Source organism: Actinoplanes palleronii, assembly GCF_016862315.1.
GTDB lineage: Bacteria > Actinomycetota > Actinomycetes > Mycobacteriales > Micromonosporaceae > Actinoplanes > Actinoplanes palleronii.
Map to the genome: position 1 here is coordinate 1 of NZ_BOMS01000104.1, position 57671 is coordinate 57671.

47 protein-coding genes (1 of these 47 running past the window's edge) are annotated in these 57671 nt (G+C 71.8%); 29 read left to right on the forward strand and 18 right to left on the reverse strand.

The window, feature by feature from the left end; genetic code table 11:
• Nucleotides 1–1304: 1304 nt before the first annotated feature.
• Nucleotides 1305–4223, reverse strand: coding sequence for a helix-turn-helix transcriptional regulator (locus tag Apa02nite_RS32455; protein WP_203828437.1), 2919 nt, complete (start codon nucleotides 4221–4223; stop codon nucleotides 1305–1307).
• 181 nt (nucleotides 4224–4404) lie between these two features.
• Nucleotides 4405–5004 carry a hypothetical protein gene (locus Apa02nite_RS32460; RefSeq protein ID WP_203828438.1) on the reverse strand — a complete coding sequence of 200 codons (600 nt, stop codon included), beginning with the start codon at nucleotides 5002–5004 and terminating at the stop codon, nucleotides 4405–4407.
• A 169-nt stretch (nucleotides 5005–5173) separates the two neighbouring features.
• Between Apa02nite_RS32460 and Apa02nite_RS32465 the strand changes: the two genes are divergently transcribed.
• From Apa02nite_RS32465 to Apa02nite_RS32505, 9 genes are all read left to right on the forward strand, one after another.
• Nucleotides 5174–6481 carry an efflux RND transporter periplasmic adaptor subunit gene (locus Apa02nite_RS32465; protein WP_203828439.1) on the forward strand — a complete coding sequence of 436 codons (1308 nt, stop codon included), beginning with the start codon at nucleotides 5174–5176 and terminating at the stop codon, nucleotides 6479–6481.
• A gap of 75 nt (nucleotides 6482–6556) precedes the next feature.
• Nucleotides 6557–7276 carry a response regulator transcription factor gene (locus tag Apa02nite_RS32470; RefSeq protein ID WP_203828485.1) on the forward strand — a complete coding sequence of 240 codons (720 nt, stop codon included), beginning with the start codon at nucleotides 6557–6559 and terminating at the stop codon, nucleotides 7274–7276.
• 8 nt (nucleotides 7277–7284) lie between these two features.
• Entirely contained in the window at nucleotides 7285–8781 is a 1497-nt protein-coding gene (locus Apa02nite_RS32475; RefSeq protein ID WP_203828440.1) for a sensor histidine kinase, read from the forward strand.
• A 104-nt stretch (nucleotides 8782–8885) separates the two neighbouring features.
• Entirely contained in the window at nucleotides 8886–10094 is a 1209-nt protein-coding gene (locus Apa02nite_RS32480; RefSeq protein WP_203828441.1) for an efflux RND transporter periplasmic adaptor subunit, read from the forward strand.
• Nucleotides 10091–10915: an ABC transporter ATP-binding protein gene (locus Apa02nite_RS32485; RefSeq protein WP_373873072.1), complete on the forward strand. Its 825-nt coding sequence runs from the start codon at nucleotides 10091–10093 to the stop codon at nucleotides 10913–10915. The genes Apa02nite_RS32480 and Apa02nite_RS32485 overlap by 4 nt, the downstream gene beginning before the upstream one ends.
• Complete coding sequence (locus Apa02nite_RS32490) at nucleotides 10912–12117, forward strand: ABC transporter permease (protein ID WP_203828442.1); 1206 nt, start codon at nucleotides 10912–10914, stop codon at nucleotides 12115–12117. The genes Apa02nite_RS32485 and Apa02nite_RS32490 overlap by 4 nt, the downstream gene beginning before the upstream one ends.
• 19 nt (nucleotides 12118–12136) lie before the next feature.
• Complete coding sequence (locus Apa02nite_RS32495) at nucleotides 12137–12712, forward strand: hypothetical protein (RefSeq protein WP_203828443.1); 576 nt, start codon at nucleotides 12137–12139, stop codon at nucleotides 12710–12712.
• 88 nt (nucleotides 12713–12800) lie between these two features.
• Entirely contained in the window at nucleotides 12801–15572 is a 2772-nt protein-coding gene (locus tag Apa02nite_RS32500) for a helix-turn-helix transcriptional regulator (RefSeq protein ID WP_203828444.1), read from the forward strand.
• 188 nt (nucleotides 15573–15760) lie between these two features.
• The gene (locus tag Apa02nite_RS32505) at nucleotides 15761–15994 is read left to right on the forward strand and encodes a hypothetical protein (RefSeq protein WP_203828445.1); all 234 of its coding nucleotides are present in this window, start codon (nucleotides 15761–15763) and stop codon (nucleotides 15992–15994) included.
• Between the two features lie 127 nt (nucleotides 15995–16121).
• Here Apa02nite_RS32505 and Apa02nite_RS32510 read toward each other — a convergent pair whose 3' ends face one another.
• Entirely contained in the window at nucleotides 16122–17123 is a 1002-nt protein-coding gene (locus tag Apa02nite_RS32510) for a TerC family protein (protein WP_203828446.1), read from the reverse strand.
• A gap of 182 nt (nucleotides 17124–17305) precedes the next feature.
• Between Apa02nite_RS32510 and Apa02nite_RS32515 the strand changes: the two genes are divergently transcribed.
• Nucleotides 17306–17944 carry a hypothetical protein gene (locus tag Apa02nite_RS32515; RefSeq protein ID WP_203828447.1) on the forward strand — a complete coding sequence of 213 codons (639 nt, stop codon included), beginning with the start codon at nucleotides 17306–17308 and terminating at the stop codon, nucleotides 17942–17944.
• A gap of 719 nt (nucleotides 17945–18663) precedes the next feature.
• Here Apa02nite_RS32515 and Apa02nite_RS32520 read toward each other — a convergent pair.
• On the reverse strand, nucleotides 18664–19425 hold the full coding sequence (locus tag Apa02nite_RS32520) for a dioxygenase family protein (protein WP_067700482.1): 762 nt from the start codon (nucleotides 19423–19425) through the stop codon (nucleotides 18664–18666).
• Between the two features lie 429 nt (nucleotides 19426–19854).
• Between Apa02nite_RS32520 and Apa02nite_RS32525 the strand changes: the two genes are divergently transcribed.
• The 12 genes from Apa02nite_RS32525 (at nucleotide 19855) to Apa02nite_RS32580 (ending at nucleotide 32756) form a co-directional block, all read left to right on the forward strand.
• Nucleotides 19855–20505, forward strand: coding sequence for a GOLPH3/VPS74 family protein (locus Apa02nite_RS32525; protein ID WP_067700485.1), 651 nt, complete (start codon nucleotides 19855–19857; stop codon nucleotides 20503–20505).
• A gap of 54 nt (nucleotides 20506–20559) precedes the next feature.
• Nucleotides 20560–22083 (forward strand): APC family permease, encoded by a 1524-nt coding sequence (locus Apa02nite_RS32530; protein WP_203828448.1) that lies wholly within the window; start codon nucleotides 20560–20562, stop codon nucleotides 22081–22083.
• The gene (locus tag Apa02nite_RS32535) at nucleotides 22080–22682 is read left to right on the forward strand and encodes a GNAT family N-acetyltransferase (protein ID WP_203828449.1); all 603 of its coding nucleotides are present in this window, start codon (nucleotides 22080–22082) and stop codon (nucleotides 22680–22682) included. The genes Apa02nite_RS32530 and Apa02nite_RS32535 overlap by 4 nt, the downstream gene beginning before the upstream one ends.
• Before the next feature lie 209 nt (nucleotides 22683–22891).
• Nucleotides 22892–23833: a 5-dehydro-2-deoxygluconokinase gene (iolC, locus tag Apa02nite_RS32540; protein ID WP_203828450.1), complete on the forward strand. Its 942-nt coding sequence runs from the start codon at nucleotides 22892–22894 to the stop codon at nucleotides 23831–23833.
• Nucleotides 23826–24719: a 5-deoxy-glucuronate isomerase gene (gene iolB, locus Apa02nite_RS32545; protein ID WP_203828451.1), complete on the forward strand. Its 894-nt coding sequence runs from the start codon at nucleotides 23826–23828 to the stop codon at nucleotides 24717–24719. Before iolC ends, iolB begins: the two co-directional genes overlap by 8 nt.
• Entirely contained in the window at nucleotides 24716–26593 is a 1878-nt protein-coding gene (iolD, locus tag Apa02nite_RS32550; protein WP_067700498.1) for a 3D-(3,5/4)-trihydroxycyclohexane-1,2-dione acylhydrolase (decyclizing), read from the forward strand. Before iolB ends, iolD begins: the two co-directional genes overlap by 4 nt.
• 4 nt (nucleotides 26594–26597) lie before the next feature.
• Nucleotides 26598–28094 carry a CoA-acylating methylmalonate-semialdehyde dehydrogenase gene (locus Apa02nite_RS32555; protein ID WP_203828452.1) on the forward strand — a complete coding sequence of 499 codons (1497 nt, stop codon included), beginning with the start codon at nucleotides 26598–26600 and terminating at the stop codon, nucleotides 28092–28094.
• Between the two features lie 5 nt (nucleotides 28095–28099).
• Nucleotides 28100–28996 (forward strand): TIM barrel protein, encoded by an 897-nt coding sequence (locus Apa02nite_RS32560; RefSeq protein ID WP_203828453.1) that lies wholly within the window; start codon nucleotides 28100–28102, stop codon nucleotides 28994–28996.
• Nucleotides 28993–29973 (forward strand): substrate-binding domain-containing protein, encoded by a 981-nt coding sequence (locus tag Apa02nite_RS32565; RefSeq protein ID WP_203828454.1) that lies wholly within the window; start codon nucleotides 28993–28995, stop codon nucleotides 29971–29973. Before Apa02nite_RS32560 ends, Apa02nite_RS32565 begins: the two co-directional genes overlap by 4 nt.
• Nucleotides 29970–30968: an ABC transporter permease gene (locus Apa02nite_RS32570; protein WP_203828455.1), complete on the forward strand. Its 999-nt coding sequence runs from the start codon at nucleotides 29970–29972 to the stop codon at nucleotides 30966–30968. Before Apa02nite_RS32565 ends, Apa02nite_RS32570 begins: the two co-directional genes overlap by 4 nt.
• A gap of 1 nt (nucleotide 30969) precedes the next feature.
• Nucleotides 30970–31749: an ATP-binding cassette domain-containing protein gene (locus Apa02nite_RS32575; protein ID WP_067700511.1), complete on the forward strand. Its 780-nt coding sequence runs from the start codon at nucleotides 30970–30972 to the stop codon at nucleotides 31747–31749.
• The gene (locus Apa02nite_RS32580) at nucleotides 31746–32756 is read left to right on the forward strand and encodes a Gfo/Idh/MocA family protein (protein WP_203828456.1); all 1011 of its coding nucleotides are present in this window, start codon (nucleotides 31746–31748) and stop codon (nucleotides 32754–32756) included. The genes Apa02nite_RS32575 and Apa02nite_RS32580 overlap by 4 nt, the downstream gene beginning before the upstream one ends.
• Before the next feature lie 277 nt (nucleotides 32757–33033).
• Here the strand turns inward: Apa02nite_RS32580 and Apa02nite_RS32585 are convergent, their stop codons facing one another.
• The 4 genes from Apa02nite_RS32585 to Apa02nite_RS32600 form a co-directional block, all read right to left on the reverse strand.
• The gene (locus Apa02nite_RS32585; protein WP_203828457.1) at nucleotides 33034–33636 is read right to left on the reverse strand and encodes a class I SAM-dependent methyltransferase; all 603 of its coding nucleotides are present in this window, start codon (nucleotides 33634–33636) and stop codon (nucleotides 33034–33036) included.
• 27 nt (nucleotides 33637–33663) lie between these two features.
• On the reverse strand, nucleotides 33664–34359 hold the full coding sequence (locus Apa02nite_RS32590) for a TIGR03089 family protein (protein WP_203828458.1): 696 nt from the start codon (nucleotides 34357–34359) through the stop codon (nucleotides 33664–33666).
• A gap of 209 nt (nucleotides 34360–34568) precedes the next feature.
• Nucleotides 34569–34853: a peptidoglycan-binding protein gene (locus tag Apa02nite_RS32595; RefSeq protein WP_203828459.1), complete on the reverse strand. Its 285-nt coding sequence runs from the start codon at nucleotides 34851–34853 to the stop codon at nucleotides 34569–34571.
• 119 nt (nucleotides 34854–34972) lie between these two features.
• Nucleotides 34973–35341, reverse strand: a complete 369-nt coding sequence (locus tag Apa02nite_RS32600; protein WP_203828460.1) for a hypothetical protein — start codon at nucleotides 35339–35341, stop codon at nucleotides 34973–34975.
• A 140-nt stretch (nucleotides 35342–35481) separates the two neighbouring features.
• Here Apa02nite_RS32600 and Apa02nite_RS32605 point away from each other — a divergent pair, with 140 nt between their 5' ends.
• A complete protein-coding gene (locus tag Apa02nite_RS32605; RefSeq protein WP_203828461.1) occupies nucleotides 35482–36366 on the forward strand; it encodes a S1C family serine protease in 885 nt (294 codons plus the stop codon).
• Here Apa02nite_RS32605 and Apa02nite_RS32610 read toward each other — a convergent pair.
• From Apa02nite_RS32610 to Apa02nite_RS32630, 5 genes are all read right to left on the reverse strand, one after another.
• Entirely contained in the window at nucleotides 36335–37837 is a 1503-nt protein-coding gene (locus tag Apa02nite_RS32610; protein WP_239164721.1) for an FAD-dependent monooxygenase, read from the reverse strand. The two genes, Apa02nite_RS32605 and Apa02nite_RS32610, sit on opposite strands and share 32 nt — an antisense overlap.
• 213 nt (nucleotides 37838–38050) lie before the next feature.
• The gene (locus Apa02nite_RS32615) at nucleotides 38051–38665 is read right to left on the reverse strand and encodes a TetR/AcrR family transcriptional regulator (RefSeq protein ID WP_067700528.1); all 615 of its coding nucleotides are present in this window, start codon (nucleotides 38663–38665) and stop codon (nucleotides 38051–38053) included.
• Nucleotides 38666–38733: 68 nt separating this feature from the next.
• Nucleotides 38734–42222 (reverse strand): ATP-binding cassette domain-containing protein, encoded by a 3489-nt coding sequence (locus Apa02nite_RS32620; protein ID WP_203828462.1) that lies wholly within the window; start codon nucleotides 42220–42222, stop codon nucleotides 38734–38736.
• Between the two features lie 212 nt (nucleotides 42223–42434).
• Nucleotides 42435–43619, reverse strand: coding sequence for a metallophosphoesterase (locus tag Apa02nite_RS32625; RefSeq protein ID WP_203828463.1), 1185 nt, complete (start codon nucleotides 43617–43619; stop codon nucleotides 42435–42437).
• A gap of 57 nt (nucleotides 43620–43676) precedes the next feature.
• Entirely contained in the window at nucleotides 43677–44333 is a 657-nt protein-coding gene (locus Apa02nite_RS32630) for a nucleoside/nucleotide kinase family protein (protein ID WP_203828464.1), read from the reverse strand.
• Between the two features lie 136 nt (nucleotides 44334–44469).
• Here Apa02nite_RS32630 and Apa02nite_RS32635 point away from each other — a divergent pair, with 136 nt between their 5' ends.
• Nucleotides 44470–45627 carry a ScyD/ScyE family protein gene (locus Apa02nite_RS32635; RefSeq protein ID WP_203828465.1) on the forward strand — a complete coding sequence of 386 codons (1158 nt, stop codon included), beginning with the start codon at nucleotides 44470–44472 and terminating at the stop codon, nucleotides 45625–45627.
• Here Apa02nite_RS32635 and Apa02nite_RS32640 read toward each other — a convergent pair.
• Complete coding sequence (locus Apa02nite_RS32640) at nucleotides 45624–46277, reverse strand: hypothetical protein (protein ID WP_067700548.1); 654 nt, start codon at nucleotides 46275–46277, stop codon at nucleotides 45624–45626. The genes Apa02nite_RS32635 and Apa02nite_RS32640 overlap by 4 nt on opposite strands.
• A gap of 229 nt (nucleotides 46278–46506) precedes the next feature.
• Here Apa02nite_RS32640 and Apa02nite_RS32645 point away from each other — a divergent pair, with 229 nt between their 5' ends.
• Both Apa02nite_RS32645 and Apa02nite_RS32650 read left to right on the forward strand, forming a co-directional pair.
• The gene (locus tag Apa02nite_RS32645) at nucleotides 46507–47295 is read left to right on the forward strand and encodes a polysaccharide deacetylase family protein (protein WP_203828466.1); all 789 of its coding nucleotides are present in this window, start codon (nucleotides 46507–46509) and stop codon (nucleotides 47293–47295) included.
• Complete coding sequence (locus tag Apa02nite_RS32650) at nucleotides 47292–48632, forward strand: right-handed parallel beta-helix repeat-containing protein (protein ID WP_203828467.1); 1341 nt, start codon at nucleotides 47292–47294, stop codon at nucleotides 48630–48632. The genes Apa02nite_RS32645 and Apa02nite_RS32650 overlap by 4 nt, the downstream gene beginning before the upstream one ends.
• Before the next feature lie 295 nt (nucleotides 48633–48927).
• Here the strand turns inward: Apa02nite_RS32650 and Apa02nite_RS32655 are convergent, their stop codons facing one another.
• Genes Apa02nite_RS32655 through Apa02nite_RS32670 form a run of 4 tightly spaced genes read right to left on the reverse strand, consistent with a single transcriptional unit; the run spans nucleotide 48928 to nucleotide 54560 of the window.
• Entirely contained in the window at nucleotides 48928–51243 is a 2316-nt protein-coding gene (locus Apa02nite_RS32655; RefSeq protein ID WP_203828468.1) for a hypothetical protein, read from the reverse strand.
• A 23-nt stretch (nucleotides 51244–51266) separates the two neighbouring features.
• Nucleotides 51267–52580: a glycosyltransferase family 2 protein gene (locus Apa02nite_RS32660; protein WP_239164722.1), complete on the reverse strand. Its 1314-nt coding sequence runs from the start codon at nucleotides 52578–52580 to the stop codon at nucleotides 51267–51269.
• Nucleotides 52577–53533 (reverse strand): glycosyltransferase family 2 protein, encoded by a 957-nt coding sequence (locus Apa02nite_RS32665; protein WP_203828469.1) that lies wholly within the window; start codon nucleotides 53531–53533, stop codon nucleotides 52577–52579. Before Apa02nite_RS32665 ends, Apa02nite_RS32660 begins: the two co-directional genes overlap by 4 nt.
• A 40-nt stretch (nucleotides 53534–53573) precedes the next feature.
• Entirely contained in the window at nucleotides 53574–54560 is a 987-nt protein-coding gene (locus tag Apa02nite_RS32670; protein ID WP_239164723.1) for a glycosyltransferase family 2 protein, read from the reverse strand.
• Between the two features lie 682 nt (nucleotides 54561–55242).
• Between Apa02nite_RS32670 and Apa02nite_RS32675 the strand changes: the two genes are divergently transcribed.
• The 3 genes from Apa02nite_RS32675 to Apa02nite_RS32685 form a co-directional block, all read left to right on the forward strand.
• Nucleotides 55243–56196: a sulfotransferase family protein gene (locus Apa02nite_RS32675; RefSeq protein ID WP_203828470.1), complete on the forward strand. Its 954-nt coding sequence runs from the start codon at nucleotides 55243–55245 to the stop codon at nucleotides 56194–56196.
• A 51-nt stretch (nucleotides 56197–56247) separates the two neighbouring features.
• On the forward strand, nucleotides 56248–57159 hold the full coding sequence (locus Apa02nite_RS32680) for a glycoside hydrolase family protein (protein ID WP_203828471.1): 912 nt from the start codon (nucleotides 56248–56250) through the stop codon (nucleotides 57157–57159).
• Nucleotides 57160–57484: 325 nt separating this feature from the next.
• Nucleotides 57485–57671 carry the start of a serine/threonine-protein kinase gene (locus Apa02nite_RS32685; protein ID WP_203828488.1) on the forward strand. 827 nt of this gene lie beyond the right edge of the window, so only the first 187 of its 1014 coding nucleotides appear in the window; it begins with the start codon at nucleotides 57485–57487; the stop codon falls past the right edge of the window.

Consider the following 57671-nt stretch of genomic DNA (forward strand, 5'->3'; position numbering starts at 1 on the left):
GGTCTGTCCGGGCCAGGGTGTGGTGGCGGTCTGTCCGGGCCAGGGTGTGGTGGCGGTCTGTCCGGGCCAGGGTGTGGTGGCGGTCGGGTCAGGCCGCGGTGTCGTGGCGGGTTGGGATGAGCGACGGCGTTGTGGTGGTCGGCTGAGCAACGGCTCAGTGAGGGCCGGCGGGAGCTGCGGTGTTGCGGAGGCCGGGCCGGGTCACGGTGTCCGGCTGGTCGTCAGGGGTGCCTCCCGGACCGGGAGACACCCCTGACGGCCAGCCGGGCGTCGACCGGCGGGACGGCGTGCCGCGCCTGGCAATGATGTCCGGAAATAGGGGACATCAGGCGTGCGGGCAACGCCTTTGGTCAGATGGGTCCTCGATGGCGTTCGTCCAACGTCAACCCCGTTCGCCGGGCGGGCGTTGCGGCGGCGTGGGGTGAGCAGATGGCCGGGGCCGGTGCCGGGTGCTGCCGTTGCCACCGGCCGCGGGTGTGAACGACGGCGGTCGCGGTGTGGGTTCCCGTTCCCGGCTGGTGCTCAGGGGTGCCTGCCCGTCCTCGAGACACCCCTGAACACCAGCCGGGAACGCGGAGCATGCGGGCGGTGCGGGCGGTGGGGCGGGTGCCGGCGGGTGAACGGTCGTGCGCTCCAGGCCGGGGTGCAACGATCCCGGCCGGGGTGAACACGGTGTCTGCTCGGCGTGAGTGCCGGGCACGATGATCGTCGGCTACCTGGTCCCCGATCCCCCTTGCGGGCGGCGCAGGGGTGCGCGATGCCCGATCGGCTGTGCCTGTCGCTGCTGGCGGGGCGGTGAGAGTCCGCATTGCCAGATCGCGTGCTCCTGCCGCCCACCTGGGGGCGGCATCCGCACGCACAACTCGACCGCGGACCGCCACCGCCCCCGAACCCGACCCACCGCGAACTCCTGCCGCCCCGCCGGTGCCGAGCGCGGATCGCTGCCGCCCCGCCGGTGCCGAGTGCGGATCGCTGCCGCCCCGCCGGCATCGATCACCCCACACCGATCCGGCGAAGCACCACGGAGCGACCGAACATCCCGGCCCGCGACGACGCCCCCGCCCAGCTGCACCCGACCACATCGGACACCGCACCGACGCCGCAGGGCCCTACCGGACCAAAACCGGCACAGCGGCATGGGGGCAAGTTCGGCTGGTGCTTGTGGTTGTCTCGGGGGTGTTGAGGCAGCCGTCAGTGCCAGCCGGGGGAGTTCGGCTGGGGGTGAGGGCCGTTATGAGTCCTACTTGACGGCCGCCAGGACCAGCTGGGCTTGCGCGGCTGGTGATGGGTGCTCGGAACAGGCGTCAGCGGGTGGTCAGGAGGTGGGCCATCTCGGTGCGCGAGCGGACGCCCAGGCGGGCGAAGACGTTGCGGAGGTGATGGTCGACCGTGCGGGGGCTGAGGTGCAGCTCCTGGGCCACCTCCCGGTTGGTGGCGCCCTCGGCGACCAGGGTCGCGATCCGCTGTTGCTGTGCGGTCAGAGCGCCGGTGCCGCGGATGGTCGTCTCCGGTCCGGGCCGTTCGCCGGCGGCACGCAGTTCTCGTACGCTCTGCGCCGCCCACGGATCCGCGCCGAGCAGCCGGAACGTCTCCGCCGCCCGCCGCAGATGCTCCCGCGCCGCCACGTGCCGGCGCTGGCGGCGCAGCAACCGGCCGTAGAGCAACTCGGTGTGTGCCCTCGGGAAGCCGCCCTCGCCGACCTGGTGCAACGCCGCGTGGAAGTGCGCCTCGGCCGCCTCGCCGTCCCGGGTTCGCAGCGCCCGGCACCGGTCGCGCAACGCCAGCCAACCGGCCTGCCCGGTGCGCCCGGCCCACTCGTCGAACGTGGACGCGGTCAGCATCAGCGACTCCCGCCCGGCTGTTTCCAGGCCGGCCGCCTCCAGCAGGTGCGGCACGACCGCGACCCGCAGCAGCACGGAACCCCGCCCGGGCGGACCGGCGACGATCGTGCCCAGCCGTTCCGCTGCCTCGCGGCGTCGCCCGTCGACCAGGTCCAGCAGGGCGAGGGCCCATTCGCACAGTGGCCGCGCCTGGTCGACGGTGCTGGCCGCCTGGATCCGGGCCTGCCCGTTCTCCCGGTCGCCGACCATCGCGGCGAGCACGGCGAGCAGTCCCAGATGGGTGCCGGCGAGAGTGTGTTGCCCGGTGCCCCGGGCCACCGCGGCCCCGTCCAGCGCCGCGGTCGTCGCCGCGTCGTAGTCGCCGGCGGCCATGCCGGCGAGCGCGGCCAGTTCCAGGGCGCGCGGCACCAGGCTGTGTGCCCCTTCCGATCTTGCCAGCAGCGCGGCCCGGCCGGCCGACGCGGTGGCCCGCCGGGCGTCGCCGACCAGGATCCCGGCGGTCGCGGCCCGGATCAGCGGCATCGGCTCGGCGACCCGCCCGGCCAGGTCGAGCTCCTGCCGGAACCGGGTGAACGCGGCACCCTCGTCCCCGGCGGCGATCTCGGCCAGCCCGGCGACGTGGTGATAGGCCATCGTCACCGCGGGCGCTTCGTCGCCGTGCTGCCCGGCCGTGACCCGCCGGGCCAGCGCCGCATACCGGTCCCGCTCCCCGGCCAGGCTGGCCGCCTCCCCGGCGAGCGACAGCGCGTCGAGGGCGGCCGGCGGGTCGGCGTCCCCGAGCTCCGCGGCGACGTCCATCAGGATCTCCCGCGACGCGGGCTCGCCCGGCCGCATCTCCGCCGCGAGCCCGCGCGCCCGCAACCGGGTCCGCGCTCCCGCCTCGCCCACCCGGGCCGCTGTCCGCGCCGGCCGGTCCGTGGTCCGGTCGGCGTCGGTCCGGTCGAGCTTCCGGGCCTGCTGATCGGTGGTCCGGGCATCCCGCGCCGGTGTCTGCGGGCCGGCTTCGGCGGCGTGTTGTTCGGCTCGGCGGAGCAGCTGGCCGGCCTCGTGCGGGCGGCCGGCCAGCCAGGCGCAGCGGGCCGCGTCGAGCAGGGCGGCGTTGCGGTCGGCGGGGGCCGGGGAGAGCTCCGCCGCGTACCGGAAGGCCTCTGCCGCGTCGGACGGCGCGGATGGCGCGGCAGCTCGGGTGAGTGCGGCGGCGAGCGCGGGGTCCGCTGTGGTCGCGGCCGCCGCGCGGTGCAGGAGGGCGTCGAGTTCGCGGCCGCGGGCGGCCGAGACCCGGGCGAGCGCGAGGTGGGCGGTCCGGCGCGCGTCCGCGGACATTTCCCGGTACGCGACAGCGCGCGCCAACGCTGATCCGAAGCGGACAGTGACACCGTCAACGGTGATCAGCCCGGCCCGCTCGGCGGGCAGCAGCCCACCCAGCCCGGCCCCGTCGGAGGCCGGCGCGGGGAGAGCTCCGGGGTCCGGCGCGGCGAGTGCCCCGGGGTCCGGCGCGGGGAGAGCTCCGGGGTCCGGCGCGGCGAGTGCCCCGGAGGCCGGCGCAGGGAGAGCTCCGGGATCCGGCGCGGGGAGAGCTCCGGGGTCCGGCGCAGGGGGAGTGGCGGGAGACGACGTGCGGAACGCCTCGGGAGCCCGCGCCGCGGCGGCGGTGAGCAGGTCGGGGAGGGGAGCCGGGGGATCGGCGGCGGCCAGCAGGAGCAGGTGGCGGGTGGCGGCGGGCAGCGCCTCAAGCTCCGCGCGCAGGCGGCTGAGCAGCGGACTCTCCGGCGGCAGCGTCACCGGGAGTGGGGCGTAACCCCGGCGCTGTTGCGCGGTGAGCGACCTGGCCAGATCGGTCAGGGCGGCCGGATTCCCGCCCGCCAGCGCGGTGACGGCGGTGGCCACGTCGGCGGTGACGTCCGGGGCGTGCGCGGTGATCAGGGCGCGGGCGGCGTCCGGCGGCAGGGGCGGGATACGGAGGGTGGGCAGGCCGCACCCGGTGAGGCTCGGTGGACCGGCGCCCAGGAACGCGATCCGGGTGCCGGCCAGGCGGCGCGCCGCGTAGGTGATCACTGCGAGGGACGGTGCGTCCAGCAGGTGAGCGTCGTCGAACACGCAGAGCAGCGGGCGGTGGGCGGCGATCGTACGCAAGAAGAGCAGGAGGGAATCGCCTGCGGTGACCACGTCGCCGGACGGGTGGGCCTGATCGGACAGGCGGCGGAGGGCGGCGAACCGGAACGTGCGTTCGGCGGCGTGCCCGGGAACGGCGAGGGTGGTGCCGTCCGCGGGGGCAGCGGCGGCGAGCAGGGTGCTGCGGCCGGAACCCGGCCCGCCACAGAGCAGGAGCGCTCCGCCCCGGCCGGCGGCGGCCGCCTCCAGCAACCGGGCAACTTCTTGCACTAAAGGTGCATGAAACATGTCGAGAGTGTTGCGTCCCGCCCACCGAATCGAAAGAAGAACGTCGATGTCGTGCACGGGGTGACATTTCCGGGGTGTTGCGGGGAGATGACACGACCGTGCCGGCATCGCCACGACGGGGGGACGAACGATGCCGGCACGGTGGCCTGTGGGGAGGGGCGGGTCAGGAGCTGGCGGCCGCGCTCGGCTGCAGCACCTTGCAGGTCTCGATCGCCTTCTTGGTGACGGCGTCGGTGGAGTCGATCTTGGTGGTGTCGGTGACGCCGTTGTCCTTCAGGCAGTTCGTGAACGCCGCGTTCGCGCCGTTGCCACCGCCGTTGCCGCGACCGGCGCCCATGCTCGGCCTCACCGAGGCGCAGGCCTCCTGGGCCTTGGTCCAGGTCGCGTCGTCGACGCCCTCCGGCTTCTGGAAGCCGCCACCGAAGCCACCGCCACCGCGCTGGCCGCCGAAACTGCCCGAGGGCCGGGGCTGGCCGGAGGGCCGGGCCTCGCCGCCGTTCGGCGCGCCGGACGGGCGGGTGCCGCCGTTGCCGCCGCCGCCGGGACCGCCGGACGGCATGGTCACGGTCACGCCGTTCTTCGCCAGACATTCCGTGTACGCGGCGAACGCGGTGTTGCCGCCGCCGTTCTGTCCGTCCGAGCCGCTCGTGGCGCTGCTCGTGTCGTCCTTGTCGCCGCACGCCGCGGTGAAGGCCACCGACACGAAAGCCACCGCCGCGCACGCCGCGACCCGGCGGGCCATCTTCGACTTGACTACCGGCACAAGCGTCTCCTCATTAGTCGGGCGGGTACGAGGGCATAGCGAACTAGGGCTTCCTATGCGGAAGATCGGACCAGGCTAGGAATTACCTTTGAGCGGCTCCGGCAGCTCCGAGGGAACTCCGAGGCAGGACCGAGCCCGCGGCGAGGACCACTGGTCAGACTCCTCGACCATGGGTGTTGCACTGGCCGGTCGCCGGCGATTGATCTGGTTCGGCGTGGCGGTCGTCGTGCTCGCGCTGCTCGCTTACGGCGTGATACGAGCGCTGACCGCGGACGGCGCCGAGACGACGAAGGCAGCCGAGACCGCCACCGTGGACAAGGGTGCGGTGACCACCGAGGTGGCCACGACCGGAACCCTGGCTCCGGCGCAGACGCGCAGCCTGTCGTTCGCGGTGGACGGCACGGTGGAGAGCGTCAAGGTCCGAGCCGGGACGACGGTCACCGCGGGCGAGGCGCTCGCGACGGTGAACGACGACGACGCGCAAGATGCGGTCGACGCGGCGCAGGACGCGCTGGACTCAGCGGAGGACACACTCGCCGACGCGAAGTCGGCGAGCACCACGACCAGCACGAGCAGCAGTTCCTGCGACGTGGCAGCGGCGTACCGATTGCCGACCTCCGCCGGCACGACGGTCTCGCCGTCGCCCTCGGCCTCGGCCACCGCTTCGCCGACGCCGTCCGCGACGAGGACCGCGACGGCCAAGCCCACCGCGACCGCGACGAAGACCGCGACGGCGAAGCCGACCGCGACCGCCACGAAAACCCGGGGTACCACTCCGGGCGGCGGAAGTGGCGGAAGTACGGGCGGGACCTGCGCCAGTTCCGGCTCCGGAAGCTCCGGCGGCGGGCAGCAGGGCGGCGGGCAGAGCAGCAGCGGCGACGCCATCCTCAGCGCGCAGCAGCGGGTCAACCAGGCCGAGGTGACCCTGGAGGAGGCCGAGGAGGCCCTCGAGGGCGCCACCATCACCGCGCCGATCGCCGGCCGGATCCTCTCGGTCAGCGGCAAGGTGGGCAGTCAGGTCAGCTCCGGCTCGACGTTCGTCACCCTGGCCGACGTCTACGACATGCAGATCAGCGCCGCCTTCCCGGAGGCCGACGCGGACCACCTGGCGGTCAAGCAGAAGGCGGTGATCACCCTGGCCGACAAGCCGGGCGAGGACTTTCAGGCCACCCTGGTGGTGGTCGACCCGGTCGGCACCAGCGACGGCACGCTGACCACGTTCGGCGTGGTGCTCTCCTTCGTCGACGCGCCGGAGGACCTGCTGGTCGGGCAGAGTGCCCAGGTCAAGGTGACCACCGGCAGCAAGACCGGCGTGCTGCGGGTGCCCACCACCGCGGTGCACGACGTCTCCGGCACCAGCGGCACGGTGCAGAAGGACGGCGGCGCGACGAAGGTGGTGATCGGCCTCCGCGGCGACCAGTACACTGAGATCGCCTCAGGCCTCACCGAGGGTGACGTGGTCTCCCGCTCCTGGTAAATAACAGCGGTCTCATAGCTGATTCAAAGAAAACGTTGATACTTCTTTGCGGTGCTTTCCGAAACCCGTTACCCAGTGACCGTCGGCGAGACGTCGGCGCGGGCCACCCGCGTCCTCGTCGTTGACGACGAGCCGAACATCTCCGCGCTGCTCAGCGCCACCCTGCGGCTCGTCGCCTTCGACGTGCGGGTCGCCGAGACCGGGCACTCGGCCCTGGTGGCGGTGAGCGACTTCGAGCCGGACCTGATCGTGCTCGACGTGATGCTGCCGGACCTGGACGGGTTCGAGGTGGCCCGGCGGCTGCGCGCCGCCGGGACCCGGACCCCGGTGCTGTTCCTCACCGCGCGTGACGCGGTCGAGGACCGGATCCTGGGGCTCTCGGCCGGTGCCGACGACTACGTCACCAAGCCGTTCAGTCTCGAGGAGGTCGTGCTACGGATCCGCGCCATCCTGCGGCGCAGTCAGCCGGAGGAACCGACACCGGACACCGGGGTGCTCCGGTACGCCGACCTGGAATTGGACGAGGACGCTCACGAGGTGCGCCGGGCGGGCCGTCTGATCGAGCTGTCGCCGACCGAGTTCAACCTGCTCCGATACCTGATGATCAACGCCGGTCGAGTGGTCAGCAAGGCGCAGATCCTGGACCGGGTGTGGAAGTACGACTTCGGTGGCGATGGCCGCATCGTCGAGTCGTACGTCTACTACCTCCGTCGCAAGATCGACAAGACCGATCCGCCGTTGATCCACACGGTGCGGGGCGTGGGATACGCCCTGCGAGTGCCCCGCGACGAGTGACGGGGTTGATGCCGCGCTGGCTGCCCTGGCGGCACTGGACGCTACGGTCCCGTCTCGTCCTGGTGGTCGGCATCCTCGCCGCGATCGCGCTGGTCGCGGCGAACGTGACGGGTGTCCTGCTGATCCGCTTCTACCTGCAGGACCGGATCGACAAGCAGCTCACCGGCATGGCGCGGCCGATGACGAACACGCAACCGGACCCGAACTTCGTACCCCGTGGTCGTTTCTTCCGGGTCGGCCCGGACCAGGTCACCTACCTGTACCGGGCGGACGGCACGCTGGACGCCGACCGCAGCTATCCGGCGGACGAGGGCCGTCCGGCGATTCCGTCCTTCCGCGAGCTCGCCGAAAAAGCGGCCGACGCGACGCCCTACACCGTGTCCAGCGCCGACGGCACCGACTGGCGCGTGGTCGCCCTCCCGATCGGGAACACCGGCGGGTACGCCCTGTTCGGCTCGTCCCTCGACGAGATGCAGCAGACCACCGACCAGCTGCTGCTCATCGACGCCGGCGTGATGCTGCTGATCCTGGCCCTGCTCGGGCTCGGCGCGGCCTACGTGGTCCGGCTCGGCCTGCGCCCGCTCACCGAGATGGAGACGGCGGCCGCGCAGATCTCCGGCGGCGACCTCTCCCAGCGGGTGCCCGGCGACGCGCACACCGAACCCGGTCGGCTCGGCCTGGCGCTCAACTCGATGCTCACCCGGATCGAGACCGAGGTGGACGCGCGGACCGCCTCCGAGCAGAAGCTGCGTCAGTTCGTCGCGGACGCCTCGCACGAGCTGCGCACCCCGCTCACCTCGATCCGCGGTTTCGCCGAGCTGTACCGGCGCGGCGGCGCACCGGCCGGCCCGGTGCTGGACGAGACGATGAGCCGGATCGAGGCCGAGGCCGCCCGGATGGGCGTGCTGGTCGAGGACCTGCTCCGGCTGGCCCGGATGGATCAGCAGCGCACCCTGGACCTGCGCCGGGTGGACCTGCTGGAGATCGCCGCGGACACCATCCGGGACGCGCACGCCCGTGTGCCCGGCCGGGCCGTGCTGCTCTCCGGGCTCAGCGACGACGAGGACACCTTCGCGCCCGGCACCGTGCTCGGCGACGACCACGGGCTGCGTCAGGTGGCCACCAACCTGGTCGCCAACGCGCTGAACCACACCCCGGCCGGCACCCGGGTCACGGTCCGGGTGGGGCAGACGGTGGCCACGTCACCGGACGACGCCGCGATCCGCTCCGGTTCCATCACCGTACGTGACGGTTTGCCGGTGGCGGTGCTCGAGGTCGAGGACGACGGGCCGGGGGTGCCGCCGGAGCACGCTCCGCGGATCTTCGAGCGGCTGTACCGGGCGGATGCCAGCCGTACCCGGGCCAAGGGCGGCGGATCCGGGCTGGGCCTGGCGATCGTGGCGGCCATCGTGCACGTGCACGGCGGCTGGATCGAGCTGCACGAGACACCCGGCGGCGGCGCCACGTTCCGCGTGCTGCTGCCGGCCGTCGGTGACGCGCCGTGAGATTCTAAGCTGGCTCCGAGGTTCCGCCGAATCTCCTCCAAGGCCGCGCCCCGAGAGTGTGCGGCATGAAGGTACGCTCTGCTATCCCCGCGGCGGAAAACTAAATGAAAATTCGCATTGGGAGCCGCCACCCCTCCCTGGTGGTCAACGCCGTGATCGGCGTCGTGCTCGTCGCCGGTGCCATCACGGTGTACGAGACATTTGCCGGTTCCGACGACGGGGGAACGGCTGCCGTGGCCTCCCAACGAACGGTGTCGGCCCAAACGGGCACGGTCACCAAGTCCGTGACCGCGGACGGCACGGTGGAGAGCGCGAGCACCGCGAGTGCCAGCTTCGAGACCAGCGGCACGGTCACCGCGATCAGCGTCAAGGTCGGTGACAAGGTCAAGAAGGGTCAGGTCCTGGCGAAGGTCGACCCGGCCGCCGCGAAGCGGACCCTGGCCGCCGCCGAGGCCGACCTGGACGCCGCCAACGACGCCCTGGACCGGGTACAGGACGCCGGCACGGACACCACCGACGCGGAGAACCAGGTCGAGACGGCCCAGCTCGCGGTCGACGACGCGGACGCGGGGGTGGACGGCACGGTGCTCAAGGCACCGATGGCCGGCACCGTCACCGCGGTCAGCGGCACGATCGGCACCTCCGCCTCCGGCACCGGCTCGTCCAGCTCCTCCTCCGGCGGCGGCTCGCAGGGCGGTGGCAGCAGCTCGACGTCCTCGACGTCCTCGACGTCCACCGGCTTCGTGGAGATCGCCGACCTGACCAAGATGCAGGTCGCCGCGGACTTCGCCGAGGCGGACGCCACCCAGCTCAAGGAGAAGCAGGTCGCCACGGTGACCTGGAACGCGCTCAGCGGAACCGAGCAGAGCGCCAAGGTCACCGCGATCGACCCGTCCGGCGCCACCTCGAACAGCGTGGTCACCTACGGCGTGACGCTGACCCTGGACAAGGTGCCGACCGGCGCCAAGGTCGGCCAGACCGTCTCGGTCGTGGTCACCACCGGCAGCAAGGAGAACGTCATCGCGGTCAACTCCGCGGCGATCACCACGGTCGGCAAGCGGCACACCGTGACCGTGGTCGCCAACGGCACCCAGGAGACCCGGTCGGTGGAGATCGGCCTGGCCGGCGACTCGACCACCGAGATCACCTCCGGGCTCACCGCCGGTGAGCAGGTCGTGGTCAAGACCACCTCGACCAGCTCCGGCACCACCGGTCAGCAGGGCGGCGCGGGCTTCGGCGCGGGCGGCGGCAACTTCGGCGGCGGGGGCAACCTCGGTGGCGGCGGCGGCGCGCCGGGCGGGGGCGGACGATGACCCGGCCGGTCCTCGAGGTCCGCGACCTCAAGAAGAGCTACGGCGAGGGTGAGGCCACCGTGCACGCCCTGCGCGGTGTCTCGATGACGGTGCACCGCGGCGACTACGTGGCGATCATGGGCTCGTCCGGCTCCGGCAAGTCGACCCTGATGAACATCCTGGGCGCGCTGGACATCCCGACCACCGGCACGTACCTGCTGGACGGGGTGGACGTCGGCAGCCTCTCCGACGCCCAGCTGGCCCTGGCCCGGAACCGCCTGATCGGGTTCATCTTCCAGTCGTTCAACCTGATCCCGCGGACCACGGCGGTGGCCAATGTGGAGCTGCCACTGGCGTACGCCGGGGTGAAACCGAAGGAACGGCGTCGCCGGGCGCTGGCGGCCCTGGACATCGTCGGCCTGGCCGACCGGGCCGGACACGAGCCGAACCAGCTCTCCGGTGGCCAGCAGCAGCGCGTCGCGGTGGCCCGGGCGCTGGTCACCGAGCCGGCCCTGCTGCTCGCCGACGAGCCCACCGGCAACCTGGACAGCAAGTCCACCGACGACGTGCTGCAGGTCTTCGACGACCTCAGCGCGGCCGGCAAGAACATCGTGATCATCACGCACGAGGACGAGGTGGGCGCCCGCGCCAAGCGGCTGATCCGCCTGGTCGACGGCTCGATCGTCACCGACGTGCGGCAGTCCCCGATCGAGCTGGCGCCGGTCGGTGCGGCCGCCGCGCACGCCAAGGTGCAGTCGGTGGCCGCCGGGCACCTCGCGGCCGGGCACGGCACCGTCGCCCGTGGCTCCGTCTACGCCGCGGGCGGACGGCACACCGCATGAGCTTCTTCGAAGTGGTGCGGTTCTCGCTGCGCGGGCTGTCCGCGAACAAACTGCGCTCGGCGCTGACCATGCTCGGCATCCTGATCGGTGTCGCCGCGGTGATCCTGCTGGTCGCGGTCGGCAACGGCTCGGCCAAGGCGATCAGCGACCGGATCGAGGCGCTGGGCACCAACACCATCACCGTGATGAGCACCGGCCGGGGCGGGTCGAGCAGTACCGCCCTGACCAAGAAGATGGCCGACGCGCTGATCGACCCCGAGCTGGCGCCGGACATCAAGTCGGTGTCGCCGGTGGTCAGCGCGTCGTCGGCGACCATGACGTACGAGGGCACCGACCACGCGGTCAGCACGTTCGTCGGCACCACGCCGGACTGGTTCGGCGCGTCCAGCACCCCGGTGGAGAAGGGCGCGTCGTTCACCGCTGACGACGTGACCCAGGGCCGCCGGGTGGTGGTGATCGGCCAGACCGTGGCCGAGGAACTGTTCCCCGGCATCGACCCGATCGACAAGCAGGTCACCGTGAGCGGGGCGCTGTTCACCGTGGTCGGGGTGCTGAAGGAGAAGAGCTCCACCGGATTCCAGGACCCGAACGACACCGCGATCGCCCCGCTCACCGCGGTGCAGCAGGTCCTCGCCGGGTACGGCTCGCTGACCTCGATCATCGTCGAGGCCAACGACCCCGACAAGGTGGACGCCGTGCAGAGCGAGGTGTCCACGATCCTCAATCAGCAGCTGAAGGTGGACTCGTCGTCCTCGTCGACCACGCCGTACCGGATCCAGAACGCGTCGTCGCTGCTGGAGACGCAGACCGAGACGGCGGACACGTTCACCACCCTGCTCGGGGCGGTGGCCGCGATCAGTCTGCTGGTCGGCGGGATCGGCATCACCAACATCATGCTGGTCACGGTGACCGAGCGGACCCGGGAGATCGGCATCCGCAAGGCGCTCGGCGCGCCCCGCCGGGTGATCCTCAACCAGTTCCTGATCGAGGCGACGCTGTTGAGCGTGCTCGGCGGCGGCCTCGGTGTCGCCGCCGCCCTGATCGGCAGTCAATTCGAGATCGTCGGCGTGAAACCGGTGATCGTGCCCAGCTCGGTCGGGCTCGCCTTCGGGGTGTCCGTCGCGATCGGGCTGTTCTTCGGCGGCCTGCCCGCCGCCCGCGCCGCCCGCCTGCGTCCGATCGACGCGCTGCGCTACGAGTGAGGACTCAACTGTGAACCGGATGAACGACGAGACCGCCCTGTTGCCGGCCGTGTCACCCCGGCCCGAGCCCGACGACGCCGACCACGACGGTCTGGCCGAGGAGCTCGCCAAGGTCGCGCCGAAGAAGTGGTGGAACAAGGGCACGGTCGGGCTGGGTGTCGGCCTGCTGCTGATGGGCGGCTTCCTCGGCGGGGTGTACTCACAGAAGCAGTGGGGCGCGTCGAGCACGACGGCGTCCGGCTTCCCCGGTGGCGGCACCGGCGGCCGTGGCAACTTCGCCGGCGGCGCCGGCTTCCCCGGTGCGAACGCCAGCGCGGCACCGGGCGGCGCCGCGGCGCAGGGCGAAACCGGGACCGCCGCAGCCGCGGCGGCCGGCACCACCGGCACGGTCAAGCTGGTCAACGGCAAGACCATCTACGTGCAGACCGCGGACGGCTCGGTGGTCACCGTGAAGACCGACGGCAGCACCTCGGTCTCGACCGCGAAGAAGGGCAAGCTCAGCGACGTCAAGGCCGGCGACGCGGTCACCGTCGAGGGCGCGACCGGCACGGATGGCACGGTCACCGCCACCTCGGTCACCGCCAAGGGCAAATGATCGTTCAGGTGTGACGAAGCTACCCATTGATGACCACGGCCTCCGCTCCCTAGGCTGACTCCAGCTCAGACCTAGGGGGTGGGCCGCGGTGCCACGCGACGCGCCCATACTGCACGGCCGGGCCGCGTTACTCGCGGAGATCGACGGCAGGCTCGCAGCCGGTGGCGGAGTGGCTCTCTACGGGCCACCCGGCATCGGGAAGACCGCGCTGCTCGACGCCGTAGCCGAGCAGGCCACGACCCGCGGTGAGCTGGTGCTGCGCCTGCGCCCGGCGCTGGGGGAGCGGACCCTGGCGTACGCCGGGGTCGCCGACCTGGTCCGGCAGGTCCCGCCGGAAGCGGTGGCGGCCCTCGCGCCCGCCTCCCGCAACGTGCTCGCCGGCCTGCGGCAGGGCCACCCGCCCCGCACCGGCGTGCCGGCCCTGGCCCGCCGCCTGGTGCTGCCGGCCCTGCTCGCGCACTGCGCCCGGAGCGTGCCGGTGCTGCTGGTCCTGGACGACGTGCAGTGGCTGGACCCGGAGTCGGCCGCCCTGATCGCGTTCGCGATGCGCCGCCGCCCCGGCCCCCGGGTCCGGACGGTCGCCGGTGAGCGCCGCCCCGACCACGCCGGTCACCGCCGCGCCGCCCGGCTCTGCCCGCCACCGGCCACCGAGATCGCCGTGCCGCCGCTCGCACCGGACGACCTGACCGCCATGCTCGAGGCCCGGGGCCTGCCGTGCCGGATGGCCAGCCGGTTGCACCGGGCCAGCGCCGGCAACCCGTTCCTGGCCCTGGCCCTGGGCAGCACCGGCGCCGACGGTCCGGCCTGGCGTCCGGCGCCGCTGCCGGAGATCGTCCGGGACCTGGCCCGGGAACGCCTGACCTGCCTCTCCGACGAGGTGAACGCGACCCTGCTGACCGCCGCGCTGGCCACCGAGCCGACGGTCACGCTGCTGCTGCGGGCCGGCCGGGACGACGCCGACCGGGAGTTGCACCAGGCCGTCTCCGCCGGGGTGGTCGAGGTGGCCGGTGAGGCGATCCGGTTCACCCCGCCGATGATCGCGCAGGTGCTCGTCGAGGAGACACCGGCCGGCGACCGCAGCCGGGCGCACGCCGCGCTCGCCGCGGCCGCGCTGGACGACGTCGAGGCGCTGCGGCACCGCGCGTTGCGCAGCGCCCGTCCGGAGGCGGCGGTGGCCCGGCGCCTGGCCGCGGTCGCCGATCAGTGCGCCGCCCGGGGTGCGGAGCGCACCGCGGCCGAGTTCTACCTGCTCGCGGCGGACCGCTGCCCGCACCACCTGGCCGCTGAACGCCTCGACTGGCTGGTCGCGGCGGCCCGTACCGCGCTCACCGGCGGCTCACCGGCGCTGGCCGGCCGGGCCGCCGAGGCGGTGATCGCGGCCGACGCGCCCGCCGGGCACCGGGTCCGGGCCCGGGTCGTGCTGATCGACCTGGCCGGGCAGGCGCTCGGCGAGATGGGCGAGATGTTCGCGGCCGCGCTGGCCGAGGCCGGCGACGACCCCGCGCTGCTCGCCCCGGTCCGGCTCCGGCTCACCTGGCAAGCCATGATCACCGGGGATCCGGACCGGGCCTTCGCCGAGGCGCGCAGCACCGCCGACATCGCGCATCGGGCCGGCGACGCGACCAGCGAGGCGATGGCGCTCAGCAGCCTCGCCCAGATCCAGCGGATGCGTGGCGAACCGCAGTGGCGCGACTCGCTCACCCGGGCGCTGGCCCTGCCCGCCTCGCCGGCACCGGACTGGCTGCACTACGGCCCGCACTACATGGCGGCCCGTTTCGCGCTGATCGACGACCGCCTCGACGAGGCGCGCGCCGAGCTGCTGCGGCTGCTCGCGGTCGCCGAGCACGACCGGATCGGCGAGGCCCGGGTCGAGGTGCTCCGCAGCCTCTCCGAGGTGGCGACGCGGGCGGGTCGCTGCCGGGAGGCTCTTCGGTACGCCCACCGCGCCGTCCAGGCCGCTCAGGAGGCCGGGCTCAGTCCCGGCCCGACGTGGTACACGGCGGCCGTCGCCGAGCTGGCCGGTGGCAGCCTGACCGCGGCAGCCGGTTTCGCCCAGCGCGGCATCCGGGCCTCCGAACAGGAGGGTGACAACCTCTACCTGCGCCGCAACCTGCACGCCCTGGGCCAGGCCGGTCTGCGCTCCGGCGACTCCCGGGCCGGGGTGGCCGCGCTGCGCCGCCTGCGTGACCTGGAGGCCGAGGCCGGCGGCTCGGACCCGATGATCGTCCGTTGGCACGCCGACCTGGCCGCCGGGCTGGCCGCGCTCGGCGAGCACGTCGAGGCCGCCGAGACCCTGGCCCGCGCCCGCAAGGCCGCCGAGCAGCTGGGCAGCACCCCGGCGCTGGCCGGCTACCTGGACCGGGCGACCGCGATAGTGCACTCGGAGAGCGGCCAGGCGGACTCCGCGGTCGAGCTGTCCACCGCCGCCGCGCACCTGTTCGAGCAGCTGCGGCAACCTGTCGAACAGGGGCACGCGCTGCTGGTGGCCGGGGGAGCGGAACGCCGCCGCCGCCGGTACGCCGCGGCCCGCCTGCTGATCGGCGCCGCGCTGGCGATCTTCCTGTCCGCCGACGCCCGGCCCTGGGCCGAGGAGACCGAGCGCGCCCTGGCCCGCACCGAGGGCAGCCTCGCCCCGGAGCAGGGCCTCACCTCGACCGAGCTGCGGATCGCCGCGATGGTCCGGGACGGTTCCAGCAACCGCGAGATCGCCACCCGGCTCTACCTGAGCGTGAAGACCGTCGAGGCCACCCTGACCCGGGTCTACCGCAAGCTCGGCGTCCGCTCCCGCACCCAGCTCTCGTCCCGGCTGCTGGCCGTCGAGGGCGTCCCGCCGGCCTCCGACACATCGACCGGTGCTTGAGATCACCCCGCGGTCCTGACCAGCACGTCGGCGACGCAGAGTGACCTGGGTTACCGCTATCCGGTGGCGGCGATCACTTTCATCTTCCAGGTTTTACCTGGTCGATTTGGGGATGTCGAACAGGCGCGGCACTGTTGTACCCGGAAGCGACGAGGCTTTCTCCGTCACTATCCGTCAAGGAGTGCCCGATGCCGTTCATCCGTGAAATCCGTACGTCGATCACTGGTCGTCTCGCCGCCCGCCGCGCGCACCGCCAGTTGAGCCAGGAGCTCGCCGCGTTCCGCACCGCTGCCGAACGCACCGAGCTGGACCTGATGCTGGGCCGGCACACCGCCGAGGAGACCCGCGAGATCCACGCCATCCTGAACCAGCAGGACGCCGGGCGCCGGTACCACGCCGCCGCCGGCACGCACCACATGTGAACACCGAGAACCCCGGGTCGTAGGGCCGACCCGGCGGGTTACCGCGTCCGGCCCGGACCGTCCCCAGGCCGTGACTGCTGACCCACCCTCGCCCCCGGTGCTCCCCGCGCCGGGGGCGGTTCACGTTCTACCGCTCCCGTTCGCTGTCGGGTTTCGCCCGCAGGCTCCCGGCGTGCGCTTTCTTGGACGGATCGCGGCTGGATGTGATCAGGCTGGCCACCGTGGTGATCACCAGGATGCCGACGATCACCGCGAGCGAGACCGGCGTGCCGACCTCCGGCACCGACGTGCTCAGCGCCTTGTGCGCCCAGTGCAGGATCAGCTTCACCCCGATGAACGCGAGGATCACGGCGAGGCCGGTGGACAGGTAGACGAGCCGGTCCAGCAGCCCCTTCACCAGGAAGAACAGCGCGCGCAGCCCGAGCAGCGCGAACGCGTTCGCGACGAAGACGATGTAGGCCTCTTCGGTCACCCCGAACACCGCGGGGATCGAGTCGAGCGCGAACAGGATGTCGGTGCTGCCGATCGCCAGCAGCACCAGGAACAACGGCGTGACCATCCGCCGCCCGTCCACCCGGGTGATCATCTTGCCGTCGATGTAGTCCTCGGTCACCGGCAGGAACCGCCGGCCCGCCTTGACCAGGGCATTGTCCTCGATGCTGGGGTCCTCGTCGCGATGCCGGTAGAGCTGCACCGCCGTGAAGATCAGGATCAGCCCGAAGATCAGGAACATGAACGAGAACAGGTTCAGCAGCGTCGCGCCGAGCACAATGAAGATCACCCGCAGCACCAGCGCGATGATGATCCCGAACGTGAGCACTTCCTGCTGGTACCGCTCCGGCACCGCGAAACTGCTCATGATGATGACGAAGACGAAGAGATTGTCGACCGACAGACTCTTCTCGACGATGTACCCGGCGAAATACTCGGCGCCGAAACCCCACCCGGCGACGCTCGCGAACACCAGACCGAAAGCGATCGCCACGCCGATATAGAAGATCGACCAACCGGCCGCCTCCCGGAATCCGACGACGTGCGGCCGTAACACCCCCAGAGTCAGATCGAGGGCGAGCAGAGCGACGATGACGCCGATCGTCAGGGTCCATCCGAGCGCGGTGACCTCAAGCATCCTCAAAGAATCCCCAGAGCCAGGGCAAAGAACACCAAGAACTCCCTGCAAGATCCCTGTAAATCGTCGAGGTCCGCTCCCCATTCGGTCCGACATTTTCCGGTACGCAGGGAGAGCCCCGCCCCGGTCGTGCGCCCGCGAGGGATACCCCACTCCCGGCCGCGGCCGCTTAATCTCTCCCCGTGGACACCGCCGGCAGGATCGCAGCGTGGCTCGTGGACGGGCCGTCCCGCTCCGGGGAGCCGGGGCTGTCCGAGACCGAGTTGCTGCGTGCGGAGCAGACCTTCGGCCTGACCTTTCCGCCGTTGCTGCGCGAGGTGCTGGGCCGGGTCCATCCGGTGCGGCGCTACGTCTCCCCGCAACCGTGGCACCCGCCGTCGTCACCGTCGTACCCGGATTGGCGGTTGCGGGATGTGGCCGGGACCCGCAGCCTGATCGCGATCCCGGCCGACGGTGTGGTCTTCGATGTCGAGGAGAACGACTTCTGGTGGCATGCCTGGGGTCCGCGCCCCGAGGGCGTGCCGGAGCGGCTGACGGTGGCCCGCCGGGAGGTGGCGTTGGTCCCGGAGCTGATCCCGCTCTTCGGGCACCTCTACGTCGCCGCCTCCGACGACTCACCGGTGTTCCGCATCATCCAGACGGACGTGCGGCTCTTCGCGCTCGCGCTCGCCGGCCTCGCCGATGTCACCGACGAGGGACCGGCTCCGGCGCTCGCGGAATGGCCGGTGGGCGTGGTCCCGTTCTGGAGCGACCTGCACGCGTATGCCGCACACCGCGACACCGAGAGTCCTTTCGCCCACCTGGCAACCGGCGGCTTCTGACCGGCCGCCCTCATCCACCGGCACGGCCGCCAGTCACCGACCGGCTGGCGCACACGGTTGTGTCCGGCGCCACGAGGCAGCCGCCAGGCGAGTGACCGGGTGCCGGCGAGTGCCCTCGCTCCGGGCCGGCGCGCGTGCCTGGCCTTGCGCTCCGGGCCGGGGCGCGAGTGACCCCGGCGGGGTGCGCACGGTGTCGGCCTGGGGGAATGCCGGGCCCGATGATCGCCGGCTGTTCGTTCCGGCCGCCTCGTGGGCGGCGAGGGTGCACGATGCCCGGTCGGAGATGTCCGCCGCCTCCGGGGAGGGCGGTCAGAGTCCGCAATGCCAGATCGCGTGCGTCTACCGCCCGCCCGGGGGCGGCAACCGCACGCACAACGCGATCGAGGACCGCCACCGCCCCCGATCCGGCCCACTGCGAGCCCCTGCCGCCCCACCGGCGCCGAGCGCGGGCTTCCGCCGCCCCGCCGGTATCGATCACCCGTCCGGCTGTCCAGCAACACTGAGCGATGGAGCGTCCCGGCCCGTGACGACGCCCCACTCACCTGGCCCGAACACATCGGACAGCACTCCAACGATGCAGGCCCACCGAGATCAAGACAGGTGGCGTTCGGCGGCGGTGTCCGGCGCCGCGAGGCGGCGGTCAGTGCCAGCTGTGGGCCGGTGGCTGGTGCTGAGGGGTGTGTCCGGCGGGTTGAGGCACCCCTCGGGGTCAGCCGGGGTCAGGTGGTGAGGAAGGAGCGCTTGGACAGGCCCATCCAGAAGCCGTCGATCGGCTGGTCGGGGGACTGCTCGGGGGTGCCGGACGCGCCCAGCGTCAGGAACATCGGGGCGAAGTGCTCGATGGTCGGGTGCGCATACGGCATCCCGGGCGCCACCGACCGGAAGTCGGCCAGCTCGTCGACCGCCCCGCGGGCCAGCGTCTCGGCGGTCCACGCGTCGAACTCGCGGGACCAGCCCGGCGCGGCCGCCTCGGGCCGCCAGTCGCGCAGGAACGGCAGGCCGTGCGTGGTGAAGCCGGACCCGACGATCAGCACACCCTCGTCGCGCAGCGGCGCGAGCCGGGCGCCGAGCTCGAGCAGCCGATCCGGTTCCAGGGTGGGCAGCGACATCTGCAGCACCGGGATGTCGGCGTCCGGGTACATCACCGTCAGCGGGACGTACGCGCCGTGGTCGAGCCCGCGGGTGGTGCGGGCGACCGTCTCGCCGTCCGGCATCAGCGCGGCGACCTGGTCGGCGAGGACCGGTGCGCCGGGCGCGCGGTACTGCACCTGGTAGAAGCGCTGGGCGAAGCCGCCGAAGTCGTAGACCAGCGGCACGGTCTCGGTGGCACCGAGCATCAACGGCGCGGACTCCCAGTGGGCCGAGGCCATCAGGATCGCCTTCGGCCGGGGGAGGCCGGCCGCCAGCTCCTGCAACTGGGCGACCCAGGTGGGGTCGTCCACCAATGGTGGCGCTCCGTGACTCAGGAACAGGGTGGGCATCCGCACGGCGACCTCCGTTGAAACTTCAACTAACTGGCACCACGGTACGCCGGAATGCTTGCTCCATCAACTATCCGCAAAGAAGCTTACGTACAGTAGTTTTTGATCTTGTTTTGTCACACTCAGCAATCGACCGCGCACGTTAAAAGTGATAGATGATCTTGTAAATTTATGTAAACATTTGTTGATCTCCGAGGTCGCGCCACGTTATTGATCGATGCTCAAACTCCCTGGAAGCGCATGTGATCAACTTCGCCTACTGTGGAGTCGACATTTGTCGCATCTGGACGTTGCGAGAAACGACCGGGTTTGGCAGGCTACACGCGGTCGCGCTACGGGGAGCGCAACGTCATTGCTTCGTGAAACTCACCTTGATTACGTTCGGTGAACAGCGCGGGCATTCCCAAGGCGTCGAGAGGAGAACAAGCCGTGGCGTTACCGCCGCAGCTACCGCCCGCGGATGATCTGTACCTCACCGCTCATGACTCGATCCGGGGCAAATCTTTGCTGTCCCCGGCAACACTCGGTCTGGGCCTGGGGGCAGCACTGCTGGGTGAGCTGATGCTCTGGCGCCGCATCGACCTCGTCGAGAGCGAGCTGATCGTCATCGACGAACGGCCGACCGGCGACGCCGCCACCACCGCACTGCTCGAGCAGATCCGGCGCGAGGCCGGTCAGCACGGAGTGCGTAACTGGATCTCCTATCTGTCCACCGGCATCGCCACCGACCTGGTCGAACGCCGCCTCGCCCGCGGCGGCCTGATCCAGCGTCAGGAGAAACGCGGACTGCTCGGCACCAAGGTCTCCTTCGTGCCGTCCGACTCGATGACCGCCGGATGGCCCGCCACCCGGATCCGCACGAAGGTCTCCCGCGACGAGCAACTCGACGTCGCCGATCTGCTGCTCGCCGGTCTGATCCTGGCCACCGGCCTGGACCAGCAGGTGCTCGCGACCCTCAACGCCCGTGACCGGGCCCGGCTGTTCGACCAGTTCCGGCGCCTGTTCCCGGCCATGCTCCAGCAGCTCGTCGCGCACGCCGAGGCAGCCGTCGGCGACGCCGTGATGGCCCGGCGCGCCTGACCCACCACAGAGTCTTCTCTCTCCCTCACCCCTCATAAATATCTGGAGATACGCGTGTCCTCGACCGCAACCCAACCCGCGGAGAGTCAGCTCTCCAACGCCCTTGCCCGGGACCGGCTCGGCGTGGCCGCCGTGGTGTTCTTCGTGATGTCCGCGGCCGCCCCGCTGACCGTGGTCGCCGGCGTGGTGCCGACCGGCCTCGCGGTGACCGGCCTGACCGGCATCTCGATCGCGTTCATCGCGGTCGCCGTGATCCTGGCGATCTTCTCGGTCGGCTACGTGGCGATGGCCCGGCACATCTCCAACGCCGGCGCGTTCTACGCGTACGTGGCCCGTGGCCTCGGCCGCCCGACCGGTGTCGGCGCGTCCTGGGTGGCGCTGCTGGCCTACAACATGTTCCAGTGCGCCTCGTACGGTGGGTTCGGCGCGATCGCCCAGCCGCTGTTCGTCGACTGGTTCGGCATCGACCTCCCGTGGTGGGCGTTCGGCCTGGTCGCCTGGGCCCTGGTCGCGGTCCTGGGTGTGCGTGACGTCGCCGTCAACGGCAAGGTGCTCGCCACCCTGCTGGTCGCCGAGATCGCGCTGACCGTGGTGTTCAGCATCGCCGAGATCCTCTCCGACGGTTTCCACGCCTCGTCCGCACCGGTCGACGTGTCGTCGCTGACCGGTGCCGGCTCCGGCGCGCTGCTGGTCATGGCGATCACCGGCTTCGTCGGCTTCGAGCAGTCCGTGGTGTTCAGCGAGGAGTCCCGCGACCCGAAGCGCACCGTGCCGCGCTCCACGTACATCGCGATCGCCCTGATCGCCGTGATCTACGCGTTCGCCTCCTGGGCGATGATCTCCGCGGCCGGTTCCGACCAGGTCGTCGCGCGGGCCGGCGAGGAGGGCCCCGAGCTCTTCTTCAACCTGGCCGCCGGTCCGCTCGGCAGCATCGCGCTGCACCTGGGCCACATCCTGTTCCTGACCTCGCTGATCGCCGCGATGATCTCGTTCCACAACATCATCTCGCGCTACATGTTCTCGCTCGGCCGCGAAGGCGTGGTGCCGCGTCTGTTCGGCCGCACCGTGCCGGGCACCGGCGCGCCTAAGAACGGCTCGCTCGCCCAGTCGGCGGTCGGCCTCATCGTGATCGTGGCCTACGCGGTCGCCGGCTGGGACCCGCTGGTCCAGCTGTTCTTCTGGGGCGGCACCGGTGGTGGCCTCGGCGTGCTGCTGCTGATCACGCTCACCGGGTTCGCGGTCATCGCGTACTTCGCCCGCAACCGCACCGACGAGGACGTGCTGCACCGGATCATCGCCCCGGTCATCGGCGCGGTGCTCCTGGTGATCGTGTCCTACCTGGCGCTGAGCAACATCGCCACCCTGCTCGGCGTGGACCCGGACAGCACCACGGCCGTCGCGGTGCCGGGCTCGTTCCTGGTCGTGCTGGTCGCCGGCATCATCTGGGGCCTGTTCCTGCGCAGCTCCCGGCCGCAGATCTACTCGGGCATCGGCATGGGCGCCAACAGCGCGACCACCGGCGGCGGCGGTTTCTCCGCGGCGCTGAACGAGACCCCCGACCAGGGATACCACCGATGAGCGAGTTCACCATCCGGTCCGCCCGGGCCGACGAGCTCGCCGCGATCGGCGCCCTGGTCTCGAAGTCGTTCGACGAGCTCGACGCGGACGCGTACCTGGTCCCGGTCCCCGAGGACCGCGAGCGGATCATGGCGGACTTCTTCACCCTGGAGACCGAGTACGCCTTCAGCCACGGCAAGGTCGAGGTCATCGACCACGCCGACGGCGGGTACGCGGCCGCGGCGGTCTGGTACAACCGGGTCGACCCGCTGCCCGAGTTCCCGGGGTACATGGACCGGCTCACCGCGCTGGCCGGTGACCACCTGGACCGGTTCGGCGCGCTCGGCGAGCTGTTCGAGAAGAACCACCCCACCGACCAGCACTGGCACCTGCAGTTCCTGGCGGTACGCCCGGACCACCAGGGTCACGGCCTGGGCGGCAAGCTGATGAAGAACGTCCACGACATCCTGGACGAGCAGGGCATCCCGGCCTATCTCGAGGCCACGAACGAGAACAACGTGCGGCTGTACCGCCGGTACGGCTACACCGACATGGACCCGTTCGCGATCCTGCTGCCGGACGGCACCCCGTTCTTCCGGATGTGGCGTCCCGCTTCCTGACCGCGGTGACCAGGAGGGGCGCGGGCGATAAGCCCGCGCCCCTCCTGTCGTTTTCCGCCAGCCCTTGACGCGGGCGCGGTCGCGTAATTACATCGATTCAGGTCCACTCAGCCTCGCTGGACGATGACCGGCTGCTGACGGCTTGGTTGATTGCGTCCGTGACCGCACGGGACCTGACCCTCCCGGGTGGATTGGCCGGAGGGACGGACATGTCCGCACACGAGGTCCTGACGATGGGCCGCATCGGCGTCGACCTGTATCCCGAGCAGATCGGCGTGCCGCTCGGCGAGGTGCGGACGTTCGCCAAGTCCCTCGGCGGCAGCGCGTCCAATGTGGCGGTGGCCGCGGCCCGGTACGGCCGTCGCGCCGCGGTGATCACCCGGGTCGGCGCCGACCCGTTCGGGGAGTACCTGCGCACCGCGCTGCGCGGCTTCGGGGTGGACGACCGGTTCGTCGGCACGGTGCCGCACCTGCCCACCCCGGTGACGTTCTGCGAGATCTTCCCGCCGGACCACTTCCCGCTCTACTTCTACCGCTACCCCAAGGCCCCGGACTTGGAGATCCATCCGTCCGAGTTGGACCTGGACGCGATCCGCCGGGCCGACATCTTCTGGGTCACCGGCACCGGCCTCAGCGCTGAGCCCTCCCGCACGGCGACGCTGACCGCCCTGAAAGAGCGTAATAAATCGGGAATAACCGTCTTCGACCTCGACTGGCGTCCGATGTTCTGGGACTCCCCGGCCGAGGCCCGGCACTGGTACATCGAGGCGCTGCGCCACACCACGGTCGCCGTCGGCAACCTGGCCGAGGTCGAAGTCGCGGTGGGCCGGGCGAACCCGGAACGGGCGCTTCTCCAACACGGAGTCGACCTCGCGGTGATCAAGCGGGGCCCGGCCGGAGTGCTGGCCGCATGCAAGGACCAGAAGGTGGAAGCCCCACCAGAAAAGATAAAAACCCTCAACGGCCTCGGCGCCGGCGACGCGTTCGGCGGCGCCCTCTGCCACGGCCTCCTCGCCGGCTGGGACCTGCCCGCCACGATCCGCTTCGCCAACGCCGCCGGCGCCCTGGTCGCCACCCGGCTGGCCTGCGCCGACGCCATGCCGTCCGAGGCCGAGGTCCGTGACCTGCTGGCCGGCGCCGGCCATGGCTGAGGCCCGGGTCAACCCGGTGATCCCCCGGGGCAGCACCGCGGCCCGCCCGTTCGACGTGGTGGTCGGACCGGAGAGCGCCGGCTGGACGCACAGCGGACTGCGGGTGGTGCAGCTGCCGGTCGGCGGCCGGGTCAAGTTCGGCACCGGCGCCGACGAGGTGCTGGTCCTGCCACTCGCCGGTGGCTGTGACGTGGCGTGCGACGACGAACGCCTCACCCTGACCGGCCGCCGCTCGGTCTTCTCCCGGGTCACCGACTTCGCGTACCTGCCGCGCGACGCCGTGGTCACCCTGCGGGCGCCCAACGGCGGGCGGTTCGCGCTGCCCGCAGCCCGGGCCCGGCGCCGGCTGCCGTTCCGCTACGGCCCGGCCGAGGAGGTACCGGTCGAGCTGCGCGGCGCCGGGTCCGCGAGCCGCCAGGTCAACAATTTCTGTACGCCGGAGTCCTTCGACGCGGACGCCCTGATCGCGGTCGAGGTGCTCACCCCCGGTGGCAACTGGTCGTCCTACCCGCCGCACAAGCACGACGAGCCGGGCCCGGACGAGAGCCGCCTCGAGGAGATCTACTACTTCGAGGTGGCGCCGTCCCCGTCCGGCCGGCCCGGCTGCGGATACCAGCGGGTCTACGGCCACCCGGACCGCCCGATCGACGTCTGCGCCGAGGTCCGCAGCGGCGACGTGGTGCTGATCCCGTACGGCTGGCACGGCCCGTCGATGGCCGCCCCCGGCTACGACCTCTACTACCTGAACGTGATGGCCGGCCCCGGTGAACGGCGCTGGCTGATCCGCGACGACCCGGCGCACGGCTGGGTCCGCGACACGTGGGCGGCCCAGAAGGTCGACCCACGGCTGCCCCTCACCTCGGACCGGGAGCGGAGAAGACTGTGAAGCACCGGCTCACCGTCGCGCAGGCGACCGTGCGGTTCCTGGCCAACCAGTTCACCGAGCGGGACGGTGTCCGGCAGCGGGCCGTCGCCGGGTTCCTCGGCATCTTCGGGCACGGCAACGTGGCCGGCATCGGGCAGGCGCTGTTGCAGGCGCAGCGCAGTGGCACACCGGAGATGCCCTATCGGCTGGCCCGCAACGAGCAGGCCATGGTGCACACCGCGGCCGGGTACGCCCGGATGCGCAACCGGCTGTCCACGATGGCCTGCACCACCTCGATCGGCCCGGGCGCCACCAACATGCTCACCGGCGCGGCCCTGGCCACCGTGAACCGGATCCCGGTGCTGCTGTTCCCGTCCGACGTGTTCGCCACGCGGGTGGCCGTCCCGGTGCTGCAGGAGCTGGAGGATCCGCGTTCCGGCGACGTGTCGGTGAACGACGCCTTCCGGCCGCTGTCACGGTTCTTCGACCGGGTCTGGCGGCCCGAGCAACTGCCGCAGGCCCTGCTCGGCGCGATGCGGGTGCTCACCGACCCGGCGGAGACCGGCGCGGTCACCGTCTGCCTGCCCCAGGACGTGCAGGCCGAGGCGTACGAATATCCCGACGAGCTGTTCGCCGAGCGCACCTGGCACGTGACCCGCCCGGCGCCCGACCCGCTCGCCGTGGAACGTGCCGCCGCCGTGATCCGCGGCGCCCGCCGCCCGCTGATCGTGGCCGGCGGCGGAGTGATCTACTCCGAGGCGTCCGTGCAGCTGGACCGGTTCGCCAGGGAGACCGGCATCCCGGTCGCCGACACCCAGGCCGGCAAGGGCGCGCTCAGCTGGGACCACCCGAACGCGGTGGGCGGGCTCGGCGCGACCGGCAGCCCGGTGGCGAACCGGCTGGCCGCGCACGCCGACGTGGTGCTCGGCATCGGCACCCGCTACTCCGACTTCACCACCGCGTCGCGCACCGCGTTCCGGCATCCGCAGGTCCGGTTCGTCAACCTCAACGTGGTCTCGTTCGACGCCGCGAAACTCGGTGCGCTGTCCCTGGTGGCGGACGCCCGGGCCGGTCTGACGGCGCTGCGCCCGGCGTTGCACGGACGGCGGTTCACCGGTGATTTCCACGATGACGTGGCGGCGTGGAACGCGCGCGTCGACCGGGCGTACCGGGAAAGAAAGGGTGACCACCTGCCCACCCAGGCCGAAGTGATCGGTGTGGTGAACGAAGCGTGCGGAGCACGCGACGTGGTGGTCCAGGCGGCCGGCAGCCTGCCCGGCGACCTGCAGCGGCTGTGGCGGGCCCGCGATCCGAAGCAGTACCACGTCGAGTACGGCTACTCCTGCATGGGCTTCGAGATCGCCGGCGCCCTCGGGATCAAGCTGGCCGACCCGTCCCGCGAGGTGTACGCCCTGGTCGGCGACGGCTCCTACCTGATGATGGCGCAGGAGATGGTGACCGCGCTGGCCGAGGGCGTGAAGCTGATCGTGGTGCTGGTGCAGAACCACGGGTTCGCCTCGATCGGCTCGCTCTCCGAGCAGGTCGGCTCGCAGCGGTTCGGCACCAGCTACCGCTACAAGAGCGCGCAGACCGGCGACTACGACGGCGCGCTGCTCCCGGTCGACCTGGCGCTGAACGCGGAGAGCCTGGGCGCCTCGGTGATCCGCTGCCGGACCGCCGCCGACCTGGCCGAGGGCCTGAAACGGGCCCGCGAGGCGGACCGGCTGACCGTGTTGCACATCGAGACCGACCCGCTCGCCGCCGGGCCGGGCTCGGAATCCTGGTGGGACGTGCCGGTGGCGCAGATCGCCACCCTGCACAGCACCCGGCACGCACTCACCGGCTACCTGGAGAGGAAACGCGACCAGCGGCATCACCTGCGACCCGGAGGTTGATGAGATGAGCACGATCGAGCACTGGATCGGCGGCCGGTTCACCGGTGGCGCGTCCACCCGGCGCGCCCCGGTCTACCAGCCGGCCACCGGCCGCAAGCAGCACGAGGTGCTGCTCGGTGAACCGGACGATGTGGACGCCGCGGTCACCGTCGCCACCCACGCGTTCGCGTCCTGGCGGGAGGAGTCGCTGAGCCGGCGCACCCGGATCCTGTTCGCGTTCCGCGAGCTGGTCAACGCGCACGCCGCCGACCTCGCCGCGATCGTCTCGGACGAGCACGGCAAGGTGCTCTCCGACGCGGCCGGTGAGGTGCGGCGCGGGCTCGAGGTGATCGAGTACGCCTGCGGGATCCCCACCCTGCTGGCCGGCTCGTTCTCGGATCAGGCGTCGGCCGGGGTCGACGTGTTCAGCTTCCGGGAGCCGCTCGGGGTCTGCGCCGGCATCACGCCGTTCAACTTCCCGGCCATGGTGCCGATGTGGATGCACCCGATCGCGATCGCCTGCGGCAACACGTTCATCCTCAAACCCAGCGAGCGCGACCCGTCCGCGTCGAACCTGGTCGCCGGGCTGTGGCGGGAGGCCGGGCTGCCGGACGGGGTCCTCAACGTGGTGCACGGCGACCGGGTCACGGTCGAGGCGATCCTGCGGCACCCGGGCATCGCGGCGGTGTCGTTCGTCGGGTCGACGCTGATCGCCCGGCACATCCACCGGGAGGCGTCGGTGTCCGGCAAGCGGGTGCAGGCGCTCGGCGGGGCGAAGAACCACGCGGTGGTGCTGCCGGACGCCGACCTGGAGTTCGCCGCGGATCATCTGGCGGCGTCCGCGTTCGGTTCGGCCGGGCAGCGCTGCATGGCGGTCTCCGCCGCGGTCGCCGTCGGCTCGGCCGCCGACGAGCTGGTGCGCCTGGTCAGCGAGCGGGCCGGCGAGGTGGTGGTCGGTCCGGGCACCGACCCGGCCAGCGAGATGGGCCCGGTGATCACCGCGGTCGCGAAGGAGCGGATCGAGAACCTGATCGCCGCGGGGGAACGGCAGGGCGCGTCGGTCACGGCCGATGGCCGAGGCCTCAAGATCCCGGGGTACGAGGACGGCTTCTTCGTCGGGCCGACCGTGCTGGACCGGGTCGAGGACCGGATGGACGTGTACCGCGAGGAGGTGTTCGGGCCGGTCCTGTCGGTGCTGCGCGCGTCGTCGGTGGACGAGGCGATCCAACTGATCAACAACAATCCGTACGGCAACGGCACGGCCCTGTTCACCGACAGCGGCGCGGCGGCCCGCCGGTTCCAGCGCGGGGTGCAGGTCGGCATGATCGGGATCAACGTGCCGATCCCGGTGCCGATGGCGTACCACTCGTTCGGCGGGTGGAAGGACTCGCTGTTCGGGCAGAGCCACATCTACGGGCCCGACGGTGTCGCGTTCTACACCCGCGGCAAGGTGGTCACCCAGCGCTGGCCCCTGGAGGACTCCGCGTCCGAGGCGTCGCTGCACTTCCCGACGGCACGGTGACCGGCATGCGCCGTCTGCGCCTCGGCAGCTGTCCCGACTCGTGGGGGGTCTGGTACGCCGACGACCCCCGGCAGACCCCGTGGCCCCGTTTCCTCGACGAGCTGGTCACCGCCGGGTACCACTGGCTGGAGCTCGGCCCGTACGGCTACCTGCCCACCGACCCGGCCCGCCTGGCCGACGAGCTGGCCACCCGGGGCCTGCGCTGCGCGGCCGGTACGGTCGGCGGCGTCGGCGGGCCGCACAAGGACTTCCCGGCGGTGCTCGCCGAGACCCGCCGGGTGGCCGAGCTGACCCGGGCGGCCGGCGGGCGCGACGTGGTGTTCGTCCCGGTGCCCGGGTACCGCGACGACGCCACCGGCGGGTACCGGGAGGCCGCCGAGCTGAGCGCCGATCAGTGGCGTGACCTGCTGGCCAACACGACCACGCTGGGCCGCATGCTCGCCGAGGAGTACGGCATGAGCCTGCGGTTCCACCCGCACGCCGACTACCAGGTGGAATACCAGTCGCAGGTGGAGCGGCTGCTCGACGGCACCGATCCGCGGTTCGTGTCGCTGTGCCTGGACACCGGCCATCTGGCGTACCGGCGGGCGGACGTGCTGGGCCTGATCCGGCAGTACCCGGAGCGGGTCGGCTACGTCCACCTCAAGCAGATGGACCCGGCCCTCGCGGCCCGGGCCGCCGCCGAGGACTGGGCGTTCGGCCAGGCCGTCCGGCTCGGGGTGAGCGTCGCCCCGCCGTCCGGCGCCCCGGAGGTTCCGGCCGTGCTGAAAGCCCTGGAGGACCTCGACGCGGAGCTGTTCGTCGTGGTCGAGCAGGACATGTACCCGGTGGACTTCGACGTTCCGCTGCCGATCGCCACCCGGACCCGCAGGTATCTCGAGGAGACAGGAGATTTCGGATGAGGAGAGGTCTGCTCACCACCGGCGTCGTGACGGTCCTGGCGCTCGCCGCGTGCAGCGGCGGAGGCCGGGACAAGTCCGACGCGGACGACTCCGGTGGTGGTGGCAACGCGCCCGGCAGTTCCGGGTACACGGTCGCCTTCATCACCCACGAGACGCCCGGCGACACGTTCTGGGACAAGGTCCGGGCCGGCGCCGAGCAGGCCGCCAAGGACGAGGGCGTCACGCTGAAGTACTCCAACGACCCGGACGCCGCCAAACAGGCGGGTCTGATCCAGAGCGCGGTCGACGCCAAGGTCAACGGGATCGCGACCACCCTGGTCACCCCGGACGCCCTGGCCGGCGCGGTCAAGTCGGCGACCGCCGCCGGAGTCCCGGTGGTCGGCCTGAACGGCGGCATCGACCAGTACCAGAAGCTCGGCGCGCTGATGTACTTCGGCTCGGACGAGACTCTGGCCGGGGAGAGCATCGGCAAGCGGATCGCCGGTCAGGGTGCCAAACACCCGCTCTGCGTGATCCACCAGACCGGCTCGGTGGCACTCGAGGCGCGCTGCGACGGCGTCAAGAGCGCCGTGCCCGGCACGGAGAACCTCCAGGTCAACGGCGCCGACGACAGTGCGGTCACGACCACCCTGCAGGCCAAGCTGGCCCAGGACAAGTCGATCGACTACGTGGTGACGCTCGGCGCGCCGATCGCGCTGGACGCGATCAACGCCAAGCAGCAGGCGTCGTCGCCCGCGAAGATCGTGACGTTCGACCTGAACCAGGAGATCGCCAAGCGGATCAAGGCGGGCGAGGTGGTGTTCGCCATCGACCAGCAGCCGTACGTGCAGGGGTACATGGCGGTCACCTCGCTCTACCTCTACCTGAAGAACGGCAACGACATCGGCGGCGGCCGGCCGGTGCTGACCGGACCGTCCTTCGTGGACCAGACCAACATCGACAAGATCCTGCCGTTCACCGAGAAGAACACCCGGTGAGGCGAACGCTGCGGCTGCTGGCGCGCCCCGAGGCGGGCGCGCTGGCGGCGGCCGTGGTGATCTTCGTGTTCTTCCTGGCGGTGGCGCCGTCGTTCCGCTCGCTGGCGGCGTTCTGCACCGTGCTCTACCAGTCGTCGACGATCGGGATCGTCGCGGTCGGGGTCGGCCTGCTGATGATCGGCGGTGAGTTCGACCTGTCGGCCGGCGTGATCACAATCAGCGCCGGGCTGGTCAACTCGATGTTCTGCTGGTATTTCGGGGTGAACATGTGGGTCGGCGCGGCGCTGTCCCTGCTGTTCTGCCTCGCGGTCGGTTTCCTGAACGGCTGGCTGGTGATGCGCACCGGGATACCGAGCTTCCTGGTCACGCTCGGGACGTTCTTCGTCCTGCAGGGTGCGAACCTCGGCGTGACCAAGCTGGTCACCGGGTCGGTGTCCAGCCGGGACGTCAGCGCGATCGACGGGTTCGACTCGCTGCGGGCGGTCTTCGCGTCCAGCACCACGGCCGGCGCCGCGACGATCTGGATCACCGTGCTCTGGTGGGTGCTGTTCGCCGGGGTGGCCGGGTGGACGCTGCAGCTCACCAGGATCGGCAACTGGATCTACGCGGTCGGCGGGTCGGCGGGCAGCGCGCGAGCCGTCGGGGTGCCTGTCGTCCGTACCAAAATCGGTCTTTTCATGGTCGTGTCTTTTCTCGGCTGGTTCGTCGGGATGCATCTGCTGTACCGGTTCAACACCCTGCAGGCCGGCAACGGGGTGGGTAACGAGTTCCTCTACATCATCGCGGCCGTGGTCGGCGGGACGCTGCTCACCGGCGGGTTCGGCAACGCGTCGGGTGTCGCGATCGGCGCGTTCATCTTCGGGATGACCAGCCTGGGGATCGTCTACGCCGGCTGGGATCCGAACTGGTTCAAGGCGTTCCTCGGCGTGATGCTGCTGCTGGCCGTGCTGGTCAACACGTACGTCCGACGCCTCTCCGCGGGAAAGGCGGCCTGACGTGTCCGATCCGCTGGTCCAGCTCACCGGCGTGGGCAAGAGCTACGGCCCGATCCGCGCCCTGTACGACGTCGACCTGCGCGTCGGTGCCGGCGAGGTGACCTGCGTGCTCGGCGACAACGGCGCCGGCAAGTCCACCCTCATCAAGGTCATCTCCGGCCTGCACCCGCACACCTCGGGCTCGCTACGGGTCGACGGCGCCGAGCGGCGGTTCTCCTCGCCGCGGGAGGCGCTCGACCTCGGCATCGCGACCGTCTACCAGGACCTCGCCGTGGTCCCGCTGATGGAGGTGTGGCGCAACTTCTTCCTCGGCTCGGAGCTCGTCGCCGGGCGCTTCCCGCTGGCCCGCATGCGGATCCGGGAGATGAGACGGATCGCGGACCAGGAGCTGCGCAAGATGGGCATCGTCGTGGCCGACATCGATCAGCCGATCGGGACGCTCTCCGGCGGCCAGCGGCAGTGCGTGGCGATCGCCCGGGCGGTCTACTTCGGCGCCCGGGTGCTGATCCTGGACGAGCCCACCGCGGCGCTCGGCGTTAAGCAGTCCGGCGTGGTGCTCAGGTACATCGCGGCGGCCCGGGACGCGGGCCTCGGCGTCGTCTTCATCACCCACAACCCGCAGCACGCCTACCTGGTCGGCGACCACTTCGTGATCCTCAAACGGGGCGCGGCGGTGCTCGACGCCGCGCGTGGCCGGGTCACCCTGGACGAGCTGACCACCCAGATGGCCGGCGGCGACGAGCTGGCCGAACTCTCCCGGGAACTGGGCCGCCCGGCATGAGGGCGGTGCTGCGGGTCGGCGTGATCGGCGCCGGCCTGATCGGGCGCGATCACATCCGGCGGCTGACCACGGTCCTCGCCGGGATCGACGTGGTGGCGGTCGCCGACGTGGACGCGTTCGTGGCCGCGCAGGTGGCCGCGCCGCTCGGCGCCACCGTGTACCCGAACGGGCTGGCCCTGATCGCCGCGGACGAGGTGGACGCGGTACTGGTCTGCTCGTGGGGCGGCACCCACGAGGAGTACGTGCTCGCCGCGATCACCGCCGGCAAACCGGTGTTCTGCGAGAAACCCCTGGCCACCACGCGGGAGGCGTGCCTGCGGATCGTGGCGGCAGAGGTCGGGCACGGGCGCCGGCTCGTCCAGGTCGGCTACATGCGGCGCTACGACGCGGCCTACCGGGCGCTGAAACAGGTGCTGGACAGCGGGGTGATCGGCGCGCCGCTGATGATGCACTGCGCGCACCGCAACGCCGGCGTGCCGGCCTTCTACGAGCCGGAGAACACCATCACCGACACCGCGGTCCACGAGATCGACATGGTGCGGTGGATGTTCGGCGCGGAGATCGTCGCGGTCCGGGTGCTGCGCCCGCGGGTCAGCCGGAACGCCGGCAGCCTGCCGGACCCGCTGCTGCTGGTCCTGGAGTTGGCGAACGAGGTGCTCGTCGACGTGGAGATCTCGGTGAACGTCCGCTACGGATACGACATCCGCGGCGAGATCCTCGGCGAGGACGGCACGGTCTCGCTGGAGAACCCGGGCCTGATCGCGGTCCGGCACGCCGGGCGGCTGGCCGGCCCGGTGCCCGGCGACTGGCGGGACCGGTTCGCCACCGCCTACGACGTGGAGCTGCGCGAGTGGGCGGACTCGGTCATCGGGGGAGGGCCGCCGGTCGGGCCGGGGTCCTGGGACGGTTATGCCGCCGCGGTGGTCTCGGACGCCGCGGTGCGGGCGCTGCGAACCGGGGATCGGGTGGCGGTCACCGTCGACGAGCGGCCCGCGATCTATTCCTGAGCGGGCGGGAGTGTCATCGCCGACTACATTGGCGGCGATGACACCCGGTCTTCGGGCGGACACGCCAGCGTTTTCCAGTCCGGCTGTTCCAGTCCCGGCGGTTTTCCGGCCCGACTGTTTTCCGCCCCGCTGGGGCAAGGCTACCCCATTGATCTTGTTCATCGGCTTGATCACGTGATGTGGGGATTGTCCGAAGTCCGTCCGAACCCGGCGGTTCCGGTCGTCGCTCTGCCTGTGGTGAAAACCCGGGGCCGAGGCGCCGCCTCAGCCCCGGAGATCACTCGGGCAGCTGGGCCAGCGCGAAGATCTGGCTCTCCTGCGGACCGTCGGTGGGGGTGAAGAAGACCGTCTCGATGCTGATGACGGTGAAGCCGTGCGCTTCGAGGACCGCCTTGAGGTCCGGCTCCAGATAACCGGAGACGGTCACCGGGACGCCCATGAACTCGATCGGGATGCTGTCGGCATCAAAATTGACCATGCCGATCGCGAAGTGGCCGCCCGGCTTCAACCAGCCGGCGACCTTGTCGAAGGTGCGTTCGATATCGGCCTTGCTGAGCATGAGCAGCGAGAAGAACGCGGTGACCGCGTCGAACGTCCCGAAGTTGTCGGGCAGTTCGGCGAAGTTGGCGTGCACGAACTCGGCCGCGGGCACCTGCTCGCGAGCCAGGCGCAACATCCCCTCGGCGATGTCGACACCCACCACGCGGTGATCGGACTCGGTCAGGACCTTGGCGGTGGGAACACCGGTGCCGCAGCCCAGATCGAGTACTGCGGCGCCGGCCGGTAACAACGAGCTGATGCGCTCGATCAGGGCCGACTGGAACGGATTATGGCTGTGCTCGCCCTGGTATTTCTCAGCGAGTTGATCGAAAACCTCCATGGCGTCCACAGTAGAAGAAGATCACCGTCAAAGCAGCCGGGTCGCGCCCTCGGCGGCGATCCGTTCCTCCAGGCGGGACCGGTCCAGGTTGGCGCAGAGCACGATCGACGCGCCCGCGGTGAGCGGGGCCAGCAGCCAGATCAGCGGTTCCTCGGTCTCGGACGCGTCGATCAGCACCCGGTCGCCGCGCCCGATCCCGCGGGACCGGGCGACACTCGCGGCGATCGCGCCGTACTCACCGAACGTCGTGCCGTCCGGCGTCGCGATGTCGAAGGCCCGAGCGCGACCTTGCGGCGGGGTCGCGCCGAGATGGGCCCGCACGGCCTCCGGGAAATCCCGGTATTTTTCCGGTACGTCCGGGCTCGGTCCGCCGTTCGGCGCCAGACCGAGGACAAACTGGTGCTGAGCCAGGGGTACGTCGTCGAGCCAGTTGTCCACCCGTCGCCGCTCCACGAACGTGACGTCCAGCGCCGGCCCGCCACTGATCAGCCCGGCCGTGCTCCACCCGCGGAACGACACCGCGAGCCCGGCCGACCACGCGCCGAGCAGCACCGCCGCGGTCTGCCAGTGCGGCGGCAGCAGCACGCCGGCCCGGTGGCCGGGCCGCAGCCCGCACTCCCCGGTGAGCAGCGACGCCGCGGCGGCACTCCAGTCACCCAGCTCACCGGCGGTCAGCCCGACCCGCTCCCCGGTGGCGTCGTCGTAGTACGTGAAGAGTTCCATCGCCACCCAACCTACCGAGCCCCCACGGACCCCCGGCCGGCGCTGACCGCCGTCCCGGCGGCCGGGAGGCACCCCCAGCGCCAGCCGAGATCCGCCGGCTGGTTCTGAGGGGTGTCTCGGCGGTCGGGAGGCACCCCTCGGGACCAGCCGGGGTGGGGTGGCGCGGTGCGGTCCGGACCGGCGCTGGCCTCGCGCGGCTCGACGGCGGGTCAGGCGGCGTTGTGGAAGCGGGACAGTTCGCGGGCCTCGGCGGCGTATCGGGCCAGCAGGTGGACGGTCCGCGGCCCGGCTTCGCCGTCGGGGATCAGGCCGACCCGGGACTGGAAGGCGGCCACCGCCTCGTCCAGGTCGGCGCTCGTGGGGCCGACCTGGACGTCGAAGTCGGCGAAGAGTGCGCGCAGGCTCTCCGGGTCGGCGCTCGGTGCCGGTTCGGCCCAGCCGATCAGGCCGCCGACGGCGGTGCCGACCATGTTCAGCATTCCTCGTCCGGTCATTGGTGCCTCCCCGATGCGGTGTCGGACTCCAGCATCGGAAGTTCTGCTGTGTCCGGCATCTGCCGAGGGTCCCGATCAGCTGTGTATCCCTGCACCTTTCGGCCGATCCGGCCGGGAGGTCAGGGGCAGAGATCGGTGTGCGCGACGGTGATCAGCTGGTGGGCCTGTGCGGGCGAGACACCGTAGGCGGTGAGGACGGTCTTGCGGCCGTCGCGGAGGGAGGCGCAGGCGGCGACGCCCAGGTCGGCGATCTCCTCGTCACGGCGGTCGACGGCGAGTTCCGGGAGCTGTTGTCGTACCGAAGCGACGAAGCGGCCCGGACCGGCCGCGGGCGGTGCCGGGGAAGCGGACACCGGGAGGGGATCGGCCGCGGGCGAGGAGAGCGAGCGGCCCTGGACCCAGACCGGGTCCGGGGCCGAGCAGCCGGCCAGCGGGGTGAGTAGCAGCGCGGCGAGGCTCGCGGTTCGGGCGAAACGTCCAGGAATCACGGGGAGAACGTAGATCGTGGCGCATCGTCCGAGTGGTCCGGCGCACCGACCCGGACGGGGGACCCCGGACGGTGGTGGCGTACAGCCAAGTCACAGACGGCTCACCGGTTCGGGACAATTTTCCGAGCGAAGTTATGGACATGACCGAGCTGCTGAACCGCCGCCCCGCTGACGACCACTACGCCGCCTACCCGGTGTTCCCGCCGGCCCACCACATCCCGCCGATGATGGTCGAGACGCCGCGCGACCCGCGGTGGAAGCGCCGGATCGCCGGTGGCGCCGCAGTCCTGGTGCTGGTCGGCGGGGGTGGCAGCGCCGGCGCGTTCCTGACCGAGCGGTACCGCGACGGTGGCGCGGCGTCCGCCACCAGCAGCGCGGCCGGCACCACGATCGCCTCGACCACGGTCACCGAGGACACCGACCTGGCCCCGATCGTCGCGAAGGTGCAGGCCAGCGTCGTGACCGTGCTCGTCGACGGTGCCCGGGAGTCGTCGCTCGGCTCCGGGGTGGTGCTCAGCGAGGACGGCCTGATCCTCACCAACAACCACGTGATCTCGTCGAACGGCACGGTCAGCGTGCGGCTCTCCACCGGCAGCACGGTGCCGGCCAAGGTGGTCGCCGCGGACGCCACCCACGACCTGGCGCTGGTCCAGGCGACCGGGCTGAGCGGGCTGACCCCGGTCACGTTCGGCACCGACGACTCGGTCGCGGTGGGCGACACGGTGCTGGCGTTCGGCGCGCCGCTCGGGTTGGAGGGCACCGTCACCTCGGGCATCGTGTCCGCTCTCGATCGCAGCCTGGACACCGGGGACGAGAAGCTCAGCGGGCTGCTGCAGACCGACGCCGCGATCAACCAGGGCAATTCCGGCGGCGCGCTGGTGGACATGTCCGGCCGGGTGGTCGGGATCAACGTGGCCATCGCCACCTCCGGGGACAGCACCGGGAGTGTGGGCCTCGGCTTCGCGATCCCGGCCGGCACGGTGACCGGTGTGGTCACCCAGCTGGAAGCGCAGATCGCGAGCTGACCGGGTCAGGGTCGCCGAACCAGCGCCGGAGCGCGGCGCGCAATGACGAGGTGTCCGGTGTGGTCGCTTCGCTCGACCAGGCCACGTAGTTGTCCGGCCGGACCAGCATGGCGGTTCCCGCCGGCAGCGGTGTGGTGGTCACCAGATCGACCCGGTCCCGCCACGGCGCGACAACCGGAGCGAGCGTGCCGGTGGTGTCGACGAGCAACGGCCGTCCACTGTGGGTCAGCGAACCCAGGTCGGGTGCGAAGTCTCCGACACCGTCGTACCGGAAATCAGTGCCGGCGATGAGCGCGGCCAGACGCCGGACCACCTCCGGTTCCTCCAAGATCTCGCTGAAGAGCGCGCGCAGCGCGGTCACCGCCGGACCCGGGCCGGCCAGCAACGCCTGCGCCTGGGTGTGCATGACGACCCGTTCGGCCACCGGCCGGCGCTCCGACTCGTAGGTGTCCAGCAGCCCGTCCGGCGCCCAGCCGCGCACCTCGGCGGCGAGCTTCCAGCCCAGGTTGATCGCGTCCTGCAGGCCCAGGTTGAGGCCAGGCCCGCCCATCGCGGAGTGCACGTGGGCGGCGTCGCCGAGCAGCACGACCCGGCCCCGGCGATAGCGGTCGGCGATCCGGGTGTTGCCGCCGGACAATCGGCGCAGCACCTGCGGACCCGGGCCGGTCGGCGGCAGCAGCGGCACGTCGGCGCCGAGCACGTAACCCACCGTTTCGAGCACCTCGGGCAGCGTCACCGGATCGTCGCCGGCCGGCCGCGCGGTGGTGCTCGCGGTGATCAGATTCCGCCCGTCCGGGAACGGCGCGAAGGCGACCAGACCGCGTTCGGTGCGGTGGTGCTGGAACGGCGGGACCGTGCCGTAGCCGGGGACGACCAGGCCACCGGTCCGCGGATCGCGGAACTCGGCGGGGACGTCGACCGTGGCGGTGCGGGAAACCGACTGGTCCTCGGTGATGCCGGGGAACGCGAAGCCGGACAGCTTGCGGGTCCGGCTGCGACCCCCGTCCGCCGCGACCAGGTGACGCGCCTCGATCCGGTAGGCGCCGTCCGGGCCGGTCACCTCGGCGACCACCCGATCGTCCTTCTGATCGAGAGCGGTCAGCTGGTGTCCACTGCGGATCTCGACCCCGAGTTCGGCGGCGCGTTCGGCGAGCATCGCCTCGATCTTCTGCTGCGGGACCAGGAGCAGATGCAGCGGGTTGTCGGGGATCTCGGCAAGCGACAGCGGGAACGCGCCGAAGATGTGGCCGGGTGCCGGCTCCGGCGCATCCGGGCGGCCGGTCAGCCGTTCGTGCAGGCCGCGCCGGTGCAGCATCGGGACGACCTGGCCGACCAGGCCGTTCGCGCGCTGCTCGGTGGACGGCCCGGTGCGGAGTTCCAGCACGATCGGGGTGACTCCGGCCAGGGCGAGTTCGCAGGCGAGCATGAGTCCGTTGGGTCCCGCTCCGACGATGACAACCTCAAAAATCATGACAAAACCCCCAATTTTGTACGACGAAAAGCACCGATTGTCGTGCTCGTGACATCCGCAGCTCAAGGGCTGGGGCGTGCCGAGGGCGGCCGTGCCGGCCGGCGGCGGCCGGCGTGCGTGGATCCGGCGGTCGTGCGGTTCAGCGGCCGGTGGGTGTGGGTGGATCCGGCGGTCGTGCCGGTCGGCAGCGGCCGGTGGGTGTCGGTTCGGCGGTCAGGGCTGGGGTAGGCCGGCCCGGAGCTGGCCCAGCGCCTCGACCAGCAGCTCCGGAACCGAGTCGCGGCCGAGACCGGTCCCGCTCAGCCAGTGCGCGACCACCGCGTCGTTGGCCGCCAGCAGCGCCGCCGCGACCAGCTTCGGATAGAGATCCCGGTCCACGTCGAGGCCGGTCCGGTCGGCGACCGCGGCCCCGATCGCGTGTGTCGCGTCCGCCCCGCCGCGCAGGATCTCGGCCTGCAGCGCCGGCACCGCCATCATCCGCCGCAGCCCGGCGGCCCAGCTGTCGTGATCCGGCTCCGGGTGGGCCAGGACCTCGGGCCCCGGCGCGAACTGCTCCAGCACCGCCTGGGTGATCGCGTCCCACAGCGGCTCGCCGGCCGGGCGGGCGCGCAGCGAGTCGGCGACCGCGAAGCAGCGGTCCCGGTGCCGGGCCGCGACCGCCTCGGCCTTGCTGGAGAAGTAGTTGTTGTAGGTGCGCGGGGACACCCCGGCGGCCGCCGCGATGTCCTCCACCAGCACGCGGTCATAACCGCGCTCGACGACGAGCCGGATCGCCGCCCAGCTCAGCGCCGTCCGGGTGGCCTGCTTCTTGGTCTCCCGGAGTCCCATGTGGACCAGGTTAACAAAAACTGCGCGCCACGCAAAGGTGCGTGACACGCAGTTTTCTCAGCTTGCCCTCAGCCGGCCAGGTGACCCCAGCGCGACTCCAGCTCCGGCCAGGTGCCCTGGTCCTCGGCCTTGCCGCCGATCAGGATCACCACCCGGTCGGCCTGAGCCAGCGCCGCCCGCTTCGACGTGGACCCGACCACCGTCACCCCGTGGCTGCGCAGCGCCCGCCACAGCTCCAGCTCGGTCGTCACGTCCAGCGCGGACGACACGTCGTCGGCGATCAGCAGCTCGGTACGCGGTGCCAGTGCCCGGGCCAGCGCCAGCCGTTGCAGCTGACCGCCGGAGAGCCGGGTGCCCTTGTGCCCGATCAGCAGCTGCATGCCACCGCCGGCCGCGGACAGGTCGTGCTCCAGCTGGGCGACCGACACCGCGTCGGCCGCGTCCACCTCGTGCCCGAGCCGGATGTTGTCGGCCACCGTCCCGGACAGCACCCGGGGCAGTTGGGCGACGTACCCGACCTGGTTGGGCCGCAGGAACAGCTCCGGGTCGCGGACCGGCTCGCCGTTCCAGCACAGATCGCCGGTGTGGTGCACGATCCCGGCCAGGGCGCGCAGCAGCGACGACTTGCCCGAGCCGACCGGCCCGACCACCAGCACGAGCTGGCCGCGCTCGACGGTCAGGTCGACGTCGCGGACACCCTGGGCGCCGTTCTCGTGCACCGCGCTGAACCCGCGCAGCTGCAGCGTGCGCAGCGGATTGCGCGGCGCCACCGGCGGTGCCGCCGCGGTGCCGGCCGAGATGTCCACCCCGGGCACGTCGGACGAGTACGCCGACACACCGGCCATGGCCACCGTCCGGTTCGTCCACACCCGAGCCGACGGGAAATGCGACACCAGCGACGCCGTGGTCCACGCGAACCACCGCGCCGACCCGAGCGTCGCGACCGCGACCAGGGTCGCCGCCGCGCTGAGCCGATCGGACAGGTAGAGCGACCAGACCGCGATCGGCAGCAGCCCGCTGGCGATCGACGGGGTGGACCGCGCCCACACCTGGATCGCGATCTCCCGCCACTGCAGGTCGCTGCGTTTCGCGTCGAGCCCGGCCAGGTGGCTCAGCACCGGCTCGGTCGCGCCGGCCAGCTTCACCGTGCGCGCCGCCGACAGCGACGACACCAGCGCGGTCGCGAACGCCGCGCGGGCCAGCACGGTCCGCCGGGCGGCCCGCTCCAGCCGCGGCCCGAACAGGGTCGCGGCCAGCCCGGACACCAGCATGGTGCCGAGGAAGAACATCGCCGGCACCAGCGACTGCGAGGTCAGCGTCATCGCCACCATGGCGATCAGCGCGACGCCGTTGTCGATCAGGTTGTCGGCGAGCTGGACCACCCGTTCGGTGTCGCCACCCTGGGCGACCACCTCGGCCGGGGTGTGCTTGCTGACCCGGCGCGGGCCGATCTGGCCGTGCACCAGGCGCAGGCTGATCCGCAGCATCTGCCGGACCCACCACTCCGGGAACCAGGCGCCGGTGAAGTACAGCGACGGGATCATCGCGATCAGGGCGGCGGCGATCCCGATGGCCGGCAGCACCGGGTCGCCGACGCCGTCGACCACGTTCGCCCACAGCGCCGGTAGCACCGCGCCGTCCAGTCCGAGCAGGACCATCAGCACGAACAGGGCGACCGCGCCGAGGCCGTACCGGGCGTCGTTGGTGGCCAGCCGGGCGATCTCGCGCATCGTCCGGGTCGGCGGTTCGGCCGGCAGCGGCGGCGGCTCCACGGTGGGCAGCGGATTGCCCAGCGAGTCCGGGCCGAGCTCGAGGCGGGCCGCGGTGTCCCAGTCGTGCGGCTCCTCGACCAGCGTCGCGCCGCCGGCCGGCAGGACCGGCGCGGGGACGGCGAGCTCGCTGCTCGCCATCAGCTCGGCGAACCGGCGGGACTCGCGCAGCGGGCCGGCCTCCAGCACCTCGCCGTCGGCGAGGACCACGACCTCGTCGCAGCGCTGCACCGAGGAGAGCCGGTGCGCCACGATCACGCCGATCCGGCCCTGCAGCAGCCGGTCGGTGGCCCGCTGCACCCAGGACTCGGTGACCGGGTCCATCCGGGCGGTCGCCTCGTCCAGGATCACCACCTGCGGGTCCCGGACCAGGATCCGGGCGAACGCCACCAGTTGCTCCTGCCCGGCGGAGAGCTTGTAGCCGCCCTCCCCGAGCAGGGTGTCGACACCGTCCGGCAGGCCGCTCACCCAGGTGGTGAGGCCCAGCTCCTCGAGCGCGGCACCGGCCCGGGGCAGCAGCTCCCGGTCGAACAGCGCGATGTTCTCGGCCAGCGTGCCGGCCAGGATCTCGGTGCGCTGCGGCACGATCGCGGTCCACCGGCGCAGCCTGTCGACCGCGACGCCGTTGATGTCGTGCCCGCCCAGGAAGACCGTGCCGGCCGGCACGTCCACGGCCCGGGTCAGCACCTTGGCCAGGGTGGACTTGCCGGAGCCGGTACGCCCGATCAGCGCGTACGAACGGCCCCGGGCGAAGGTGAGGCTCACCCCGCGCAGGGCCGCCGGCCGGCCACTGTCGGCCTCGCCGTACCGGAAGGTCAGGTCTCTGACCTCCAGGTCGCCGTCGACCGGTGGCTCACCCTCGGAGGGTTCCTGGGCGACCGCGCTGAGCATCTGCACCCGGCTCCAGGCGCCGAGCGCGTTCTGCAGCTCGGGGACCATCCGGGTGACCTGCTCCAGGGTGCCGCCGAACCCGAGCGCGAGCAGCCAGACGCCGGTCAGCCGGGCACCGTCGATGTGCCCCGAGGCCAAAGCCCATGCGCCGACCACGACGAGGGAGGCGATCAGCGTCCGGGTGATGGCCCCGGCCCACATGGTCACCTTGGACGACGCGCGCCAGACCCGGCGGCCCCGGGCCAGCACCTCGCGGGCCCGGTCGGCGTAGAGGCTCTGCACGTACGGCGCGGCCAGGCTGGTGCGGACGTCGTCCTGCCCGTGGATCGCCTCCTCCATCACGGCGGCCAGGTCGGACCAGGCCTCCTCCTCGGCGATGCGCACCGGGGAGATCCGCTGGATCGGCTTGTTCATGGTCAGGAAGATCAGCACCGCGACCACGACCATCGCGACACCGGCCGGCCACCAGACCAGGAACGCGGTGCCGATCGAGAGCGTGGCCACCGCGAGCGACTGGAGCAGCCGCACGCCGCTGCCGCGCAGCTCCGAGCCGACCTGGTAGACGTCCGAGTCGATCCGGTCGAGCAGCTCGCCGACCGGGGTGTTCTCCAGGGTGGGGATGTCCTGTCCGAACGCGACCCGGTTCAGGCCGCGGCGGACCCGGGCCGCCCAGTCGGCGGTCAGCCGGGCGGCGACCAGGCCCACGAAGACGTCGCTGAGCACCGCCGCGCCGAGTGCGCCGGCCAGCACCGCGAACAGCGTCCCGGACCGGTCGACGAGCACCGGCCCGGCGAGCGCCAGGGCGGCGGCCGACCCGGCCGCGCCGAGCACGATGAGCAGCGCGGCCAGCGCCGTGCGACTTCGGGAGGTGGCCCACAGGTCGCGTAACAGACGCATGCGTTGTCCTCAGGACGTTGGAAAGGAGGCGGTGCCCCCATCCTGCGCGGCCCGGCAAGCCGCGCTCAACCGGTTTATTCCCGGCATCCCGCCCACCCCGGGGCGCGCCCACCCCGAGGTGATCATGGTCTCTGCCGTGTCACCGGCCGACTCTCTGGGGCGTCTCACGAGGAGTGAGACACCCCAGAGAGCCAGCCCGCGACCCCGGCCGGTCAGGCCGCGGTGCGCAGGGTCAGCAGGGTGATCTCGCTGGGGGCGAAGATACGGAACGGCGGGCCCCAGAAGCCGGTGCCCCGGCTGGTGTACATCTGTGTCCGCTCGGAGTGTCGGGACAGGCCTTGCAGCACCGGCTGGTCGGTGCGGACCAGGTAGTGGAACGGCCACATCTGGCCGCCGTGGGTGTGCCCGGAGAGCTGCAGGTCGATGCCGTGCGCGACCGCGCCGGTGACCTGCTGCGGCTGGTGGGCCAGCAGCAGCACCGGCAGCGCCGGGTCGGCGCCGGCCAGGGCGGCCTCGTGGTCCATGTGGTGGCCGGGCACGCCGGAGCCGGCCGCGGTGCGGTCGTCGACACCGGCCACGACCAGCGAGTCGTCGCCGCGGGAGACGACCAGGTGGCGGTTGTGCAGGGCGTCCCAGCCGAGCGAGGACATGTGCTCGACCCAGCCCTGCGCGCCGCTCATGTACTCGTGGTTGCCGGTCACGTAGACCCGGGCCAGCTTCGCGCGGATGTCGCCGAGCGGTGCGGCCATCGCGCGGCGCTGGTGCACCTCGCCGTCGGCGATGTCGCCGGTGTGCGCCACGATGTCCGCGTCCAGCGAGTTGATCACCTCGGTGACGCCCTGGGACCAGCGGGCCCGGTCGATCGGGCCGTAGTGGGTGTCGGTGATCAGCACGACCTTGAGGCCGTCGAGCGCGGCGCCGAGCCGGGGGATGACCACGTCGACCCGGCGGACCCGGGACACCCGCATCGCCTCGGTGTAGCCCCAGATCAGCAGGACCACCGAGATCACCAGGACGGCCGCGGCGACGATCCGGGACCGGGCCGGGCCGTCGACCCCGGCCGCGAGCAGCACCAGGCCGGCCAGCTGGCCGAGCACCGACCAGGTGAACAGCACCCAGACCACGCCGAGGGTGGTGTCGGCGATCCGCGCGGACACGTCGTCGTGGCGGCCGTGACCGCGGAACATCAGCACGGGGAAGGCCGCCGCGGCCAGCACGAACAGGACCGTGCCCGCGACGAACACCGGTGCCGGCCAGGCGTTGCCCGACCAGACCAGCGTCGCCCACGGCACGCCGAACAGCAGCACGATCACCGCGACCAGGATCCCCAGGAACCGGCCACCCGGGCCACGCCGTCGTCGCGGCTGCGCCGCGACCTCCGCCTCATCCACCGACATGTCCGCAAGCATGCCACTGTGAAAACCATTCCGGTACGGCGGTGACTCGAAACTCAGTCACAACAGCGCCGACGGCACCAGCAGGTCCGCCCGTTCCCGGGTCGTGGCGATCAGTGCGGCGTTCCGCTCGTCGGTGCCGGTCGCCCAGGCCAGCGCGTCGGCCGGTGACTTGCCGAACCGCTCGTGCCGGGCGACCAACCGGCGCAGTCGCTCGGCCGGGTCGAGGTCGGTGTACCAGACCTCGCTGAACACCCCGCCCAGCCCGGCCCACCGCCCGTCCGGCAGCAGCAGGTAGTTCCCCTCGGTGATCACCAGGCGGGCCGTCCGGGCCACCCCGATGGCGCCGGCGATCGGCTGCTCGAGGACCCGTTCGAAGCCCGGGGCGTAGACCATCTCGTCCTGGTCGGCGAGCAGCCGGCGCAGCAGCGACGCGTACCCCCAGGCGTCGAACGTCTCCGGCGCGCCCTTGCGGTCGCGCAGCCCGAGCCGGTCCAGCTCGACGTCGGCCAGGTGGTAGCCGTCCATCGGCACGTGCGCCACCCAGCTCCCGGCGGCCAGGCCGTCCGGTGGCGCCGGCGCGAGGGCCGCCAGCAGCGACTCGGCCAGGGTGGTCTTGCCGGCGCCGGGCGGCCCGGCGATGCCCAGCACCGCACGGCGGCCGCCGGCGACCAGCGCCCGGGCCCGATTCACCAGTTCGGGGAACGTGCACGTCATAGGGCCGACCGTAGCGTCACCTGGCCGGTGGTCGGATCAAGGACTCCCGGGGCCGGCGGACCGTTCGGGCCATGTGGCTCGTGGGCGCCGGTGCGGAAACCTGGCGAAGTCCGACATGACTACCGGGAGGAATCAGATGATCACTAAACGTTCGGCGATCGGGGCCGTTGTCGCGGTCGCCGGCCTCCTCGCCGGTCCGTTGCCCGCGACGGCCGCGCCCGCCCCGCCGCCGTGGACGGTGGCGTCCGGGCTGGACCATCCGCGCGGGCTGGCGTTCGGCCCGGACGGGACGCTCTACGTCGCCGAGGCCGGGCACGGTGGCGTCCCGTGCCGCCGGATCCCGGCGGGCGGCCAGGTGGTCGCCGGGCTGGACCGGACCGGCATCGGGCCGGTGTGCGCCGGGGCGTCCGGCGCGATCGCCGCGATCCGGCACGGCCATGTCCGGCGGATCGTCACCGGCCTTCCGTCCCCGACGACACCGGCCGACGCGGAGGCGGCCGGTGCGGAGGCGACGGGTGCGGAGACGACCGCGGCATGGGCGGCCGGTGCGCGGGCGGCCGGGCCGTCGGACGTGACCGTCGACCCGGACGGCGCGCTCTCCTACACGGTGGGGCGGGGTGGCGGCGCGGACCTTCGTACCACAGCGGGGTTGTCCGGAGCGGCGTTGTCGGACCGCGGCCGATTCGTGATCGCGGACATCGACGCCTATCTGAAGGGGGCGAATCCGGTCTCGGTGCTGACCGTCGACCGGGGCAAGCTCGTAGTGGACGCCGGTGGCGACACGCTGCTGCGGGTCGGCCCGCGCGGCCGGATCAGCACGGTGGCGACGTTCCCGCGGCGGATCGTGCCGGCGCCGGCCGGGATGCGGGGCGGTGCGCGGGCGGGCGCCCCGATCCCGATGGACGCGGTGCCGACCTCGGTGGTGCGCGGCCCGGACGGCGCGTTCTATGTCGGTGAGCTGACCGGCTTCCCGTTCCCGCCCGGCCAGGCCCGGATCTGGCGGATCGTTCCCGGCGAGCGGCCGCGGGTGTTCGCCACCGGGCTGACCGCCGTCGTCGACCTGGCCTGGGGCCCGGACCGCACGCTCTACGCCCTGCAGATCTCGCGGCGGGGCCTGCTCTCCGGCGACCGGACCGGCGCGCTGGTCCAGGTCGATCCGGGCGGCCGGCACCGGGTGGTGGTCGGTGACGGCCTCACCGCGCCGGGCGGCCTGGTCGTCCGGGGCCGGTACGCCTACATCACCGACTGCAGCACCTGCGAGAACACCGGCTCGGTGGTGCGGGTCAGGCTCTAGCCCAGCCCGAGGCGCAGCCCGGCCACCCCGGCGGGGGACAGCGGCCGGGCGGTCGCCCGGGACAGGTCGGCCCGGATCCCGTCCGGCAGCTCCTCGCCCAGCGCGCACAGTGCCGGATAGAGGTCGAGGACCTGCCGGTGGCTGAGCGCCCCGGTGCCGATCAGCAGGCCGTTGAGCGCGGCCGGGGTCTGGCCGACCTCGCCGCAGAGCTCGCGGCGCCAGGCGGAGTCGTGCACGTGGTCGGCGAACTCGCGGGCGATCCGGTTGCCGGACGGCGAACGCAGCCCGCCCAGGGTGTTCTGCCGGAGCCGGCTGATCGGCGGGGCGAGCCGGCACGCGATGCCGAGCCGCCGGGCCAGCTGCGGCACGGTGAGCACGTCCAGTCCGGCCGCGCAGCCCTCGCAGAGCCGCTGGTACGTCTTGGCGTGGATCACCGTGGCGGGTCGCTGGCAGGCGCCGTCCAGGCCGCAGGACGGATCGAGGATGACCTCGGTGAGGGTGCCCTCGTGGTCGAACCGGCCGACCGCGAAGTAGGTGGCCGGGGTGGTGCGGTAGCGAGCCAGGGCGGCGCGGGCACTGACGTATCCGTCGGGGTCGACGCCGATGCGTGGCACACCGGCTTCGGTGTGCAGTTGGATGAGCCGGAACATTCGTGCACGCTCCCGGGGTGAAGCGAATTCGGTGTCGTCCTCCGGTACGTCAGCCGCGCGACAATGGTTCACTAATCACTCTGAGTAGCTGATTGGTGACCACGTTTGCGCTGGCAGGCGCGTTGGAAGAAGGCGAAGGTTACTCGGAGTAGCCGAAATTGGCTAGGGTGTGGGAGGAGCGTCCCAAGATCGAGCTTTGCTGGCCCGCGACGCTGACGATGGGGGACGTATGGGGACTACTCTTCCGGCGCTCATGTACCACTCGGTCTCCTCGGTCGGCGGCCCGCTGCGCGACCTCGCGGTCCCGCCGGACCGGCTTGCCGAGCAGCTCGAGGCGCTGACCGCGGCCGGATATCAGCTGGTCGGACTGACCGAGGCACTCGACCGGCGCGGCCGCGGTGACCCGGCGAAGCTGGTCGCGGTCACCTTCGACGACGGCTACCGGGACTTCCTCACCGCAGGTGTCCCGGCACTGCGGGCCGCCGGGGCCGGCGCCACCCTCTACGCCTCGGTCGGTCACCTCGGCGGCCACGCCGGCTGGCTCGGGCGGTGGTCGGCGGACTTCGGCCCGATGCTGACCTGGGACGAGCTCGCCGAGGTCGCCGCGGCCGGGGTGGAGATCGGCAACCACAGCCTGATCCACCACCCGCTCGACGTGCTCGCCCCGGCCGTGCTGCGCGACGAGATCCACCGCAGCCGCGAGGAACTGGAGCAGCGGCTGGCGGTGCCGGTGCGGTCGTTCGCGTACCCGCACGGGTATCACGGGCGCCGGGTCCGCGAGGTCGTCGAGGCGGCCGGGCACGACAACGCCACCGAGGTCGGCCGGCGGCTGCACACCATGGGGCGGCGGTTCGCCGTACCCCGGTTCCAGCCGACGCCGGACCACACCGGTGCCGACCTGCTCGCCCTGGTCGAGGGCGGTGGGCCGCGCCTGGCGCCGCAGCTCAAACGGCTCGCCCAGCCCGGGTGGCGGCTGGTCCGGCGGGCTGCCCGCAAGGCCGGCCGGACGCTGACGTGAAGCGGGCGCTCCTGGCCCTCGCCGTGCTGCTCCCAGTGGTGGCGGCCGCCGTGTGGTTCCGGGCCGAGCTGCTGGGCACCTCGGACACTCCGGCGACGGTCGCGGAGACCGACGGGTACTGGGTCTCGCCGTACGGGGACGACGACAACGACGGCAGTGCCGCGAACCCGTGGCGGTCGGTGGTCAAGGCCATCGCCAGCGTCCCCGACGACGCCACCATCCGGTTGCGGGCCGGTGAGTACTCGCCGTTCACCGTCGACCGGCCGGGCCTGACCGTCACCAGCGCGTCCGGTGACCGGGCCACGATCGTCGGCAGGTCCGGTACCCGCGATGTGGTGCTGGTGACGGCGAAGGACGTGACCCTGGAGACGCTCGAGGTCAGTGGCTGCGTGCCGAACCCGACGCCGGACAACAGCACGACCGGCGACCACGGCAGCGGTATCCGGATCGACGGGACCACCGGGGTGACCGTGCACGACGTGCACGTGCACGACGGTTACGGCACGAACGCGCTGGGCCTGCCGGTCGGCTGTTACGGCGTCCTGGCCACCGGCGCCCGCGACCTCACGGTCACCGGCAACGAGGTGGACCGCAACGGCGCCGGCATCGCGATCTCCGGCGGTGGCCGGGGCGTCCTGGTCGAGGGCAACGACGTGCACGACCAGAACCGGATCGTGCAGAACACCCCGGACGCCGACGACGACTTCGGCGGGTACGGCCTCGGCACCACGTTCATCACCGACAGCCCCGGGCCGACGTTCCGCGACAACCAGGTCACGCACAACCTCGGGCCGTCCACCGACTACGGCGTCGACGGCGGCGGCATGGAGATCTACGCGGCGTCACACGTCGCGGTCACCGGCAACACGTTCGTCGACAACGACGGCGCCCTGGAGACCGGGACCGGCGACGACCGGGCCTGCACCGGCAACACGTTCACCGGCAACACCGTGGCCAGCCGGGGCCATGAGACCGAACGCGAGTCCTTCACCGGCCTGGTCCTGCGCTGCGCCACCGGCATGCGGGTCACCGGCAACACGTTTCAGAACCTCAGCCAGTTCACGTTCCTGATCACCCAGGACGGCGAGTTCGCCGGCCCGATCACCGGACTGACCATCACCGGCAACGACGTCACCCAGTCCGGCGACGCCGTCCACCGCCTCCAGTTCACCGCCGTCAGCAAGGTCCCGAAAATCACCATCGACGCGAACCGCTACCACCTGACGGGGTCGACGTTCGCGGTCATCGCCCCGGCCGGCACCGCCGACACCGGCCACACCGTCGACCTGCCGGCCTGGCAGTCCCGCACCGGCTTCGACACCACCTCCACGAGCTGAAGCCCGTTGTGTGTGAAGTTGTGGTGTGGAGCGCGCCGAAAGTCCCCACGCAAGCCTGTGACAGCGCCTGCGTGGGGAGTTCGGGTGACCGGCTGGTCCTCAGGGGTGTCTCAAAGTGCCGGAGGCACCCCCAGGAGCCAGCCGGGGGCGGGAGGCGCGCTGCGGTCTGGAGGAGCGCGGTGTCGCGGGCCTCACGGGCGGGACGTGGCTCGTAGCCTACGGACGGGCGCACGGTATTCGTACCGTAGGGAAGCGGTCGGAAGGCCGGGCGGTCCGGCGGCATACCGCGGGGTGGTCACGGGACGAGGCGGTAGATGACGACGCCGGGGGCCTTGTAGAAGACCTGCCAGTCGGTGGAGGTGCTCAGGCCGTCGGTGAGTGACGTCAGCGAGCCGGCCGGCAGGGTGCCGAAGTAGGTCGTCTGGCGGTCCATCGAGTCGCTGACCACCAGGTAGTTGGTGGTGTAGCGCATGGCCTCGACATAGGTTTTCAGGTCGGCGAGCCGGGAGCTGTTGATGTTCCCGGTGAAGTACGGGTCGCCGACCAGCGAGATGTCGACCGAGACGTGGCCCTTGTTGTAGGAGCCGTAGTTCGCTGCCAGCTTGGTCGGGAAGTTCGGGGCGACCAGGATGATCCCGGCGTCCGGCGCGGCGTGGGCGTAGAGGTATTCCGCCGCGGTGATGTCGCCGCGGGAGACGACGTTGACCCGGCTCTGCCCCTGCAGGCCCTGCAGCCCGGCGAACATCAGCGCGGCCGCCATCAGGCCCGAGCCGATCTTCCAGTACCAGGTGCGGTGCGGCTTGCCACCGGCCCACAGCGTCGCGACCAGCAGCGCGGTGAACGGCAGGGAGAACGCGTAGACCCGGTAGATCGCCTCGCCGCCGTAGCTGCCACCGGCCAGCGTGGTGATCGGCAGGTAGGCGAGCAGCGCCGCGACCAGCACGGTGCCGAGGCGGCGGCGGGCCCGCCAGACGGCGAACAGCGCGGTCGCCCACAGGCCGATCGCCAGTGCCCGGGCGACCAGGGCGGAGAACTCCTGCTCCGGGGTGCTCCAGCTCTTCGCGTTGCCGGAGGCGTTCGCGAAGATGTTGAAGTCGAAGATCGTGTACTGGCTGCTGACCGAACCCATCCGCGGGGCCAGGAACGCGACCAGCACCACGCCGAGCACCACCACCAGCAGGCGCGGGCGCAGCACGCCGAGCACCGCCATGGCCACCAGCGGGACCATCATCATCACCGGGGTGAGCTGGTGCGACACCACGATCGCCGCGAAGATCACGGTGGCCGCGGCGCCGGCCCGGAGCTGGGTGGCGCGGCTCGGCTCGGCGCGTTCCGGCATGTCCCGGGTCAGCCAGCGGTTCAGCCGTCCGACGCGAGCCGGCGGGCCGGTCATCCAGCGGATCACGATCACCCAGAACGCCAGCATCAGCGGGTAGACGTAGCCCTGCGGGCTGAAATAGCCGATGTCCACCCACATGGACATCTGCGCCAGCAGGGCGGTGAGCGCGATCACCCGGCGGTTCGCGGTGAACTGCCGGGCCAGTGCCGCGGTCATCAGCGCGTTGAGCAGCATGCAGGCCAGCGAGGACCAGGCGGCGAACGAGATCGGGTCGAGCCCGGAGACGTGCGAGAGCATCGCCAGCAGCGCGAAGAAGCCGGGCCACTGCTGGTAGATGTCGCTGGAGTCGATCAGGTGGTGGTTGTCGCGGATCAGCTCGACGACGCCGAGGTGCTTGTAGGTCCAGGCGTACTCGACGGTGCCGCTGACGATCGGCACGGTGGCCTGCATGATGGCCGGCACGGCGAGCAGGCCGGCGGTCAGCACCAGCGGGCGGGCCCGGCCGAACAACTCGGTGGTGAAGCCGACGCCGAGCAGCGCGAGGGCGACCAGGAACGGCACGCCGAGCGTGCTGGACAGGCCGTAGGCGCCGATGTCGGAGGCACTGGTCCGGACCATCGCGATGATCCACAACGCGAGCGCGGCGGGCAGCGTGACGAGCGGCAGCCACCGGGTGAGGCGGCCGGCCGGCGGCTGATCCGGATCGGTCAGGCGGGGCCGGGGCCAGCGCACTCCAGAACGGGTCAGCCGGACCGCCTGCACGGCACCGGTGAGCAGCGAGGCGGCGGCCAGCCCGCCGAGCGAGGCGGCCGGGTTCCAGACGTGCAGCCAGAGGGTGAGCACGGCCGGCGCGACCGAGGCCGACAGGCTGAGCGCGGCCGCCATCGACCAGGCGGTCAGCCGGTTGCGGACCGGCGCGAAGGCCATCACGGCGGCGCCGGGTCCGACGACGATCAGGACCATCAGCAGCATCAGGCGGGTGCCGCCGTGCGGGATCAGCTGGGCGACCAGGCCGGCGGCCCCGGCGACGACCGCTGCCGCGGCGAATTCCAGCCGGGCGTCAGTTTCGGTCACGGTCGGCTTGGGGTCCGGATCGACCCTTTGTGGTACGAGGGGGAGCGCCGGCTTGCGGGCGGCCGTGTTCGTCGGCCACTGCTTGGTGCTCTTCCGTACGTCGGACTTCTTCTTCTTCAGGGCCCGCTGGGCCACGGAAGCAGTCACCGGCGCGACGATCGCGGTGGCCTCGGTCTCGGGCGAGCGCTGCTGCGCCATGTCGAAGGGCCTCCCTGTGGGGTTTACGGGTGCTGGCGGAGCTTGGCCCGGGCGGCCCGCCGTCCCCGCAGATAGGCGCGGGGACCGGCGATCATTCCCCTTCGGTTGGCACCGAGCAGTTCGCGAGGGAAATCGTCCTGCAACGTGGAGACCCGCAGGCTGTCCTTGCCGGTCAGGTCCCGGTACGCGGTCGGTGCGAGCCGCAGCAGGCGCCAGAGCAGCCCAGGCCGCCCGAGCAGCAGGCTGGTGTACGCCGCGGTCAGCCCGGTCCCGTACCCGACCATCTGCTTCTGCAGCCCGGCGAAGTCCCGCCGGTGGTAGTGGTGGGTGACCGCGGTCGGCTGGTACACGATCGTCCCGCCGGCCAGCAGCACCTGGGTGAACGCCAGGGTGTCCTCGGAGCCCATCGCCGGGGTGCCGGCGCCGAGCGCGGTGTCCCAGCCACCGATCCGCTCGATCACGCCGGCCCGGAACGTCATGTTCGCGCCGGTGCCGAACGGTGGCAGCGGGTAGAGCGGGTTCTGCCGGTCCGCGCTGGCCGGCCCGAACACGTCCGGCCGGAAACCGCGGCCCTTGCTGTGCCCGCCGAACTGCTCGAACCAGATCTGCGCCCGGCTCTCCAGCTCGGCCGGCACGATCACGCCGGAGACCACGTCGGCCTCCGGGTGCTCGGCCAGGGCCCGGGCCACCTCGGCCAGCCAGTGCGGGTCGGCCAGCTCGTCGTCGTCGATCCAAGCCATGATCTGCCCGGGGCAGGCGGCGACCGCGGCGTTCCGGGCGAAGGACAGCCCGGCCTTCGGCTCCTTGAGGTATTCCACCGGGCCACGGCGGGCTGCCGAGCGGACCACCTCGGCGGTGGCCTCGGTGGCCGGGGCGTTGTCCACCACCAGGATCCGGAAGCCCGGGTACTGCTGGGCGAGCAGGCTGTCCAGGCAGCGGGCCAGCGCGCCGGGGCGTTCCCGGGTGCAGACCACCACGGTGATGTCCGGCGCGGCGGCCAGCACGGTGCGCCGGCTCGCGAGGAACGGCGGCTCGGTGGCCGGGGTGAACCCGCCGGTCGGGATCGCGGCGCCGCCGAGGCGCGGGCGGATCACGTCGCCGAGCTGGTCGTCGATCGCGGCGGCCAGGTCGGCCGGGCTCAGGCCGTACTCCGGGACGTCGGCGAGCAGGGCGCCGAGCGGCTCGGTGTGCAGCCGGATCAGTGCCCAGGCCTGGTGGACCCGGCGGCCGTCCGGGCCGATCGCGGCGACCCGCGGCAGCGGCTCGGAGAGCTCGACGTCGAGCACCACGGCGGGGCGCGAGTCGGCGTCGGTGTCGAACACGGGGGCGGTGGTCACTGGGCGGGCCTCACTACGGGGCGCCGGGCGGACCGGCGCGCGCTGACGGTTTCCACGACGCCGCCGACTCCGGCCGCGGCGACTCCGGCGACCACGCCGCCGGCTCGCAGCAGCTGGTCCAGGCCCTGGCCGCGGACGGCGCCGCCGAGGTGGCGCAGGAACGCCTTGGGCAGCGACCACAGGTAGCTGCGCTCGGCGCCGAGCGGGTCGTTCTGGTGCAGGCCGGCCATCTGCACCTTGCCGCGGCCCTCCGCGTAGCAGCGCCGCACGAAGAACCGGAAGGAGGCGCGCTCGGCGGGCACCTCGTGCTGGATGACGGCGCTCGGCACGTACATCCAGCGGCCGCCGCCGACCGCGCTCATCCGCAGGCAGAGGTCGGTGTCCTCGGGCCGGTTGCGGTCACCGAGCTTGCCGAAGCCGACCCGGAAGCCGTCCACCGCGAGGAACACGTCCCGGCGGACGATCATGTTGGCCGACCAGACGTTGCGGATCGGCGCGGTCTCGGTGGGCATGCCGGCGTACGAGCCGCCGACCGCCCACAGGAACTCGGCCGGCATCCAGCGCGGCGCCGGACCCGCCCAGGCCGGGACGATGGCGCCACCGGTGCCGACCACCCGCGGGTCGGCGAACGGCTCGATCTGCCGGGCCAGCCACTGCGGGTCGGCGACGATGTCGTCGTCCAGGAACGCGATCAGCGACGTGACCGCGTGCTCCGCGCCGGTGTTCCGGTTGCCGGAGACGCCCTGCGGATACGCGTTGGCCAGCACGGTGACGCCGGTCAGTTCGGCCCTGGCCCGCTCGAACATCGCCGGGTTGTGGTCGACGACGACGACGATCTCGGCGGGCTGGTGGGTCTGCGCGCGGGCCGACGCGAGCGTCCGGAGCAGGTAGTCCCAGCGCTTCTCGGTATAGGTGGGCACGACGATCGTGATCGCGAGCGGGGAGGGGTTCACGGGGGGAGTGCTCCTGAGGGCGGGAGAGCGGGGCGGACCGTCAGGCCTTGCGGTCGTCCAGGGCTCGGGCCTGCAGCGCCCGCAGATCGTCGAGGGACCGGACGCCGACCGGCTTGGCCGCGGTCTCGGCGTGCCGGTCGGCGGCGTTCCGGTCGGCGGCGTGGCGCCCGCCGGTGTGCTGCGGCGCCCGCGGGTCGACCGGGTGCAGGTCGGTGGTCCGGCGGGTGCTGGCCTCGGCCAGCGTGGTGGCGAACGGCGCGATGCCGGCCCGGCGGCGGGCCCGGGCCCGGCCGAACTCGTTGACGATGGTGCGCAGCACGCGGAAGCCGTCGCGGAACGTGTTCAGGTTGCTCTGACCGTGGATGCGCTCGTGCTCGGTGCTGCCGACCTCGCCGACCTTGAGCTGCTCGGCCACCGCGCGGATGTTGATCATGGTTTCGATCTCGAAGCCGTCGCCCCACAGTTTGCTGCCGTCGGCGGGCCGGGGCAGGTCGACGTCCGGCAGGTCGAGGGCCGGCACCACGTCGCGCCAGAACGCGTTGTAGCCGTAGCAGAGGTCGGTGAACTTCGTCTTGAACAGGACGTTGACCACCAGGTTCAGCCCGTCGTTGCCGAGCTTGCGCAGCGGGGTGATGTCGTGGCTGAAGCCGCCGAAGTTGAACCGGGTGCCCTTGACGAACTGGTCGCCGCCGGTCAGCTTGGCCACGAACGACGGGATCTCGCCCGGGTCGGTGGAGCCGTCCGCGTCGATCATCACGATGATGTCGCCGGTGCAGGCCGCGAAGCCGCAGGCCAGCGCGTTGCCCTTGCCGGTGCGGGTCTGCTGCACGACGACCACGTCGGGGCGCAGCTCGCGGGCCACCGCCACGGTGCGGTCCTTGGAGCCGCCGTCGACCAGGATCACCTCGCTGATCAGGTCCGGAAGCTTCGCGAACACGTGCGGCAGGTTGCGCTCCTCATTCAGCGTCGGGATGACGACGCTTACGGTGGGTGTCAGGGTGCGGTTACTGCCAGTGTTGGTGTTCACGTGCGAGAGCTCCATGTCGGTCCCTTCCGGGGGGCGGCAACGCAGGTGGTGGCGCGAATTCCCGGACAGGTTCGACACGGCCACTTGCTGGTGATCAACCTACCCAAGGATTACGTAGCGTCAACAGTTTCCGAGGCTGTCCCATGTCACAGCGGGTCAGAGCTGGAGCGCGAGAGTAGGTAAAGAGAGCCTGTTCAGAGGATGTCCAGTGATTCAGTTCACAATCACTTTGAGTGACGGTGACCCTTTGATTGGGTGGACCAAACCCGCCTAGACCGGCGAAAGCCCATCGATATGACGAATAGATGATAAGTCCGTATATGTCGTGTGGTCTGACATCACTCTTCGTATTCGCGGCGCGAAGCCCGATGACTCACCGTCAAAAAGTGCGTCGTCGCAGGTGAACTGGCATGCTGGAGGCGTGGGCAGCAATCCGACGGCGGCCGAGGGTCCGCTCTGCGTCTGTGGGCATCCGTTCCCGGCGCACGAGCACTACCGCGCCGGCACCGAGTGCGTGACCTGTGCGTCCGGGCAGTGCGCCCGATTCCGGCGTCCCGCCTGGTGGCGACGCTGGGTGTCGCCCCGGGCGAGGTGACGTCACCGCCAGGGGATCGCCAAAGCCTATAAACTCTGTAGGCTTGACCGACTTTGCTGCGCGACTGCCGCATCCGTGGGGGAATCCATGTCACTTCCCGACTTCCTGATCGCCGGTGTGCCCAAGGCCGGGACCACCGCCCTGCACGCCGCCCTGACCGGGCATCCCGATCTGTACCTGTCCGCGGTCAAGGAGCCCAAGTTCTTCCTCTCCGACGGTCCGCCACCGGGGCACGGCGGCCCGGGTGACGTGCAGACCTACCAGGAGCACGTGTGGCGCCGGGCGGACTACGAGGCGCTGTTCGCCCCGGCGCCGTCCGGAGCGCTGCTCGGCGAGGCGACGCCGTTCTACCTGCACGACCTGGACGCCCACGACCGGATCAAGAAGCTGGCGCCGGACGCGCGGATCATCCTGCTGCTGCGCGACCCGGTGGACCGGGCGCACTCCAACTGGACCCACCTGTGGAACGCCGGCCTCGAGCCGGAGGCCGACTTCCTGGCCGCCTGCCGGGCCGAGCCGGCCCGGATCGCGGCCGGCTGGGCCCAGTTCTGGCACTACCTGGGCCTGGGCCTCTACGGCCGTCAGCTGCAGCACCTCTACGAGCGCTTCCCGCGCGAGCAGGTGCTGCTGCTGCGCTACCGGGAGCTCAAGGACGCGCCGGCCGCCACACTCGACCGGGTCTGCTCGTTCCTCGGCGTGCGCACCGGGCTGCTCACCGCGATCCCGAAGGAGAACGTGAACCGGCACGTCGTCGAGGACGACGCGGTCAACCGGATGCTGCGCGGCCTGCTCCGCACCGGCGGGACCTTCGGGCACCGCTTCCCGGTGCCGCTGCGCCTGGCCGCCCGCGGCCCGCTGCTCACCCTGCTGCACCGCAAGAAGGGCACCCGGCCGGTGACCACCCCGCAGGAGCGGGCCGCGCTGCTGCCACACTTCGCCGCGGACATCGCGTTGCTGCAGGACGTCACCGGCGAGCGCTACGACGACTGGCTCAGCGTCGACCGACACGCCCGCGCCTCGGAAAACCCACCAGTCCAATAGGTCATGCCAGAATCCTCCGGTACCACTCGGCCGCACCCCCGGGAGACGACGTTGTCCATCGGAATCACCGCGCTGCCCCTGCCCAGCTGGGAAGACTCCACGGTGGTGGTGGAGCCGCCGGGCGCCGAGCCGGGCGCCTGGTCCGGCGCACCGAGCACGATCACCGCCGACGGGTACGTGTACCTGGCGTACCGCCTGCGCCTGCCGATCGGCGCCGGCCGGGGCGTCGCCAACGTGATCGCCCGCTCCACCGACGGGCTGGCCTTCACCGTGGTGGCCGAGGTGGGCAAGGACCGCTTCGGCGCCGAGTCCCTGGAGCGCCCGGCGCTGACCCGCACCCCGGAGGGCCGCTGGCGGCTGTACGTCAGCGCCGCCACCCCGGGCACCAAGCACTGGCGGGTCGAGTTGCTCGAGGCGGACACCCCGGAGGGCCTGGCCACCGCGCCGTCCCGGACCGTGCTTGCGGGTGACGACACGGTCGCCTGGAAGGACCCGGTGCTGCACCACGACGAGCACGGCTGGCACCTGTGGGCCTCGGTGCACCCGCTGGACTCCTGGGACGACGCCGACCGGATGACCACCGAGTACGCCACCAGCCCGGACGGCGTGCACTGGACCCACCGGCGGACCGCGCTGGCCGGCCGGCCGGGTCAGTGGGACGCCCGCGGGGTGCGGGTCTCCTCGGTGCAGGTGACCGGCGACGAGATCACGGTGGCCTACGACGGGCGGGCCACGGCCGGCGAGAACTGGGAGGAACGGACCGGGGTGGCCCGCGGCACCCGGCTGCCGGACGGCACGTTCGGCCAGCTGACCGCGGAGGACCACGAGCCGGTCGGCAGCCCGCACCCGCCGTACGGGCTGCGCTATCTGAGCCTCGTCGAGCTGCCGGACGGGGATCGACGGCTGTACTACGAGGCGACCCGGGCGGACGGGGCGCACGATCTCCGTACCGAGAAGGTCTGATCGCGGAGGGTGATGACGAACGCGACCTGAATGCCTGCTCAGGACCGTTGAGGGCTGTAAGGGCCGTCACTCTCGGTGGGGTCGGTCGCGGGCGTCGACGACGGGTGGCTTAGCGTCGTCCCTGACGTCAGGTGCTCGCCCACAAGCGGCACGGTCGATGGCGGGATCGGTCTCACAAGGCCCGGTCCCGCCATGTTTTTTGCCCTCGCCGGGTTCACTCCTCCGGTGGACGCGGCGCCGAGGATCACGTTTGTGGCCGGGTGATCTGGGTATGGACCTGGCCAGCCGCGCGACCGATGAACGTGGTCTCGTGAGAGGGGATGCCGTGCGGGTGTTGGGCGGGCGGTATCAGCTGGTGAACCGGATCGGTCTCGGTGGCATGTCCGAGGTGTGGCTCGGGCACGACCAGGTCCTCGACCGGCCGGTCGCCGTCAAGATCATGGCCCCGGCGGTGCAGGGCACCCTCGGCGAGGCCGGGATCGAGCTGATCCGCTCCGAGGCGCGGTCGGCGG

Coding starts and splice junctions, on each gene's coding strand:
- Apa02nite_RS32465 (WP_203828439.1), top strand. CDS start 5,174: ATGGGTGTTGCACTGGCCGGTCGCCGGCGATTGATCTGGTTCGGCGTG.
- Apa02nite_RS32475 (WP_203828440.1), top strand. CDS start 7,285: ATGCCGCGCTGGCTGCCCTGGCGGCACTGGACGCTACGGTCCCGTCTC.
- Apa02nite_RS32480 (WP_203828441.1), top strand. CDS start 8,886: ATGAAAATTCGCATTGGGAGCCGCCACCCCTCCCTGGTGGTCAACGCC.
- Apa02nite_RS32485 (WP_373873072.1), top strand. CDS start 10,091: ATGACCCGGCCGGTCCTCGAGGTCCGCGACCTCAAGAAGAGCTACGGC.
- Apa02nite_RS32490 (WP_203828442.1), top strand. CDS start 10,912: ATGAGCTTCTTCGAAGTGGTGCGGTTCTCGCTGCGCGGGCTGTCCGCG.
- Apa02nite_RS32495 (WP_203828443.1), top strand. CDS start 12,137: ATGAACGACGAGACCGCCCTGTTGCCGGCCGTGTCACCCCGGCCCGAG.
- Apa02nite_RS32505 (WP_203828445.1), top strand. CDS start 15,761: ATGCCGTTCATCCGTGAAATCCGTACGTCGATCACTGGTCGTCTCGCC.
- Apa02nite_RS32510 (WP_203828446.1), bottom strand. CDS start 17,123: ATGCTTGAGGTCACCGCGCTCGGATGGACCCTGACGATCGGCGTCATC.
- Apa02nite_RS32520 (WP_067700482.1), bottom strand. CDS start 19,425: ATGCCCACCCTGTTCCTGAGTCACGGAGCGCCACCATTGGTGGACGAC.
- Apa02nite_RS32535 (WP_203828449.1), top strand. CDS start 22,080: ATGAGCGAGTTCACCATCCGGTCCGCCCGGGCCGACGAGCTCGCCGCG.
- iolC (WP_203828450.1), top strand. CDS start 22,892: ATGTCCGCACACGAGGTCCTGACGATGGGCCGCATCGGCGTCGACCTG.
- iolB (WP_203828451.1), top strand. CDS start 23,826: ATGGCTGAGGCCCGGGTCAACCCGGTGATCCCCCGGGGCAGCACCGCG.
- Apa02nite_RS32555 (WP_203828452.1), top strand. CDS start 26,598: ATGAGCACGATCGAGCACTGGATCGGCGGCCGGTTCACCGGTGGCGCG.
- Apa02nite_RS32560 (WP_203828453.1), top strand. CDS start 28,100: ATGCGCCGTCTGCGCCTCGGCAGCTGTCCCGACTCGTGGGGGGTCTGG.
- Apa02nite_RS32565 (WP_203828454.1), top strand. CDS start 28,993: ATGAGGAGAGGTCTGCTCACCACCGGCGTCGTGACGGTCCTGGCGCTC.
- Apa02nite_RS32580 (WP_203828456.1), top strand. CDS start 31,746: ATGAGGGCGGTGCTGCGGGTCGGCGTGATCGGCGCCGGCCTGATCGGG.
- Apa02nite_RS32585 (WP_203828457.1), bottom strand. CDS start 33,636: ATGGAGGTTTTCGATCAACTCGCTGAGAAATACCAGGGCGAGCACAGC.
- Apa02nite_RS32590 (WP_203828458.1), bottom strand. CDS start 34,359: ATGGAACTCTTCACGTACTACGACGACGCCACCGGGGAGCGGGTCGGG.
- Apa02nite_RS32595 (WP_203828459.1), bottom strand. CDS start 34,853: ATGACCGGACGAGGAATGCTGAACATGGTCGGCACCGCCGTCGGCGGC.
- Apa02nite_RS32605 (WP_203828461.1), top strand. CDS start 35,482: ATGACCGAGCTGCTGAACCGCCGCCCCGCTGACGACCACTACGCCGCC.
- Apa02nite_RS32610 (WP_239164721.1), bottom strand. CDS start 37,837: ATGATTTTTGAGGTTGTCATCGTCGGAGCGGGACCCAACGGACTCATG.
- Apa02nite_RS32615 (WP_067700528.1), bottom strand. CDS start 38,665: ATGGGACTCCGGGAGACCAAGAAGCAGGCCACCCGGACGGCGCTGAGC.
- Apa02nite_RS32620 (WP_203828462.1), bottom strand. CDS start 42,222: ATGCGTCTGTTACGCGACCTGTGGGCCACCTCCCGAAGTCGCACGGCG.
- Apa02nite_RS32625 (WP_203828463.1), bottom strand. CDS start 43,619: ATGTCGGTGGATGAGGCGGAGGTCGCGGCGCAGCCGCGACGACGGCGT.
- Apa02nite_RS32630 (WP_203828464.1), bottom strand. CDS start 44,333: ATGACGTGCACGTTCCCCGAACTGGTGAATCGGGCCCGGGCGCTGGTC.
- Apa02nite_RS32635 (WP_203828465.1), top strand. CDS start 44,470: ATGATCACTAAACGTTCGGCGATCGGGGCCGTTGTCGCGGTCGCCGGC.
- Apa02nite_RS32640 (WP_067700548.1), bottom strand. CDS start 46,277: ATGTTCCGGCTCATCCAACTGCACACCGAAGCCGGTGTGCCACGCATC.
- Apa02nite_RS32645 (WP_203828466.1), top strand. CDS start 46,507: ATGGGGACTACTCTTCCGGCGCTCATGTACCACTCGGTCTCCTCGGTC.
- Apa02nite_RS32655 (WP_203828468.1), bottom strand. CDS start 51,243: ATGGCGCAGCAGCGCTCGCCCGAGACCGAGGCCACCGCGATCGTCGCG.
- Apa02nite_RS32675 (WP_203828470.1), top strand. CDS start 55,243: ATGTCACTTCCCGACTTCCTGATCGCCGGTGTGCCCAAGGCCGGGACC.